This window comes from Sediminibacter sp. Hel_I_10, from assembly GCF_000688335.1.
Lineage (GTDB): Bacteria > Bacteroidota > Bacteroidia > Flavobacteriales > Flavobacteriaceae > Psychroserpens.
In genome coordinates this window covers 4,037,006-4,094,676 of the sequence record NZ_JHZX01000001.1, presented here as the reverse complement: position 1 = coordinate 4,094,676, position 57,671 = coordinate 4,037,006, and the positions used below count along the sequence as shown (strand labels likewise).

Annotated in this window: 66 protein-coding genes (2 of these 66 running past the window's edge); 31 read left to right on the top strand and 35 right to left on the bottom strand. The window is 34.2% G+C overall.

The genetic code is table 11. The annotated features are described in order from the left end of the window. The 25 genes from P176_RS0118555 to P176_RS0118395 all read left to right on the top strand — a co-directional run. Positions 1 to 33, top strand: the final stretch of a protein-coding gene (locus tag P176_RS0118555; protein WP_026756099.1) for a hypothetical protein. It extends 603 nt beyond the left edge of the window; only the last 33 of its 636 coding nucleotides appear in the window; its start codon lies off the left edge, out of view; its stop codon occupies positions 31 to 33. An 8-nt stretch (positions 34 to 41) separates the two neighbouring features. Beyond that, positions 42 to 269 (top strand): hypothetical protein, encoded by a 228-nt coding sequence (locus P176_RS0118550; RefSeq protein WP_026756098.1) that lies wholly within the window; start codon positions 42 to 44, stop codon positions 267 to 269. After that, a complete protein-coding gene (locus P176_RS20505) occupies positions 262 to 414 on the top strand; it encodes a hypothetical protein (RefSeq protein WP_156033173.1) in 153 nt (50 codons plus the stop codon). Before P176_RS0118550 ends, P176_RS20505 begins: the two co-directional genes overlap by 8 nt. A 4-nt stretch (positions 415 to 418) precedes the next feature. After that, on the top strand, positions 419 to 802 hold the full coding sequence (locus P176_RS0118540) for a hypothetical protein (protein WP_026756086.1): 384 nt from the start codon (positions 419 to 421) through the stop codon (positions 800 to 802). Positions 803 to 810: 8 nt separating this feature from the next. Beyond that, the gene (locus P176_RS0118535) at positions 811 to 1,050 is read left to right on the top strand and encodes a hypothetical protein (RefSeq protein ID WP_197022187.1); all 240 of its coding nucleotides are present in this window, start codon (positions 811 to 813) and stop codon (positions 1,048 to 1,050) included. 173 nt (positions 1,051 to 1,223) lie between these two features. After that, a complete protein-coding gene (locus P176_RS0118530) occupies positions 1,224 to 1,610 on the top strand; it encodes a hypothetical protein (protein WP_026756096.1) in 387 nt (128 codons plus the stop codon). A 17-nt stretch (positions 1,611 to 1,627) separates the two neighbouring features. Beyond that, entirely contained in the window at positions 1,628 to 1,855 is a 228-nt protein-coding gene (locus P176_RS0118525) for a hypothetical protein (RefSeq protein ID WP_026756083.1), read from the top strand. 707 nt (positions 1,856 to 2,562) lie between these two features. Continuing rightward, the gene (locus P176_RS0118510; protein ID WP_026756093.1) at positions 2,563 to 3,111 is read left to right on the top strand and encodes a hypothetical protein; all 549 of its coding nucleotides are present in this window, start codon (positions 2,563 to 2,565) and stop codon (positions 3,109 to 3,111) included. Positions 3,112 to 3,123: 12 nt separating this feature from the next. After that, positions 3,124 to 3,480, top strand: a complete 357-nt coding sequence (locus P176_RS0118505) for a hypothetical protein (RefSeq protein ID WP_026756079.1) — start codon at positions 3,124 to 3,126, stop codon at positions 3,478 to 3,480. 104 nt (positions 3,481 to 3,584) lie between these two features. Then, the gene (locus P176_RS19835) at positions 3,585 to 3,848 is read left to right on the top strand and encodes a 3TM-type holin (RefSeq protein ID WP_051605569.1); all 264 of its coding nucleotides are present in this window, start codon (positions 3,585 to 3,587) and stop codon (positions 3,846 to 3,848) included. A 2,559-nt stretch (positions 3,849 to 6,407) separates the two neighbouring features. Further along, complete coding sequence (locus tag P176_RS20500; protein ID WP_156033179.1) at positions 6,408 to 6,581, top strand: hypothetical protein; 174 nt, start codon at positions 6,408 to 6,410, stop codon at positions 6,579 to 6,581. 952 nt (positions 6,582 to 7,533) lie between these two features. Next, positions 7,534 to 7,941 carry a hypothetical protein gene (locus tag P176_RS0118465; RefSeq protein WP_026756089.1) on the top strand — a complete coding sequence of 136 codons (408 nt, stop codon included), beginning with the start codon at positions 7,534 to 7,536 and terminating at the stop codon, positions 7,939 to 7,941. Positions 7,942 to 8,310: 369 nt separating this feature from the next. Beyond that, entirely contained in the window at positions 8,311 to 8,493 is a 183-nt protein-coding gene (locus P176_RS20495; protein ID WP_156033177.1) for a hypothetical protein, read from the top strand. 151 nt (positions 8,494 to 8,644) lie between these two features. Continuing rightward, positions 8,645 to 9,181 carry a hypothetical protein gene (locus P176_RS0118450; RefSeq protein ID WP_156033175.1) on the top strand — a complete coding sequence of 179 codons (537 nt, stop codon included), beginning with the start codon at positions 8,645 to 8,647 and terminating at the stop codon, positions 9,179 to 9,181. After that, the gene (locus P176_RS20490) at positions 9,174 to 9,326 is read left to right on the top strand and encodes a hypothetical protein (RefSeq protein ID WP_156033173.1); all 153 of its coding nucleotides are present in this window, start codon (positions 9,174 to 9,176) and stop codon (positions 9,324 to 9,326) included. Before P176_RS0118450 ends, P176_RS20490 begins: the two co-directional genes overlap by 8 nt. 4 nt (positions 9,327 to 9,330) lie before the next feature. After that, the gene (locus P176_RS0118440) at positions 9,331 to 9,714 is read left to right on the top strand and encodes a hypothetical protein (protein ID WP_026756086.1); all 384 of its coding nucleotides are present in this window, start codon (positions 9,331 to 9,333) and stop codon (positions 9,712 to 9,714) included. 8 nt (positions 9,715 to 9,722) lie between these two features. Then, on the top strand, positions 9,723 to 9,980 hold the full coding sequence (locus tag P176_RS0118435; RefSeq protein ID WP_197022186.1) for a hypothetical protein: 258 nt from the start codon (positions 9,723 to 9,725) through the stop codon (positions 9,978 to 9,980). Positions 9,981 to 10,093: 113 nt separating this feature from the next. Further along, entirely contained in the window at positions 10,094 to 10,534 is a 441-nt protein-coding gene (locus P176_RS0118430) for a hypothetical protein (protein WP_037349061.1), read from the top strand. 10 nt (positions 10,535 to 10,544) lie between these two features. Next, positions 10,545 to 10,772: a hypothetical protein gene (locus P176_RS0118425; RefSeq protein ID WP_026756083.1), complete on the top strand. Its 228-nt coding sequence runs from the start codon at positions 10,545 to 10,547 to the stop codon at positions 10,770 to 10,772. Further along, entirely contained in the window at positions 10,773 to 11,105 is a 333-nt protein-coding gene (locus tag P176_RS0118420; protein ID WP_026756082.1) for a hypothetical protein, read from the top strand. After that, a complete protein-coding gene (locus P176_RS0118415; RefSeq protein ID WP_156033171.1) occupies positions 11,102 to 11,482 on the top strand; it encodes a hypothetical protein in 381 nt (126 codons plus the stop codon). Before P176_RS0118420 ends, P176_RS0118415 begins: the two co-directional genes overlap by 4 nt. Before the next feature lie 2 nt (positions 11,483 to 11,484). After that, a complete protein-coding gene (locus tag P176_RS0118410) occupies positions 11,485 to 11,979 on the top strand; it encodes a hypothetical protein (RefSeq protein WP_026756080.1) in 495 nt (164 codons plus the stop codon). Between the two features lie 67 nt (positions 11,980 to 12,046). After that, positions 12,047 to 12,403 (top strand): hypothetical protein, encoded by a 357-nt coding sequence (locus P176_RS0118405; RefSeq protein WP_026756079.1) that lies wholly within the window; start codon positions 12,047 to 12,049, stop codon positions 12,401 to 12,403. Further along, complete coding sequence (locus P176_RS19830) at positions 12,396 to 12,806, top strand: 3TM-type holin (RefSeq protein ID WP_051605568.1); 411 nt, start codon at positions 12,396 to 12,398, stop codon at positions 12,804 to 12,806. Before P176_RS0118405 ends, P176_RS19830 begins: the two co-directional genes overlap by 8 nt. Positions 12,807 to 12,810: 4 nt before the next feature. Further along, positions 12,811 to 13,233: a hypothetical protein gene (locus tag P176_RS0118395; RefSeq protein WP_026756078.1), complete on the top strand. Its 423-nt coding sequence runs from the start codon at positions 12,811 to 12,813 to the stop codon at positions 13,231 to 13,233. 912 nt (positions 13,234 to 14,145) lie between these two features. On the opposite strand, the gene P176_RS0118390 is transcribed toward P176_RS0118395, so the two are convergent. From P176_RS0118390 to P176_RS0118275, 24 genes are all read right to left on the bottom strand, one after another. Then, the gene (locus tag P176_RS0118390; protein WP_026756077.1) at positions 14,146 to 14,940 is read right to left on the bottom strand and encodes a hypothetical protein; all 795 of its coding nucleotides are present in this window, start codon (positions 14,938 to 14,940) and stop codon (positions 14,146 to 14,148) included. A 219-nt stretch (positions 14,941 to 15,159) separates the two neighbouring features. Continuing rightward, positions 15,160 to 16,461 (bottom strand): hypothetical protein, encoded by a 1,302-nt coding sequence (locus P176_RS0118385; RefSeq protein WP_026756076.1) that lies wholly within the window; start codon positions 16,459 to 16,461, stop codon positions 15,160 to 15,162. A gap of 342 nt (positions 16,462 to 16,803) precedes the next feature. Further along, a complete protein-coding gene (locus P176_RS0118380; RefSeq protein ID WP_026756075.1) occupies positions 16,804 to 17,445 on the bottom strand; it encodes a hypothetical protein in 642 nt (213 codons plus the stop codon). 160 nt (positions 17,446 to 17,605) lie between these two features. Then, positions 17,606 to 18,904: an amidohydrolase family protein gene (locus P176_RS0118375; RefSeq protein WP_026756074.1), complete on the bottom strand. Its 1,299-nt coding sequence runs from the start codon at positions 18,902 to 18,904 to the stop codon at positions 17,606 to 17,608. A 73-nt stretch (positions 18,905 to 18,977) separates the two neighbouring features. Then, positions 18,978 to 19,784, bottom strand: a complete 807-nt coding sequence (locus P176_RS0118370) for an AraC family transcriptional regulator (RefSeq protein ID WP_026756073.1) — start codon at positions 19,782 to 19,784, stop codon at positions 18,978 to 18,980. 338 nt (positions 19,785 to 20,122) lie between these two features. After that, positions 20,123 to 21,568, bottom strand: coding sequence for a hypothetical protein (locus P176_RS0118365; RefSeq protein WP_156033169.1), 1,446 nt, complete (start codon positions 21,566 to 21,568; stop codon positions 20,123 to 20,125). An 88-nt stretch (positions 21,569 to 21,656) separates the two neighbouring features. Further along, positions 21,657 to 22,199, bottom strand: coding sequence for a hypothetical protein (locus P176_RS0118360; RefSeq protein WP_156033167.1), 543 nt, complete (start codon positions 22,197 to 22,199; stop codon positions 21,657 to 21,659). Positions 22,200 to 22,362: 163 nt separating this feature from the next. Next, positions 22,363 to 23,226: a TraB/GumN family protein gene (locus tag P176_RS0118355; protein WP_197022185.1), complete on the bottom strand. Its 864-nt coding sequence runs from the start codon at positions 23,224 to 23,226 to the stop codon at positions 22,363 to 22,365. 166 nt (positions 23,227 to 23,392) lie between these two features. Next, positions 23,393 to 24,220 carry an IS3 family transposase gene (locus P176_RS0118350; RefSeq protein ID WP_026755578.1) on the bottom strand — a complete coding sequence of 276 codons (828 nt, stop codon included), beginning with the start codon at positions 24,218 to 24,220 and terminating at the stop codon, positions 23,393 to 23,395. Between the two features lie 23 nt (positions 24,221 to 24,243). Beyond that, positions 24,244 to 24,627 carry a helix-turn-helix domain-containing protein gene (locus P176_RS19825; RefSeq protein WP_037348990.1) on the bottom strand — a complete coding sequence of 128 codons (384 nt, stop codon included), beginning with the start codon at positions 24,625 to 24,627 and terminating at the stop codon, positions 24,244 to 24,246. A 208-nt stretch (positions 24,628 to 24,835) separates the two neighbouring features. After that, complete coding sequence (locus P176_RS0118340) at positions 24,836 to 26,173, bottom strand: nucleoside hydrolase-like domain-containing protein (protein ID WP_156033165.1); 1,338 nt, start codon at positions 26,171 to 26,173, stop codon at positions 24,836 to 24,838. A gap of 248 nt (positions 26,174 to 26,421) precedes the next feature. Next, positions 26,422 to 27,048, bottom strand: coding sequence for a hypothetical protein (locus P176_RS0118335; RefSeq protein ID WP_026756068.1), 627 nt, complete (start codon positions 27,046 to 27,048; stop codon positions 26,422 to 26,424). Positions 27,049 to 27,377: 329 nt separating this feature from the next. After that, on the bottom strand, positions 27,378 to 28,817 hold the full coding sequence (locus P176_RS0118330) for a S41 family peptidase (RefSeq protein WP_026756067.1): 1,440 nt from the start codon (positions 28,815 to 28,817) through the stop codon (positions 27,378 to 27,380). 72 nt (positions 28,818 to 28,889) lie between these two features. After that, the gene (locus P176_RS0118325) at positions 28,890 to 29,474 is read right to left on the bottom strand and encodes an outer membrane beta-barrel protein (protein ID WP_037349058.1); all 585 of its coding nucleotides are present in this window, start codon (positions 29,472 to 29,474) and stop codon (positions 28,890 to 28,892) included. 312 nt (positions 29,475 to 29,786) lie between these two features. After that, on the bottom strand, positions 29,787 to 30,899 hold the full coding sequence (locus P176_RS0118320) for a porin (RefSeq protein WP_026756065.1): 1,113 nt from the start codon (positions 30,897 to 30,899) through the stop codon (positions 29,787 to 29,789). An 11-nt stretch (positions 30,900 to 30,910) separates the two neighbouring features. Beyond that, the gene (locus P176_RS0118315; RefSeq protein ID WP_026756064.1) at positions 30,911 to 31,579 is read right to left on the bottom strand and encodes a TrkA family potassium uptake protein; all 669 of its coding nucleotides are present in this window, start codon (positions 31,577 to 31,579) and stop codon (positions 30,911 to 30,913) included. Between the two features lie 24 nt (positions 31,580 to 31,603). After that, complete coding sequence (locus P176_RS0118310; RefSeq protein ID WP_026756063.1) at positions 31,604 to 33,163, bottom strand: TrkH family potassium uptake protein; 1,560 nt, start codon at positions 33,161 to 33,163, stop codon at positions 31,604 to 31,606. Positions 33,164 to 33,172: 9 nt separating this feature from the next. Next, entirely contained in the window at positions 33,173 to 33,538 is a 366-nt protein-coding gene (locus P176_RS0118305; protein ID WP_156033163.1) for a hypothetical protein, read from the bottom strand. A gap of 350 nt (positions 33,539 to 33,888) precedes the next feature. Further along, positions 33,889 to 34,566: a response regulator gene (locus P176_RS0118300; protein WP_026756061.1), complete on the bottom strand. Its 678-nt coding sequence runs from the start codon at positions 34,564 to 34,566 to the stop codon at positions 33,889 to 33,891. Continuing rightward, on the bottom strand, positions 34,559 to 35,641 hold the full coding sequence (locus P176_RS0118295) for an ATP-binding protein (RefSeq protein ID WP_231481297.1): 1,083 nt from the start codon (positions 35,639 to 35,641) through the stop codon (positions 34,559 to 34,561). The genes P176_RS0118300 and P176_RS0118295 overlap by 8 nt, the downstream gene beginning before the upstream one ends. 525 nt (positions 35,642 to 36,166) lie before the next feature. Continuing rightward, complete coding sequence (locus tag P176_RS0118290; RefSeq protein WP_026756059.1) at positions 36,167 to 36,760, bottom strand: hypothetical protein; 594 nt, start codon at positions 36,758 to 36,760, stop codon at positions 36,167 to 36,169. Between the two features lie 232 nt (positions 36,761 to 36,992). Then, the gene (locus P176_RS19820) at positions 36,993 to 37,349 is read right to left on the bottom strand and encodes a hypothetical protein (RefSeq protein WP_051605566.1); all 357 of its coding nucleotides are present in this window, start codon (positions 37,347 to 37,349) and stop codon (positions 36,993 to 36,995) included. Between the two features lie 352 nt (positions 37,350 to 37,701). Next, entirely contained in the window at positions 37,702 to 38,217 is a 516-nt protein-coding gene (locus P176_RS0118280) for a hypothetical protein (protein WP_026756058.1), read from the bottom strand. A 135-nt stretch (positions 38,218 to 38,352) separates the two neighbouring features. Then, a complete protein-coding gene (locus tag P176_RS0118275) occupies positions 38,353 to 39,036 on the bottom strand; it encodes a hypothetical protein (protein WP_026756057.1) in 684 nt (227 codons plus the stop codon). Positions 39,037 to 39,381: 345 nt separating this feature from the next. Between P176_RS0118275 and P176_RS0118270 the strand changes: the two genes are divergently transcribed. Then, a complete protein-coding gene (locus P176_RS0118270; RefSeq protein ID WP_026752976.1) occupies positions 39,382 to 40,353 on the top strand; it encodes an IS110 family transposase in 972 nt (323 codons plus the stop codon). A 47-nt stretch (positions 40,354 to 40,400) separates the two neighbouring features. On the opposite strand, the gene P176_RS0118265 is transcribed toward P176_RS0118270, so the two are convergent. The 4 genes from P176_RS0118265 to P176_RS0118250 form a co-directional block, all read right to left on the bottom strand. Then, positions 40,401 to 41,705, bottom strand: coding sequence for a helix-turn-helix domain-containing protein (locus tag P176_RS0118265; protein ID WP_037349055.1), 1,305 nt, complete (start codon positions 41,703 to 41,705; stop codon positions 40,401 to 40,403). 225 nt (positions 41,706 to 41,930) lie between these two features. Next, entirely contained in the window at positions 41,931 to 42,794 is an 864-nt protein-coding gene (locus tag P176_RS0118260) for an S-4TM family putative pore-forming effector (RefSeq protein WP_026756055.1), read from the bottom strand. Between the two features lie 2 nt (positions 42,795 to 42,796). Then, positions 42,797 to 43,666 (bottom strand): nucleotidyltransferase, encoded by an 870-nt coding sequence (locus P176_RS0118255; RefSeq protein WP_026756054.1) that lies wholly within the window; start codon positions 43,664 to 43,666, stop codon positions 42,797 to 42,799. Between the two features lie 215 nt (positions 43,667 to 43,881). After that, positions 43,882 to 46,167, bottom strand: coding sequence for a S9 family peptidase (locus P176_RS0118250; RefSeq protein WP_051605619.1), 2,286 nt, complete (start codon positions 46,165 to 46,167; stop codon positions 43,882 to 43,884). Between the two features lie 283 nt (positions 46,168 to 46,450). Between P176_RS0118250 and P176_RS0118240 the strand changes: the two genes are divergently transcribed. After that, entirely contained in the window at positions 46,451 to 47,191 is a 741-nt protein-coding gene (locus tag P176_RS0118240) for an SDR family oxidoreductase (RefSeq protein ID WP_026756052.1), read from the top strand. A gap of 174 nt (positions 47,192 to 47,365) precedes the next feature. Here P176_RS0118240 and P176_RS0118235 read toward each other — a convergent pair whose 3' ends face one another. The 4 genes from P176_RS0118235 to P176_RS0118220 all read right to left on the bottom strand — a co-directional run bounded on the left by P176_RS0118235 (position 47,366) and on the right by P176_RS0118220 (position 51,279). Continuing rightward, positions 47,366 to 48,022: a hypothetical protein gene (locus tag P176_RS0118235; RefSeq protein ID WP_026756051.1), complete on the bottom strand. Its 657-nt coding sequence runs from the start codon at positions 48,020 to 48,022 to the stop codon at positions 47,366 to 47,368. A gap of 140 nt (positions 48,023 to 48,162) precedes the next feature. After that, positions 48,163 to 48,648, bottom strand: a complete 486-nt coding sequence (locus tag P176_RS0118230; protein WP_026756050.1) for a hypothetical protein — start codon at positions 48,646 to 48,648, stop codon at positions 48,163 to 48,165. Between the two features lie 212 nt (positions 48,649 to 48,860). Next, positions 48,861 to 49,862, bottom strand: a complete 1,002-nt coding sequence (locus tag P176_RS0118225) for a metal-dependent hydrolase (RefSeq protein WP_026756049.1) — start codon at positions 49,860 to 49,862, stop codon at positions 48,861 to 48,863. Between the two features lie 244 nt (positions 49,863 to 50,106). Beyond that, complete coding sequence (locus P176_RS0118220) at positions 50,107 to 51,279, bottom strand: BamA/TamA family outer membrane protein (protein ID WP_026756048.1); 1,173 nt, start codon at positions 51,277 to 51,279, stop codon at positions 50,107 to 50,109. Positions 51,280 to 51,562: 283 nt separating this feature from the next. Between P176_RS0118220 and thiE the strand changes: the two genes are divergently transcribed. After that, positions 51,563 to 52,207, top strand: coding sequence for a thiamine phosphate synthase (thiE, locus tag P176_RS0118210; protein WP_037349051.1), 645 nt, complete (start codon positions 51,563 to 51,565; stop codon positions 52,205 to 52,207). A 582-nt stretch (positions 52,208 to 52,789) separates the two neighbouring features. On the opposite strand, the gene P176_RS0118200 is transcribed toward thiE, so the two are convergent. Next, positions 52,790 to 53,332, bottom strand: a complete 543-nt coding sequence (locus P176_RS0118200) for a pyridoxamine 5'-phosphate oxidase family protein (RefSeq protein WP_026756045.1) — start codon at positions 53,330 to 53,332, stop codon at positions 52,790 to 52,792. Between the two features lie 204 nt (positions 53,333 to 53,536). On the opposite strand from P176_RS0118200, the gene P176_RS0118195 reads away from it, so the two are divergent. Beyond that, complete coding sequence (locus P176_RS0118195) at positions 53,537 to 53,914, top strand: DUF2237 family protein (protein WP_026756044.1); 378 nt, start codon at positions 53,537 to 53,539, stop codon at positions 53,912 to 53,914. A 1-nt stretch (position 53,915) separates the two neighbouring features. On the opposite strand, the gene P176_RS0118190 is transcribed toward P176_RS0118195, so the two are convergent. Continuing rightward, positions 53,916 to 55,742, bottom strand: a complete 1,827-nt coding sequence (locus P176_RS0118190; protein WP_037349049.1) for a S41 family peptidase — start codon at positions 55,740 to 55,742, stop codon at positions 53,916 to 53,918. 161 nt (positions 55,743 to 55,903) lie between these two features. Between P176_RS0118190 and P176_RS20165 the strand changes: the two genes are divergently transcribed. Next, positions 55,904 to 56,917 carry a sensor histidine kinase gene (locus P176_RS20165; RefSeq protein ID WP_197022184.1) on the top strand — a complete coding sequence of 338 codons (1,014 nt, stop codon included), beginning with the start codon at positions 55,904 to 55,906 and terminating at the stop codon, positions 56,915 to 56,917. Then, complete coding sequence (locus P176_RS19810) at positions 56,914 to 57,615, top strand: LytTR family DNA-binding domain-containing protein (protein WP_051605564.1); 702 nt, start codon at positions 56,914 to 56,916, stop codon at positions 57,613 to 57,615. The genes P176_RS20165 and P176_RS19810 overlap by 4 nt, the downstream gene beginning before the upstream one ends. A 17-nt stretch (positions 57,616 to 57,632) precedes the next feature. Here P176_RS19810 and P176_RS0118175 read toward each other — a convergent pair whose 3' ends face one another. Next, positions 57,633 to 57,671 carry the final stretch of an ion channel gene (locus tag P176_RS0118175; RefSeq protein ID WP_026756042.1) on the bottom strand. 927 nt of this gene lie beyond the right edge of the window, so only the last 39 of its 966 coding nucleotides appear in the window; its start codon lies beyond the right edge, outside the window — the gene reads right to left on this strand; the stop codon is at positions 57,633 to 57,635.

Genomic DNA, 57,671 nt, shown 5'->3' with positions numbered 1-57,671 from the left:
TTGTTAGTAAACTTCAATCAAGGTATATTTTAACCTATACATTGAAAACTAAGCCAAAATCAGAATGGGATTTTCAAGGTTTTAATCACACTTGGTCTGAAAATACACCAGTAAGTTATCCAGTTTATTCACTACAAAAGAAATCAACCAAAGTTTTAAATTATGCTGGTATGGGTTTACTAGCTTTTTCACTTCCGTTATATAACATTTATCAAAATTATAAATCAAACAAACCTTTAACCGATAAAATTTTCAGAATCGATGGATAATATTAAAACATGGTTATTTGCTGACATCAGTAAATCCGTACAAATTAAAAGAGTTATCGCAATAGTTGCGGTATTGGGTATAATCGCTGTGAGTGTTGGTACAACATTTTTAGGTGGTTCAAAAGTTAAAGTAATTAAAAAGTAATATCATGGCTAAAACGTACAGTAAAAAAAGTTCGACTAATACCGCGAAAAGTGGTGCTAAAATTCAAACTAAGTTTGATAAATCATCTGATGAAGGTATCAGGAAAGGATTTATAACTGCTTGGAAAGTTGCCGATGGTGTAATGCATAGTTATAAGGTTATTTTTCCTAAAGATCGTGAGGTAAAAATAACTGCTACAGAAACTGGTCACCATTGGTTGCCAGTTACGGTTATCCAAAGTGCAGCTATGAAACAAAATGTTATTGTAGGTGGTATGTTGGATTTAGCAAATCAAAAGGTTTATATCAAAGAATGGAATTGGGTTATTAATCCAAAAGCTTCAAATGGTGGTTATTGCGGAAAACACATTTCAAAAGATTATAATTAATTATGAAAATGAAAATACCAAGTATTAAAAAAGTGGTCGGGAATACGTCAAATTTGTTTTCTTTTCTTGAAAATGTTGGTAAATGGGGTCGTGTTGCTCAGGCTGTTTCTTTTCGCTTTGCTGAATTAAAAACAGATATTGACGAAATCATGTTTACTAAAACTCAATCTGTTAAAACAACTGATTCAAAGTTTAAAGTTGCTTTTGATGAAGTTGAAAAAATGAGACTGAAATCTAAAACAAGATGAACAAGTTAGCGAATAATTTAATTACTGTTATAGGTTTAATAGCTTCCGTTTATACGTTGTTTGACCTGCTTAAAAATTTGTCAAATGCATTATTTTCTACTGATTCCGATAACTATAATTCTGTATCTAATGACTTCTAAGAAAAAGTTTCTTTTGGTGGTAATTATGAAAAAATGCGTGAATGTGATCCTATGGGATGCGGTCATTTTGGCGCTAAGCGGGGCAATTACAAGCATAATGGGGTTGATCTGATAAAGTCGCATAACGACGATATTTACGCTCCTTTTGATTGTAAAATTAATCGATTCGGTAAACCTTATGCGAATGATTCAAATTATGATCTTGTTGAAATTGTTGGTTTGGGTGAATGGTCTGATTTTAGAGTTAAGTTAATGTATGTTTATCCAATGTTTAGTGTCGGTGCAACTATTTTAAAAGGTCAGAAATTATGTACTGCTCAAGATATTGAATTAAAATATGGTTATAATTCAGGGATGCAAACCATATTCATATTGAATTTTATAAAAAAAATAAACTTGTTAATCCTGAAAATTATTTAAAATTTAAAATTATTGTTATGGCTTCAAAATCTACAAATCCGCTAAAATTTGGTTTAATTTTATTAATTGGTGGTCTTGCCTTTGTTGGTGGGTGGTTTACAAAAAAAATAACTCCAAATAAACCGTGTGAATGTGATGATCCAAAAGGCGGTTTATTAGCTCACGTTAACCCAAAAGGTACAATTAAGAGTGTATCTTCAAAGTTTGTACAACCAGTTTCGATGGTTAATTTAAAACGTATTTAAATGGCTTTAAAAAGAATAAAACTAAAATAATTATCTTAAAATAGGGTTGTTACTTCTCATCCCTATTTTGATTATAGTTGTTTTTTTTAAAAACAGGACGAAAAAAGTAGTGCTGATGCGAATGTTGATGTTGTGGATTCTACTGGCGGTGCTAGTGGTGGTTTTATTGGTACAATTGATGAAATAACAGATAATCAGTTTAACATGGTTGAATGTATGATTAAATGTAAGCAAATTCTACCAAATTTGCCTTTTGGAAATCAGATTCATAATATTTGTAAAACAAATGCGAAGCCGAACAAACTGCAATAACTCTAACGGGCATATGAAATTTATATCAAATATAATGGGGTTTTTAGTTCTTCTTTTTTGTTTATTGGTGTATAAGGTTTCTTTTTTAGAAACTGGATTTTTGCAACACCTAAAGAATTGACTCCTTCGCATTGGGTGAATGATTTGGATGAACATCTGCAAAAATTTATGTTTTTTATAAAAAACGACGATGTTTCAGGTTTTCAGGATTTTGTGTCAGGTTGGAATGATTGGAATTTACAAAGACTTTCACAGTATTACGGTTTAAAGTTTTCTTTTGATTATGATTTATACGCTTTTATTCGTAACCATGCATCTGAGTCTTTTAGAATGCAAGGGATTAAAAATTATAGAACGTCTTGGTATAATAAAATTTGGTTTAATTCGCTTTAATAATGGTTTATAAATTAGCTTCAAAAGGTTTGGGTAAAACCACTAATTTACTTGATAAGGTGTCAAAATACGCTTTGCCTATCATATTGATTATAGTGGTTTATTACTTTTTAAAAGATGAAATTTCAGCTTTTTTTAAAAAGTTGTCAGATACAGCTAATTCAGTTGGTAGTTCTTTAACTGACTTGCAAGCACAACAAAAGGCTGATGTTCTTTATAATGCGATGAAAGGATTTGGAACTGATGAAGATGTTATTTTTCAGACTTTACAAGGTCTTAGTAAATCCGATTTTTACAAAGTTTCCAATAAATTTGGTTTGCGTAATTATTCAGAAACCTATGGAACTGGATCACAAGATTCATTTATAGGTGATGAAATATCCTTGATGGATATGATGTTATCTGAATTATCTCCATCAGATATGGAATATATTTATACGCTTTTACCTTTTCTTGGTAGCTCTTCCGATAATAAAGCCCGAAAAAATATTATTAATACAATTACTAGTATTGTTAGTCCTACTGCTATTTCTGTATTACCCATAATTTAAATTGTTTTTTAGATGCCCCAAACTACTGAAAATAATAGTCCGTTTAACGAAAAATACCGTCCGTATATCGATGGATTTATAAAAGTTGTACAAGCTTTGATGCTTTTTTTGATAATAGGTGTTTTTAACGGTCAAAAATTGCTAGAGCAGCAAGTACAAATGCTTTTAATTTCAAAACAGTACGACGATGCAAATCGTAAGGAAATAAGAGAATACTTATCTGAGCCTAGATTTACTGAAAAAATGTATATCGATAAGACTGCTCCGATAATAGAGGCTTCAAAATTTAATAGTCGTGATATCAGGGATAATTCAAAAATGATGCATGATTTGAATAATAGATTAATAAGACTAGAACGCAATGAATGAAATCATAAAAATATTGGTCGGGTTCTTGATTCTTCGGATTTTTGGGATTTGTTTAAAGGTAATAAGCAAAACAACGTGAGTTTATTGAGCGTTTAACAGAACAGATGCGACAATCTGATATGTTACAAGTTGAGTTAAACAAAGTAGAGGCTAATCACAAATCTATTTTTGTTGCGGGTTGGCGTCCTTTTATCGGTTGGGTGTGTGGTTCTGCTCTTGCATACAATTTTATCCTTCAACCTTTGTTAGAGTTCGTTCTAAGTGCCTCAGGTGTTACCGTTAGCCCTCCTGAATTAGAAATAGGTCAATTAATTACTATTGTATTGGGTATGCTCGGGATGGCGGCTATCGTACATATGAAAATATAAAAGTGTTGATACTAAAAATATGAAATCTTAAGATTATGAGTCAAACAGAAATGCAATATCAGGGGATTTACCTACAAAATCCGTTATTAGGATTGAGGATAAAAATTATAAGGTTATACAACCTATTCGTTTTTTTGAAAGACAATTCGGTGAACCTTATGAGCAATCAGCCTATTTTCGTGAACGTTTGGATGTTGGTAAAAAGAAACGTTTCTTTTATGGAAATATAAGATGGGTTTCAAATTTAATTCTTAACGATGAGTGGAATTATGAATTATTCTCGGAAATGCGATATAATTTTGATAATACTATTGTGCTAAGATTTCAACATCAAAGTGGTAGATTAATTGAACATGATGATGTTTATTTTGATTCTTTATATGTCGCATTACGTAATGGTGAAAAAGGTCTTTAAACATTCAATTTAATGGTTACATCATCGAGGAAATGATTTAAAGTTGCGTGTCATGGCGTTAATTTTTGGTTGAGAATGGGGGCAAATTTGTCCTCATTTTCTTTTACAATAGAGTGATAATAAATTTTTTTTTTTGACTTTTTTTGATTTTTTTTCTTTGGTAAATTTTAGCCTCTACATACGAATACGAGGGCAAATAAGGCAAATTTTTGGAGCGAAGCGGAATTTGACGTTTTGAACCGTATTTGTTATTTTGCTTTTTGATTTACCTTTTTTTATTGTAGATTTGAAACGTCATTTTTATATTAATAGCTAAAACTTCGGGCAAAGATTCGTAAAGTGGCTGAGCGGTTATTTTACATAATATAAAGACTAATACACTTTTAAAGGTGTATTTTTGTTAATACCTTCGGGCTAGGGGATTAACTTAAAACGTTTTCTATATGGAATTGTTTTTGTTCGTTGTTGTTTTTATAACCAAAAAACAATGCTAGAAGATTCAATGATTTAAAAGAGGCTTTAAAAAAGCATTCAACACATTTAGATTTAAAACCCATTATTCCGTTGATGTAATAACATCACGGACTTTTTATAAAAAGGGATGCTATCAATCACATAAAAAGCTTGATACAATATCCCAAAAATTAGAGGTTCAAATTTCTTTAAATACTCATTATAAATTCTTTTGCCATCAATCTTGATGCTTTAGAAGATTCTCACAATTTACCTTCAAAGATTATAGGCATTCAGCAATTAAATGCTAAGAAATTCGAGGTTTTCGGCTGTGAGCCATATATCAGAAAATCATTCCAAATTTTAGAAGCGCATTATGATGTTTGTTGCGGTATATCTGATTTTTATAAGAATAGGTCAGAAAAATCAATCTCCCTTCCTGCAAAAGTATTGAGTCAATCAATTATGCGGGATGTTTCATTTTATAGACAATCGATATGAGTACTGTTAGACAAAATTTGATGGCCTTTGGTGAGGATTGGGTCAACGTGCTTGTGACCTTTATACGGGGTTTAAATTTTTAGATGCCGATTCCTGTTTATATCCATCGGATGAACTAGAAAACGCTTTTGATTGGTATTCTACAGATGAGGGTTATGACTTTTGGAATGATGTTTTTTCGAACAACGAATTATTGATGAAAATAAATTTTATAAATCCTTAGAAAATGAAGATCCAAACGAATACTGATTTTATTAATGAAGTCGGTTTAACCATTCCTAATACATCTAAAGACATACTCATAATGATTGAGTATTTGTCTATTAAAACGCATTGCGTGATCTTCTGTACTACACTGAGAAAACATTATCCGTGAAGTCGTTTTAAGTACACTTCGAAATACAATTTCAACGATGCTGAGAAATATTTTAATCTTAAAAGACAAGAATTATGAAAATGCAATATCAAAAAAATACAGTAGGATTTCAATTAAAGTTCCTAACCGTTTTAGAAGGTATTTTTCCGTTATATGGAAGATTCCTTTCACGGTTCACATAATATTTCGCTGTAAATGAATATAAAGATCATGAAGTTCATAAAATAGAACATTGCTGACGAATGCGAATTGCAAAGATGGTAAAGTCTATTAATTCAGGTTGGAAACCTGATTCTAAAAACACAACAATTATGAAAGTTCATTTACACAGAACGGTACATATAGAAGATGAAAGTTTCAAATGAGAATTTACCTGATTTAGTGGATTTCATTTGTTTACGCCTTGGATCAATTAAAGTTATGCGTTGTTACCGATATCGGGGTTATTCCGTTTTACATACTGATATTAATGTTAAGCTTCTTGCGTCATCAGTTAAAGAATTTAATGAGATGAGAATTATGAAAAAATTTCTTCAGATAATAAGCAAAACAGACGAAAGTTTGTAAAGGATAAGGTTTCAGACTTATTCAACAATCCCCCTTCAAACATTCAGATCGATACGTATAATCAAGCTTTTCAATATATAGCTGATAATCTACTCTTTTGCCATTACGATACAATACGTCGCATATATAAGGGCGAGCTATAACAAATCTCTGATTTGTTTTCTTGGTTTATCATTAGTAACGGTAAAAACGAATCCAAGTAATAACCGTAAAAATTCACTTTCAAATTTTTTTTGTTTTAAAAACTATGACTATCAAGCGCATATTTCAAGTACGTAATGGGGCAATATTACAATTATGGGATAATTCACATTTAGATTTTGTTCGTAATGGTTGTCGAAAATCATTGAGACAAAATCAAGAAAGTTATATAAAAACTGAATTGGACGAGTTAAACGCAGTTAATGAGGTTGAAGTATAAATACTTATACAAGTGATTTAACCCATTTACATGATCTTCATACTGTTGAAATGAAGCGTCGTTATGATATAAATGTTAAGCCAATTGGCTTTTATCAAAAAATCAAGTAAAACGGTTCGTAAATCAATAGAAAATTTAATTAATTACGTGGCAATTAATTATGATAAAAAGAAGTCTATCCAAAAACAAAGATTTGTAAATTTGTAACTCTTACATTACCTGATAAACAAGTTCACCATGATAGGGTATTACGCAAATCGTTAAGTCGTTTATGGATAATATGAAGAAAAGCTATCAAGTAGATTATTATGTTTGGAAAGCTGAACCCCAAAAAAATGGGAATATTCATTTTCATATTTTAATGGATCGTTGGGTTGATTATAAGGATATTAACCGTATTTGAATAATCAATTAGAACCATTAGGCTATTTAAACAAACATAAAAATCCGAATTCAACTGATGTTCATTCTTTAAAAAATATAAAGAACGCTACCTCATATATGGTCAAGTATATGACAAAAAAGAAACCGATAAACGTCCAATTGTTGGTGCTTTGTGGGGTGCTTCCAATGAATTGAAAAAAATGGAATATCCAACTTTTATGATACATGTAAAGAGTTCGATGATATACTTAGTTATTTATATAGTTCTTCATGTGAATTAAAAGAAATAAAAATAGACTCTGATTATGTTTATCTATTGTAGGTAATGTTTTTAAAAAATTAAGGGAAAAAAGAATTAATGTTTGGAATAAAATCCGCTATTGGTATAAAAATCAAGTAGATGAAATGCGTAAATTATTTGAATCAATTCCAAAGGAAATAAAGCAAACATTTGAAAAAAAGGAATATATCAAGCCTTTACAAATGGAATTGACGTTGTGCGTATAGTTTTTTATTGATCGTTTGCATATTTGTAATATAAAATTAATAAACGTTTAAAAATAATATTATGGTTGTTCATACTTCTAACACCGTTGCGACGGAATTTAAATTAAAAGATTTTACTCAAGGTTTAATTATTGATTCTATTAAGGCTTCTTCTACTATTGAAATTTTAAAGGGTGGCAAAACTATTGGAGAAACAACCGTCGTTCCAAAAATGCCGGTTTTAACGTATTTTTCTCTTTGTAATGCTATGGTTGGTGGCAAACTTCCTTTTCTTATATATAGTGAAGATGGTGACCTTTTACAAGGTTTGCATTTGTTGGTTAGTTATGGTGGTGTTTTGGAGTTAGATAATGATGATGTTTATTATATCGTTAAAATGACTGGTTTGGCATCAGCTCAAACTGTTACCTATAGAAATGGGATTCTTTGTCGGGTGGTTCTCCTTTTAAGATTACGAAGTTTGCATTAGATGAAGATAAAACTGATGAAAGGGTTGATGTTTCTAATGTTGATTTGGTTGCTTATCCTTTTTCACTTCAAACGAAAATGTATGTTTCGATTTTAAGTGAGTATAAAAATGCTCAAGGTCAGAATGCACGACGAGATGTTAGCTATGATTTTAAAACTTTAATTAGTCAGGATGACATGTTAAAAAACACTCATACGGCTATACGTGAAGGTCACAGATTCTTGAAAGTGGTCATTAGGTGTTAATATTGTTCAAAAATTATCGAATCTTGCTCCAACTAGACAAGGTTTAGTTTCAATTCCTGAAATCCGTTTCCATAATATGAACGGTGAGGATTTTGTTTATTTTTTAACAATTCAAAGATAAACTATGTCTGACGGTTCTATTTTCAATAATGTTTTTGGATCAAACTCACCATCTTTAGGTGGTGGGTCTTTTCTAGATGATATTTTTGATATTTTAGTTCAGATTCAGTTCAGCCTTCGGGCGGTGGTTTTGGTGGTGGTTTGGCTGATATTTTTGGTGGTGTTGATTCGGTTGGTGGTTCTTTAGGTGGTTTTGGTAGTGGTATTGCTTCTTTTTTAACTGGTGATTCCTTGGGTATTCTTGGTATGGGTGCTGGAATTGCTGATCTACTTGGTTTTGATTATTCGGGTTTCTTAGAAGGTACAATTTTAGCTGTTTTTTCAGATGGAATAAGCTGTTGGGTTCTACATTTTTACCATCAGAAATTAAACAAGAAATACAGACTATTCAAGCTCCTTATTTTTCACAGTTGTTTGATTGGTTAAATGATGCAACCACAGAAACTGAGGTAGTTAATAGATTGAATTTTATTGCTGAGGCTGTTTTTACTAACATTTCAATGTATACTTATATACAAACGTCAGCTAATTGGAAATCATGTTCAAAAAAGGCTTTAAAAAACTATGTTACTTTTTTGGATAATTTGAAACCATATTTTAATGATTTTGTTAGTAAACTTCAATCAAGGTATATTTTAACCTATACATTGAAAACTAAGCCAAAATCAGAATGGGATTTTCAAGGTTTTAATCACACTTGGTCTGAAAATACACCAGTAAGTTATCCAGTTTATTCACTACAAAAGAAATCAACCAAAGTTTTAAATTATGCTGGTATGGGTTTACTAGCTTTTTCACTTCCGTTATATAACATTTATCAAAATTATAAATCAAACAAACCTTTAACCGATAAAATTTTCAGAATCGATGGATAATATTAAAACATGGTTATTTGCTGACATCAGTAAATCCGTACAAATTAAAAGAGTTATCGCAATAGTTGCGGTATTGGGTATAATCGCTGTGAGTGTTGGTACAACATTTTTAGGTGGTTCAAAAGTTAAAGTAATTAAAAAGTAATATCATGGCTAAAACGTACAGTAAAAAAAGTTCGACTAATACCGCGAAAAGTGGTGCTAAAATTCAAACTAAGTTTGATAAATCATCTGATGAAGGTATCAGGAAAGGATTTATAACTGCTTGGAAAGTTGCCGATGGTGTAATGCATAGTTATAAGGTTATTTTTCCTAAAGATCGTGAGGTAAAAATAACTGCTACAGAAACTGGTCACCATTGGTTGCCAGTTACGGTTATCCAAAGTGCAGCTATGAAACAAAATGTTATTGTAGGTGGTATGTTGGATTTAGCAAATCAAAAGGTTTATATCAAAGAATGGAATTGGGTTATTAATCCAAAAGCTTCAAATGGTGGTTATTGCGGAAAACACATTTCAAAAGATTATAATTAATTATGAAAATGAAAATACCAAGTATTAAAAAAGTGGTCGGGAATACGTCAAATTTGTTTTCTTTTCTTGAAAATGTTGGTAAATGGGGTCGTGTTGCTCAGGCTGTTTCTTTTCGCTTTGCTGAATTAAAAACAGATATTGACGAAATCATGTTTACTAAAACTCAATCTGTTAAAACAACTGATTCAAAGTTTAAAGTTGCTTTTGATGAAGTTGAAAAAAATGAGACTGAAAATCTAAAACAAGATGAACAAGTTAGCGAATAATTTAATTACTGTTATAGGTTTAATAGCTTCCGTTTATACGTTGTTTGACCTGCTTAAAAATTTGTCAAATGCATTATTTTCTACTGATTCCGATAACTATAATTCTGTATCTAATGACTTCTAAGAAAAAAGTTTCTTTTGGTGGTAATTATGAAAAAATGCGTGAATGTGATCCTATGGGATGCGGTCATTTTGGCGCTAAGCGGGGCAATTACAAGCATAATGGGGTTGATCTGATAAAGTCGCATAACGACGATATTTACGCTCCTTTTGATTGTAAAATTAATCGATTCGGTAAACCTTATGCGAATGATTCAAATTATGATCTTGTTGAAATTGTTGGTTTGGGTGAATGGTCTGATTTTAGAGTTAAGTTAATGTATGTTTATCCAATGTTTAGTGTCGGTGCAACTATTTTAAAAGGTCAGAAATTATGTACTGCTCAAGATATTGAATTAAAATATGGTTATAATTCAGGGATGCAAAACCATATTCATATTGAATTTTATAAAAAAAATAAACTTGTTAATCCTGAAAATTATTTAAAAATTTAAAATTATTGTTATGGCTTCAAAATCTACAAATCCGCTAAAATTTGGTTTAATTTTATTAATTGGTGGTCTTGCCTTTGTTGGTGGGTGGTTTACAAAAAAAATAACTCCAAATAAACCGTGTGAATGTGATGATCCAAAAGGCGGTTTATTAGCTCACGTTAACCCAAAAGGTACAATTAAGAGTGTATCTTCAAAGTTTGTACAACCAGTTTCGATGGTTAATTTAAAACGTATTTAAATGGCTTTAAAAAAGAATAAAACTAAAAATAATTATCTTAAAATAGGGTTGTTACTTCTCATCCCTATTTTGATTATAGTTGTTTTTTTTAAAAACAGGACGAAAAAAAGTAGTGCTGATGCGAATGTTGATGTTGTGGATTCTACTGGCGGTGCTAGTGGTGGTTTTATTGGTACAATTGATGAAATAACAGATAATCAGTTTAACATGGTTGAATGTATGATTAAATGTAAGCAAATTCTACCAAATTTGCCTTTTGGAAATCAGATTCATAATATTTGTAAAACAAAATGCGAAGCCGAACAAACTGCAATAACTCTAACGGGCATATGAAATTTATATCAAATATAATGGGGTTTTTAGTTCTTCTTTTTTGTTTATTGGTGTATAAGGTTTCTTTTTTTAGAAACTGGATTTTTGCAACACCTAAAGAATTGACTCCTTCGCATTGGGTGAATGATTTGGATGAACATCTGCAAAAATTTATGTTTTTTATAAAAAACGACGATGTTTCAGGTTTTCAGGATTTTGTGTCAGGTTGGAATGATTGGAATTTACAAAGACTTTCACAGTATTACGGTTTAAAGTTTTCTTTTGATTATGATTTATACGCTTTTATTCGTAACCATGCATCTGAGTCTTTTAGAATGCAAGGGATTAAAAATTATAGAACGTCTTGGTATAATAAAATTTGGTTTAATTCGCTTTAATAATGGTTTATAAATTAGCTTCAAAAGGTTTGGGTAAAACCACTAATTTACTTGATAAGGTGTCAAAATACGCTTTGCCTATCATATTGATTATAGTGGTTTATTACTTTTTAAAAGATGAAATTTCAGCTTTTTTTAAAAAGTTGTCAGATACAGCTAATTCAGTTGGTAGTTCTTTAACTGACTTGCAAGCACAACAAAAGGCTGATGTTCTTTATAATGCGATGAAAGGATTTGGAACTGATGAAGATGTTATTTTTCAGACTTTACAAGGTCTTAGTAAATCCGATTTTTACAAAGTTTCCAATAAATTTGGTTTGCGTAATTATTCAGAAACCTATGGAACTGGATCACAAGATTCATTTATAGGTGATGAAATATCCTTGATGGATATGATGTTATCTGAATTATCTCCATCAGATATGGAATATATTTATACGCTTTTACCTTTTCTTGGTAGCTCTTCCGATAATAAAGCCCGAAAAAAATATTATTAATACAATTACTAGTATTGTTAGTCCTACTGCTATTTCTGTATTACCCATAATTTAAATTGTTTTTTAGATGCCCCAAACTACTGAAAATAATAGTCCGTTTAACGAAAAATACCGTCCGTATATCGATGGATTTATAAAAGTTGTACAAGCTTTGATGCTTTTTTTGATAATAGGTGTTTTTAACGGTCAAAAATTGCTAGAGCAGCAAGTACAAATGCTTTTAATTTCAAAACAGTACGACGATGCAAATCGTAAGGAAATAAGAGAATACTTATCTGAGCCTAGATTTACTGAAAAAATGTATATCGATAAGACTGCTCCGATAATAGAGGCTTCAAAATTTAATAGTCGTGATATCAGGGATAATTCAAAAATGATGCATGATTTGAATAATAGATTAATAAGACTAGAACGCAATGAATGAAATCATAAAAATATTGGTCGGGGTTCTTGATTCTTCGGATTTTTGGGATTTGTTTAAAGGTAATAAGCAAAAACAACGTGAGTTTATTGAGCGTTTAACAGAACAGATGCGACAATCTGATATGTTACAAGTTGAGTTAAACAAAGTAGAGGCTAATCACAAATCTATTTTTGTTGCGGGTTGGCGTCCTTTTATCGGTTGGGTGTGTGGTTCTGCTCTTGCATACAATTTTATCCTTCAACCTTTGTTAGAGTTCGTTCTAAGTGCCTCAGGTGTTACCGTTAGCCCTCCTGAATTAGAAATAGGTCAATTAATTACTATTGTATTGGGTATGCTCGGGATGGCGGGCTATCGTACATATGAAAAATATAAAAGTGTTGATACTAAAAATATGAAATCTTAAGATTATGAGTCAAACAGAAATGCAATATCAGGGGGATTTACCTACAAAATCCGTTATTAGGATTGAGGATAAAAATTATAAGGTTATACAACCTATTCGTTTTTTTGAAAGACAATTCGGTGAACCTTATGAGCAATCAGCCTATTTTCGTGAACGTTTGGATGTTGGTAAAAAGAAACGTTTCTTTTATGGAAATATAAGATGGGTTTCAAATTTAATTCTTAACGATGAGTGGAATTATGAATTATTCTCGGAAATGCGATATAATTTTGATAATACTATTGTGCTAAGATTTCAACATCAAAGTGGTAGATTAATTGAACATGATGATGTTTATTTTGATTCTTTATATGTCGCATTACGTAATGGTGAAAAAAGGTCTTTAAACATTCAATTTAATGGTTACATCATCGAGGAAATGATTTAAAGTTGCGTGTCATGGCGTTAATTTTTGGTTGAGAATGGGGGCAAATTTTGTCCTCATTTTTCTTTTACAATAGAGTGATAATAAATTTTTTTTTTTTGACTTTTTTTTGATTTTTTTTCTTTGGTAAATTTTAGCCTCTACATACGAATACGAGGGCAAATAAGGCAAATTTTTGGAGCGAAGCGGAATTTGACGTTTTGAACCGTATTTGTTATTTTGCTTTTTGATTTACCATTTTTTTATTGTAGATTTGAAAACGTTCATTTTTATATTAATAGCTAAACAACTTCGGGCAAAGATTCGTAAAGTGGCTGAGCGGTCTATTTTACATAATATAAATTATAGGACTGTTGTTATCATAAATAAATTAGTGAATAGAACTTTTTCTGTTCTATTTTACATAGTTGTAGATATGATGCCTTTAGGTTTATATCTACAGACAAATCGAATTTAGGAGATTCACGAACTCTAACAATTAAATTAAAATGCGTGAGTAATTATGTAACAGCTATTTTACGACCAACTGATCATTAAATATTATTAAGCTATAATTAGCCGTTATGCAAAATATTCGCTGCTAAGCGCTAAATTGTTTTATAAAATCAAATTGCTCTGGCAATTTACGCTACACAAGATTATAATTTAGATCATATTAAAACGGAGCATCTTTTGAATCATGTATATATTGTGCTAAATAATCTTTATTCATTACTTCAACTAAAAACTTTTTTGCACCTACGGTTTCAACTTTTATAGCAATTACCTGTGAGATTGCTTGATTTGCTTCATAAATAGTGCTAGGTCTGCCCTACTTTATAAGCGACGTTACCCCGAGGTTGATATGGGATAGACCCGATGTTGATACGGCTTTACTACGGGTGAAACCCTAATAAGGTACGGTTACGCTATGGTTTACCATACGGCAATGCACTGCGCGGCCTGTTGGCTTGACAAAGGCTGAAACTGTTTTTGGTGGAAATGTAAATAAGAGATGCCCAACCAGATCGTTATTGCTAAGTCGGGCGGAAGATTGCCTAAGGTTGGTGTTATAGGTCTCAGGTTGATGTTGAGATGTTCTGTATGACACGATAAGGGCTTGGTGTATTTTGTATTACTTAAACCGATACTCTCTGGATAGTCCGTTTGGTATTGTTGTATCTCTGGTTGCCATTGGTAGTTGGGTACTAGGCTGAGTGTAGCGGTCAATTGAAAATGGGTTGCTGAGCTTGGGCATATTCTGAGCTGGTTTGGGCTAATCTTTTCAATACTGATGCTTGCCCTACTGCGATCTTGATTTATGGATACCTGTGGTGTGGCGAGATATGCTTCTGAAAAAGAATGGTATTTGTTGAGCTCAAAGCCGATGAGCGCTTCTGGGCAGTTTTGTAGATTGGCTTCCCGTTCTCCTTTGGCACCACTCCCCTTTTGGATGATCTTACGGCAGATTCCAGACATACGGCTTGCCATATACGTATCTCTACATCTCGCAATTGATGAGGGCAAACCTTGGCGTATTGCTTTAGAGAAATGGGAAGCCATGCCAAACTCTTGGTTGTTTTGCTTGACGGGTTTAAACGCAGGATCATTAGCAATGCGCTCTTTTGAGGGCCCTACGGCTTTACGTGAGATGAACTCTCCATTACGTTTGTAATAGCATACGCCGTTTATGGTGCCTACTATTTGAAAAATTCCTTTTTGCTTAGGCATTTGGTGTTGAGTTGGTTATGTTAAGTTAAGATAAGAAAAAATTGAATTGGTTTGTTGATTGGGATGCGATTTTTGCATTGTGAATGATACATCGGAAGGCACATTTTTTTATAATTGGTAAGTCATTCTTTAAAACGAGCGCTAGCTAAAAAATGTCGGAAATAAAAAAAGCCACCTTTTTAAAATAGGTGACTTCTTTGATAGGTGTTGTTATAAATTTTAATTTCCGCTAATCATATGTTCAAATGCAGCATACTCTAATTGAATGATCGAAGCTTCTGAATCTTGAAATTCCTGAATAACCGCATTATAATCGTCGCTGTTATTTAAAACAATTCCATTGCGATGAGCTTTGAGCCTCGAGAAAAACTTTACTTCAAACCACACTTTATCTAATACTTCCTGTTCTTCAGCAGTTAGCTGATCATCCCCATCAATGATGAAATTCATTTTCTTTCTGGCTAAATTTTTAATTTCATTAGCTGCATTATCGTTGGTAGGCACATTACGTAAGGCCCCTACCATATAGAGTATTTTACCGTAATGCACTTTTTCAACATATTCATTTCCGTATTTCAGTTCGAAAAGGGCAGGATCCTGTTCCATTTCGTCAGTTAGGGACAATCGTTCTTCATAAGGAGGGAGAAAGTCACTGCTACCCTCTTTATACCTATAATTTAAAGTAAGAACTTGATCTTCGGTAACTGGATACTGTTCAATTATCGATTGGTAAAGTTCTGAGCTGACTGCAAATTTCGTGGCAAAGGTATTATTAGGAGCGTAAAATTCGTAAAAGTCACGATATTGAGGCACGTCTTCGATGGGGTTGGCATTGTTTTGCCAAATAGCATTATGAGAGAAAGCTTCACTAATTTCGCTATAGTTGCCTTCAGGATTGGCAAAGGGATTAGCCAGTGGCACCTGGTTGTTCGTGAGTATTGCGGCACCAATACTTTCGGTGTAAGGATAGACTGCTTCTAGAATGGTTGCTCCGTCTTTTATAATCGTAACTGCTCTGGTCCCTTCAGTTTTGTTGTAAATAGTTGAACTTGTTCCGCTATTATTGGCACTTGTAAATTCTACGGATATAAGGTCACCTTCTTCATAAGTATACACTGAAAAGCCTTTCTCGCTGTAAACTTTTTTCTCTGAAGCCAGTCCATTCTCATATGCGGTCTCAAACCATAGATCACCTTCAGGAGTATAATATTTAGACCAAAGCGGTTTATTGTCTTCACTGCGGCTCACTTCCATGTATACATGTTGTTGCGGAAAGCTGGAATAGATTTTAGCAGATTTTATATAACCGTTCTCATAATATTCAAACTCCTCATATGGATTTTCAAGATTGTCTACTCGTTTAGCCTCTTTGATCCAGCCATTGGGATAATTGCTGCTAATCTGGAAATAATCATTGGACTCGATGGAATAATCGGTTTGGGGAAAACTATCATCTTTTTGGCAGGAAGACAACAACACTGTAACTGCTAATAGCAATGATCGAAACATAACATTGTTCATAAAATGGGGGGTTAGGTTTTAAAAAATACATAATAGAAAAGGTTCTATTATAGGTTATTTATTGGTGAAATGTTAAACCATAATAATGCCGCAATATATGGTTTTAACCATTCTGTTTTGAAATATAACTGAAGTATTCTTAATAGAATTTAGATCCTTTGTTTTAAGTTATTGAAGTCGAATTGTCGTTTTTTAGCTTGTAGGTAGTGTAATTGATTATGGTTAGTTGTGTTGGTAGGCAACTAAAACAGTAAAAGAAACTGAGCTAGAGGGAAATCCGAAGGACTTTTGTTGTAATCGTGAACCAAGTAATTAATTATATCCATCTTTGGCGTGTCGTTTTTATTCAAAACCAAATTCTTCATTAAGATAATTTTTTGCAGTTTCTGCGTTATCAACAAGCATTTGTGCAAGTGAAATAATACGCTTTAATCGATGCTGTAAAATTTTTATTCTCTCTTTAGGTTCATTAGCGTCTAATTTATAGAAATAATCCATTCCTTCTTCATAGTGGTCTGTAATGTCGTTTTCATATTTTAGGTTGAAGCTTTCAATTTCATCTAAAAACATTTGATGGGAAGTATTAAGGTTTGCTAATCCTTTAAATAATTCGGCATCTATATTTGTTAGTCTACCACTATTTGATAAGGCATTGATAATCTCTAAATGCCAATAATCGCCATATAGACGGTTATGCGCAGGTATTTGCTTGATAGCAATAAGACTATCTAGATCATTTTTTATTCTCTGAAATAAATTGATAAACCCTTTTTTATTTTCTTCTCGACCTGAAATATAGAACGCGTTCAAATCTTCATATATGGCACGATACACCTGAACCTCCTCTTCCTGTTTATTTTGCTCTTCTTTTCTCGCATTCAACCAAAATGCTAGAAAAACCCCAATAAAGACAACAAAAAAGTCAAAAAAATACTTAGTGGTTTTTGGTATCAATAACCTCATTTTTTTTAATAGTGTTTTCATTTCCGTTTTGTTAAAAAATTGACGCCAATGTATAACATTTAAGATTATTAGCTTGATTTAAACATCTAAATCAGCAAATAAATAATAGTTGTAAATCTCAAAAGAACGTCCTTAGATAGGCAATTCATAGAAATTAGTTTTATACGGTTTTAGCCAGTATCTACTCTTTTTCAACATAAATTTCACCGTTCTTCATCACAAAGACGACATTGAAAATTGTATTTGAAAAGTCATGTTCCAGATCACCTTTTACAGCAATAATATCGGCATAAGCACCTTCTTTTAAAATCCCGAGTTCATCTTCTTTACCCATAAATTTCGCTGATAAGTAGGTTGAGGATTGCAGAATATTAAAAGGTTTCATTCCTTCTTCTTCATACGATATAAGGATATTTTTTGCAGCTTCTCCTTGCGGCATCTTAAAATCAATATAGTTGTCTGACCCTGTTAAGATGGTCACTCCTGCTTTAATGGCTCTTTGCAACCTGTCTTGATAGTTATCTTTAATACTTTTAATTGCAGCATCTCTGTCTCCTTGATAATCTAAGATATCATAAGCTTTGTGATACAGCGGTTTGGAGATGTCTGTAGGGATTAGTGCTACGCCTTTTTTTGCCATAAGCGTTAATGTGGTATCTGAAATTTGATAGCCATGTTCAATTCCGTCGACACCAGCGTTTACAGCTTCCCAAACCGCCATGTCGTATGTGGCGTGCGCTGTAACCTTTCTGTTATACCGATGCGCCATTTTAACGATGGCTTTCATTTCGTCAATGGTAAGACTCGTATTGTTTGGTGAATTATTAGCACAAATCTTGATAAGATCTGCACCATAGTTTACGTGTATTCTTACTGCATTAATAGCATCATCTACATTCTTAATTATGGTATATTCGTCTTTAATTACTCCGCGTTCACTTTTTAACAGACCAAAAACCTGACCACCTTCAGAAGTGATAATCGGTCCCGAGACAAACATTCTAGGACCAACAGTTGTTCCTTCATTAATGGCCCTTTTTAGAGCCACATCAAGAAAGGGACCAGAATCCCCTAAATCTCTTACTGTTGTAAAACCTGCTTCCAGCCAGGTCTTAGCTCTATTGGCACCTCTAAGAACTCTTAAGGCATCTCCTTCAAATAATACTTTTTGAGCCATAGGATAATCATCATTTAAGTCATCTAGCGTCATTAAATGGGTGTGACCATCAATTAATCCTGGGAGCACAGTATAATCACTTAAGTCAATCACCTTTCCATTTTTAGGAATGGTGATATTTTTTCCAATTTCAGTTATTTTGTTATTCTCTATTTTGATGATGTAATTTACAAGGATTGTTCCATGCTCTGAATCAAATAACTTTCCTGCCTTGATAAAAGTGGGTTCCTTTTCTTGATTGGATTGTGCGTATAGATTTAGGATCATTGTGATTAAAAAGACGGAACATAATAACTTTTTCATATAAAATCGATTAGAATATTTCTACAAATTAAAGTATCTCTAGCATGATTAAATTGTAAAAATGGAAACTACCTTATATAAATAACCAGGCAATATCCTTATTTGAATCTATGTTTCTAAAAAACGAACTGGGTTTGATGTTGGTAAGTGATTTGAATTCTTTTATAAAATGAGATTGGTCGTGAAAAAGACTTTTATAGGAAAGCTCGGTGAGATTATTTACGCTCTTAAAATCTAACAAGGCTTTTCTAAATTTATATATTTTTCGATATTCCGAAGGTGTTTTGCCCAAATTCTTTAGAATGAGCTTATTTAGATATTGTCTTGAAATTTGGTATTTTTCAGAGATTTCACCAATACTAAGTTCGCCTTCTAAATCACGCAATAACGTTTCTAATCTATCCAATTCAACAGCTCTAAATTTTGATAACCAATACTTTTCTAGTTGTTCAATTTGCTGGTCTCGGTTGCTTATGTCAAAAATCAGTTGCATTTCAAAATTAAAATCATTGAAAGGTTGAAAATTTGTACAAGATCCCTTGTCAAAATATTCTGAAATGTTAGGGACAAATCGGTTTATTCCCAGAGGATTAAATTTAATGGTTATTTCATTAGTTGGTTCTTGATAGAAGACTTCATACGGCTTGGTATATCTAAACACTACATCGGTAACTATATTTTTGTTTTTTGAAGGTGTTACCATTATTTTTTCAAAATCAAATTGAACATTAGCATCCTGGCTTGTGCTGACAATGAGATTATTAGTGGGAAACGTTAAATAATGGATGGGTAACCTAGACTCGCTTTTGGTCATAAAATAATAACCAGCAATATGCTTTTTTAAGGTTTTATGTTTTGGTTTGTAATGTTGTACGTTCATTTTTTATTTTATCGAGCTCTCGTAGCAGACGATTTTATAAAATGAGCTGGGCTACAGTCAGCAAATAAAGCACAGATAGAGGATGCGAGGACTGTTTTAAACTGGCTTAAATTAGCAATTCATTTTATGCGGTGTTGTAAATAACTATTTTTTATTTTCAAATATTTCTGATAGTTTATCATAATCAACTGTAGTGTCTGAAATTCGAAAATAACAATATTCAGCCATTCGATATGCCATTACTTTTCGGTTTTTATGAATCCAATAAATAATAAGTAAAAGGTTCGTTTCCCTCAGCCTTTGACAGCATTTTATATAGAGTGTACTAGCCAGTTTTATTATTTTTTTTGCATAATTTCAAATTCACTATATTTAGTTTTCAAGTCCATTAAATTGGTTGGTTTATTTAATAAGTACATGTCAAAAAACTGTAATATGGCATCTGTGGTTATCATGTATGCTCTGTTGGGGTTTATCGTTCCCGCTTCGTTTATAAGTTGCAAATTAACCATCAATGGAATGTCCATAAAGCTAGCGTGACCACTATTATTAATTTTGGCTTTATAAAAAGCGGCAGAACTTCCATTTCTAAAGGCATATTTATTAAAATTGGGATGAGGAGGTACCCATTCAGAAGACATATAAAGAAAAGGTTTGTTGAGAGTTGAATCTATCATATTTCCCCATTGTACACCATCTAAATTTAAACCAGCAATTATTCTATCATCTTCTAGAAGTGATTGGCCTATTGCAGAAGCTCCTTGAGAATGCCCAAAAACGCCTATTTTATTTGTATCTAAATGATTTGCTAAAAATGACGATTTGTTCCAAGTTTTTAATGTATCAATTACTGAAGTAATATCCTTTGACCATCGTTTTGTTATCTCTGAAGCAATATAATTTTTCAAGATATTTTGTGAAACTGTAAACTTTTCACTTTCAGTTTTAGCATTGTTAAAATCTTGCTGACTTTTCCACGCTAATTCGGCCATTTCTTGAGTACTAACGTATTTTTCATCATACTCTTTACTGTAGAGCTTTATTGTACCGTCAGGAAACAAAGTGCCTGTGCTTTCATAAGTATGATTAATATTTAAAACAATATAGCCGTGACTTACAATCTCTTCTATAATTGCATAATAACCTGAAGCTTTAGAATAAGAACCGTGAGAAAAAATTAAAACAGGGAACTTTTGGTTTGCTACTTTAGGGGATCTATAAGTGTGTGTTTCAACATAATTTAAATAATTGAAAGTCGATTTTGGTAAGCCATATTTTTCAGCAAAACCAATTCTATCGCCATCATTTAGATAAGGTTCTTTATCTTCATCTTTGATATTTGCAGGATACCAAACCTTGATCATGAGCTCTCTTTTATCATCAGTATTCTCTGTGATTTGTTCGGCTCTATCTGTTTTTAAATGCATATAGTCTGAACCTATTTTATATTTTCCAGTTGGTGTGGGTAAACTAAAAACAGGCAGAATGTTAGGTAAACTCCAAGCAAGTAATAGCAATGCCGAGAATGTTAATCCACTTATAATTTTTTTAATCCATCCTCCATTAAAAAATGCATACGCTTTGTAAAGACACCAAACTAAAATTAGATTTATTAAATAGCACGGCATCATTTGCCATCTGTATCCTTCGAGAATAAAATGTAGGATAAAAACTCCTCCAATAATTATTAATGGAAATTTTTTGCTGAGTTGATAGCCTTTAGTTGAAATGTACAAAGGAAAAATTGAACTAATAAGGAGTAAAATGATTTCAAATAGTCTCATGATATTATTTTTTAACAAATAACCATCTTGCTGCTTTACGTTCAAAAATTAGGTCATAGACAAATGATGGACAAGGGTATAATTATCACTATGTCAGATTCAAAAGCGCTGTGAAAATATCATCATTAGAGGTAAGCCCTAATTTTTTTCTCAACCTATATCTAGCTTTATTTACACTATCTTGAGTAATATTTAATATTTGCCCTATTTCTTTTGAACTTAAATTTAACCTGATTAGGGCGCATAGCTTTAATTCATTTGCAGAAATATTCGGACTTATTTTTTTCAAAGATTGGCTAAAATTTGGATAGATTTTTTCAAAATCGGAATAAAAGAGAATAAGATTAGGGCTATTTGAATCTGGTTGCGCTATTTCATATAGATAATCACTTATATCTGTTTTTAATTTTTTTATGTCCTCTTCTTGAACTGATAATTTGAGTTCATTTTTTTTTCTGTCTAATTGACTGTATTTAAAAATCTTTTTCTCGTTTCTAGATTTGATTCTATTCAGTTGCTTTTTTCTCATAAAAAAAGGAATAATAATGAATAAGATCATACATAGGGCTAATGCAGATATAAATAAAATGCAGAAGATAAACCAAGTATCAGTATTAACTCTAAAATTCATTAAATAGACGTTTTTTTTAAATTACTGACGGTAATGTATATGAGCTGTGGCGTGTTTTAGTACGAATCTTTGGGATAAAAACCTGCCTTTGGAAAATCAGAAGATTTCCAAATTGGCACAGACCAAGCAAGCCATAGCTTATATATGTTAGCTGCTGCTCTTGTTACAATTTTACAGGATTTACTTCGTATCCGTTTTTTCTTAGTTGTTCAATAATTCCGCATTGTCCTTGCAGATGAAGTAAACCTACTGCGATAAATGCTGAATTATAATTTTTGATTGCATTTTCTATTATTGGCATCCATTTTTCATTTCTGTTTGATAAAATTCCATCATTTTCTGCACATTTAACTTCAAACTGGTAATCTAATTTCATTTTCATATAATTTTTTGCCATTGCACAAACCCTTTTTTTAAATTTATTTTTTTGGAATTTACTTTCCAAATTAGAGAATGCGTTTTTTGCTTTTTCCCAAGTCATTTCCTCATTATTTACAATATTGATGGCATTAAATTGGTCCGAACGACTCTCTAAGCCTAAAATTTTACTTTTGTCTTGATTGACCATTGATTGCAGATATTCATCCATATGCTCGGATGTGTCGTTTGAGTTTATCGTTCCACAATTTTTTTTTGAGTATTCTTGTTCTAATCGTACCAAAAGCTCGGCTGGTTTGTGTTTACTAATCGGAACTTCCCAATTCGCAGTGTATTCTTCTAAAAAGTCAACATCATCTTTGTTTAGATATTCTCTGTATGAAAAATCATCGGTTCTGTTTAGCATAACTTTGGTGATGTTTTCATATCTATCTTCTATGGATTCGAAAATGACAATGTCGGATTTATTTAACAATCTTTTTATTTCAGGTCTATCGTCAATAAATGAATTTCCCATTTGATGAAATGTTCCCAAAATATAAGATGTTTTCTCTGAATCGGATTTATTTATAGACCAGAGAATTGTGTTTTGTGCGCCAATAAGATTTGTAATTAGTAAAAGCACTAATGGTAATACCATTTTTTTCATTTCATTTCGATGTTTTAAATTTATGACCGAGATTTTTGTCTTGTCCTGAAATAGGTTGACCATTTTTTGGGTTAAAAAGTCATTATAAATGTCTAAAATTTACAGGGAACATTGACAACTTTTTTCAAATAATTCCCTTCGGGTTTTAAAAAAGTTGCCAACATTCCTAGGCCGTTTTCTTTCTGTATGACCTGTACTTTATTGGGTTGTATTTCTTGTGGATACATTCAGGTGTTTCGAGCCCCAGGCTCCAATGGATTCTTTGCTGGTTGTATATCCGTGTTGCCTGTTTCATGATTAGCCTTGCGATATCTACGCTCTTGATTGTTTTCTTGAGTCCGAACTCATACTTGAGTATCCCGTTTATCCTTTCTGCCACTGCGTTCTCATAAGGGTCATACTGCTGGGTTGTGCTAAGTATAAAGTTGTTTTTCTCTGCAAAATCAGTGAACTCTGGACAACAGTACTGTATGCCCCTGTCCGAGTGGTGAATGATGTTCTCGTGCTTGAATTCCATGTTCTTTATGGCCATGTCCAGAGCCTTTACGACCAATGTGGCCCTCATATTGTCGTCCAATGCCCAACCCATTAGTTTCTTAGAGTAGGCATCTGTTACCAGTGCCAAATAAGCGTGACCGTCATCTGTTTTTATATAGGTTATATCGCTGACAAATACCTGTTCGCTATGGGTAATTTCCAAGTCTTTTATGAGGTTTGGAGATTTGTATAACAGATGTTTGGAGTCTGTTGTAATATGATAGCGTTTGTTTTTTTTGATCAGCATTCCATAGGATCTTAGTAGGTCGAACAATGCATCTCTTCCCATTTTTATGTTGTTTTCCCTAAGTTCGCTCCCAATGTACTTGATCAATTTTCTACAACCTGATCTATAGTGGATCTTTCTTTTCTGACGCACAAGGTCCAGGACTGTTTGATCTCTTTTTTCTTTATCATGATTTGCCTTTAGACGTTTATAGTACGCCTGTTTGCTTATCCCGAAGCATTGATAGAGCCATTTTACCTTGTAAGGTCTTTTCTCTTTTTCTCTATCTCTTTTACTAATGCTTCGGGCAAGTACTTTTTTGAGAGATGCTCTCCCGTAACGTTTTCAAAGTCAGCTATCACGTCCTGTTGGAAGTCCTTGACGAACTCAAGTTCCTCGATGCGCTCTTTAAGTTTTTTGATTTCTTGGTTTTTACTCATTGTATTGGATTTGTTCTCGAAGTTACTCAATTTCTTGATCCAATACTCAATGGAGCTTCTGGGAATATTGTACTTGTTTGCAGCGTGATTGACGGAGGTCTGTCCGTTTGCAATTTCGTCAATGATGGAAAGTTTCAGGTCGAAACTTATTTTTTGGTACTGTTTTTTTCGGCAGGAGCCATTCTTTGGTGTTTCCATAGTGTACTAAAAGTGTTTAATTTTTAGTCAACCTATTTTAGGACGAGAGTATTTTTTGAGTTGCAGGTAACGGTTGAAGTAAGAACAGTTGCGTAGTTTAGTCTGTAAGATAGATAAAGAAAAACAACGTTAGGAAAGTCCCCAAGGACTTTCCGATGAATACAGACCTAGCAATTGTTTTAACACTGTGTTTTGTGCTGGCTTTTAATTATTCTTTTTTGTCTACATTTATTACAATTCGTCTATACGCAGTCAAAGCTGGAGTGCCGTTGTCAGTTATTTCTAAAATAAGATGTATTGTCTTGCCTGACGCCTCAGAAGGTACAAGTATTTTACATATTGATGAAGAACTTTCTTCTATTGTTATTGCACCTTTATATGTACTTGGTTCATTATAAACCGACCATTTATAATCCAGAGTATTTTCATCAGGATCATTTGATGCCGAAGCATCAAAAATCAAAGAATCTCCAGAAATCGCTTTTTTATTAATAACTTTCAATGAGTTATCGCCATCTACAATAGCTACGGGATGATGGTTTACAGCAGAATAGTTTTCTGTGGTAGTCCACAACATACGGGCTGCAAAATCATTAAAAATGTGTTGTTTCCAATTGTTTATGGCTTCAATGCCTTCTTCTGTACTGCCGTACATGTAATAAGGGTCATATTGTGTTTCATCTTTACCACTCTTGACAATAAAATCCATGCCGCGTATTCCACTTATTTTTTCTGTGGAAAATCGACCACCCCATCCTCCGTAATCTATGTGTTCTGGTGCGTTTAATCCATTGACATATACAAAAAGAAAAGCAGGAGTATCGCCTTCCGTGGCCCATACCCTGTCAGGATAATATTGTCCTAATGGCATTATATTCTGAACATTGTTCTTAATCCATTCGTCAGATGGAGCCCATCCATAGATTTTTTTGTTGCGTATATAAACAATGTCAGGAAAACTTTTTGCAATCCAAGCACCCGCATCATCTTGACCAAGCACATCGTAAATCCGAATTTTCTTTATGAATTCTCTTTGTTCATTTTTGCTTCGAGTATTCTTTACTTTCCAAAGGGCTTGTGCAAGAGTATTCATGCCTCCCCATCCAGAAATCCATACCGGTCGCTTATCTTCTTTATTGTCTACTACAGAAATAATCAGTTCTGAGCCAGGAGAGTCTTTTCCCTTACCGACACCAGACATATTAGATTTTGCTTGACCTCGCTTAGTGACTGACTTTAAATAGTTTCCCTCGGGATATCCTTGGGCTTGCTTTTTTAAGTTGGGTAATATGTCTTCATACCAATCTATAGATTCAATTATCTTGTCGGTCTTGTCAGGATCATCTATCCAAACTTGGGAGCTTACAAGGCCTTCAATGTCTATTACATTAGAGCAAACCAAAAGATGAATCATAGATTGGATATCATCGGGGTCTGTACCTCCAAGGTCGGTAGTAACAATGAGCCTTTGCTTGTCGCTTTGGTCAACTTGTGCTGTACAATAGTCTACGCACAGCAAAAATGTAAATAGAAATATATATCTCATTATTTGTATTAACTTTTATTTAATGTTATTCACACTGTTTATTTTTTCAGCTTGCACACAACGGTATTGTATATGGCTCGTAGCGTGCAAATTATAAAATTATTTTCGGATTAAGCACGAGCCGAATTTTTTAATTTTTCTTATTATCTTTTCTCAATAAGCCAAATTAAAAAATTTGGCAGACTAGCAAATATACCTTAACTTCGATTAATCAACTGCCTAGCTATGAGCTATATACGTTGTTGTGCTTAGTTTTTTTTATTCATAATTGACACTCCGTTTATTCCAATCAGTCCATATTTTTCATAGGCAGTTAATCCACGAATTACTTTTGTTTCGTAATTGTCAGGATTTTCTAGAACTTTGGCTAATGCTTTATTGAATCTCTTATTTTTTCTCGGTTCTCTTCTTATTAATCCATAACCATCTGTTACAAGCCTTTCATAAATATATTTTTTGTCGTCTATAAAAGCTATGGATTTTCGTTTTATCTTTTTTCTGTTTAATTGTCTTGACGTTACATAAACAGTTTGGTTTTTTGGGTCGATTAATTCCGAACCATCTTGGTAAAGGATTAATTCCATTTCGCTAAATGATTCAAATCCGAATTTCTTCGCTTTTGGTAATTCGAAAGAGTTGATTTTCTGGATTTTTATATAAATCGAATCTCCTCTTTTTTTATAAGTTCCAGCGAGGTTATAAAAGGGTGACATATGTCGACGAATACTGCCAATTCTGACTATGTTATTTTCGTCAAAATTCAGATTATGTTTTATTCCGCTTTCCGAGAATGATGTGTAAAAATCATTTTGCTTTTGTCCAAATGAATATTGAATTGTTAGGCAGATTATAATTAGTGCAACTGTTTTTTTCATTTTAAGATTGTCTATAAAATCAAATCTATCTTATTTTTGAAAATACTCAAATCCATAATGAGTAAACTCGTGTTTTGATTGAGCAAACAGGTTTTTTCCAAAATTAAGCACAACTCGTTATATCTCCTCAAATATAAGGTTTTACACCTTAAACTTACAGAGTAACACAACATTCTAAGGACAAAAACAAACCCACTCCCCTAACCTACTCAATTATTTTGTAACATAGATTCAAACTGTTTGCAACTTATAGCAGAGTTCTCGTGGAAGGTGCCTTTTGACTTAATTTTTACCACAGTGTATTGTTAACAACTGGCTTAAACACTGTCTTATTTTTTATCAATTAAGATTGACATATGTTCAATGGCGAATTTTAAGACATCCAAGTTTTCCTCGATATACACGTCTGGTGCCATACCATAAGGATCTATGGGGTTTTTAGCAACATCCTTTGCCCGTAGAGAGGAGGGATAATTAAGGTCAAAACAGTCTATTCTTCTCGTGAGCACATTAAACCCATCTATTATTCCGGCCGTGTTTTGCCCATAGAGAATTACCTTTTCACTCTGCCTTGTCCTGTAGACAAACGTTTCTCCTGAGCTAATGGTTTTTTTATTTATGAGCACTGCTACTTTTTGATGGGGCGCGTAAAGTGTATCTGGTATTGAGGTACTGGCATATTCATCTCCATCTGGCCAGAATACTGATCCTGTTAAAGAGGAGAGGTAATCATATTCTGCTTTGCCCTCCTCATCCAGTTCTTCAGGCTTACGGCCATCCAGAAAAATATCAATATTGCCTTTGGAGAGCCAGAGGCCGTAATTAGGTGTTTGAATAGGCCCAGATAATATGTAAGGAAAAAGGGGCTTATAAACGGCATCGTTACCTCCGTTGTTATCCCTTACATCAACAATATAAAAATCGGCATTGACCAATTCCTGATGATGTGCTTGTATTAAGCTGTCTACAAATGCTGGTTCTTTTTCATAGAAATTAGGGAAACGAATGTAGGGAATCTTTCCATCTATCATTCGAAAATGGAAATCACTATAAAGCTCTGCTTCCTCTGCTTTTGTAACTGTATGTGTATTTGACGGCCAAACCTTTACCCAATTGTTGAAATCGATCAATTCTAAGTGTTCCTGGTTTTGAAGTTTGCCCTTCAATTTTCGTCCGCTATTGTTGTCCATATAATACACCACCTCATAATCATTACCATATACTTGTTTGAGCTCAAATTTTAGATCTCCAAGTTTCCAAAGAACATTGGTACTGTTTAGTATAACACCAATAAATTCATTGTTAGCCTCTTTTTTTGGCATAATGCCCACTTCATAAGCCCCATATTTCCAAATCCCTAAGAGATCATTGTCTTTATGGGTTTTGGTTTTCTTTATGTTTTTTATTTGTTTGAGGAAAACGTTCTTATCCATCACGATGCTGCGTCTGGTGTCTGTAATGGCGCTGTTACCTTTGAATCTGATATAAGTATGGCCATCCCTAAAGAACTGGAGCCATTGTTCAAGTACAGGAAGGCATTCTTCTATGGCAGAAACACGATCGGTTTTTTTCCGAAACAGGTTTGTATTGGCATCATAAAGAGCTCTATTGGTCTCGGTGACCTTGATGTGAAATAACGCATAATCATTTTCATACACCTGAACGACTTTTTCAAATGTTTCTGCACAAGTACAGTCTTGGGCTCGTAAGGATACGGTGCCTAACGCTAAAAACGTGAGCGTAAATAACAGCCTTGACATTGTTTTCATTGAGAGATTTTATAGGATTGTGGCAAGTAGGCTTTCACTAGCAATTAATTTTTACATTGATTTAGGTAGTTTTTATAGTCGGTAACCTAGTCCGATTTTTAAAATATTAATATTTGAATTATATTTTATGTCAGGTACTTCGTTGTCAACGCTTATTTTTATAAAATCATACTGAACTTGGGCAAATAGTTTATTGGTTATGTCATGAGCTACACCTAAATTGAGGTTGACTCCATTTTCCTTTTCACTTGAACTCACAGAAAAATTATTTTGATTGTTAAATCTATAAACATCTGCTTTAGAATTTATTACAGAGTAGCCTAAGCCTAGAGAGGGATGAAGTTTAGTTATTGATTTCATATTAAATTCAGCATAGATTTTAGGACTGAAAATATAAGTTGTAACGTCAAAAGGTTGAACTCTGTCTCCTTTTGTGTTTTTATACATTCCTGCATTGAAAGCGGCACCAATACTAATAACCTCCAAATTCACGAAACGATATTTAAGTCCAGCGTCAATAATGCCGTTAAAATTTTTTCCGATAAAATTTTCGTCAATTGGAATTGGATAATTCAATTCAAGACTAAATTTCGAGTCTTGTGAAAATGATTTCATTGAAAAAATTAGTAGTAATGCCAATAATAATTTTTGCTTCATGGTTTTGTTTTTAATTAGCTACAACGGTCTAGTATAAACGTAGTTCGGGGGTTTCAAGGCACTTCACTTTCCGCCCACACTAAACTTTGATAGATGCCAAAATACTGAATTCTAGCCATACAACCCGCATTACGCTTATACATTGTTGTGCGTTCGTACTTTTTTTCGTTCGTCTGTTAGCGTTGGCAAAGACAGACTCTTTGACAAGTTTTGGCTTGTGTGTTGGCTGGTTCGACTTACCAAATGCGAAGCATTCATGAGCACTTTTGAGTTATAAACAACAGCGAATAATTGTTTGGCTTTTAGCGTTGGCTATTTGTTTAGAGTTTCCGAAAATTTGATTGCTATTGATGCTCCGATCATAAAGTTGTCGTTTGTGAAATTGTTTTTGGTTTCAAAAACGTTGTCTCTACTGTTTAGCCAACGACCTTCCATTCGGCAAATGATGTTTTGGGTTGGTGAATAGTCTAGATTTAATGAAAGTCCTGTGGTTTGGAAGCCATTCATTGTTCCTGTTGGGATTATTATTCCTGTCTCGTCTTGATAATACTCTGCTCTGATAGCAGTTTTCCAAGTGTCGTTAATCGTGTATTGTCCAATAATGACAGGGCTCAACCAAAAGTCGTAAGCGGAACTGTTTTTTGTTCGCTGTTGTGTTCCAATGTCAAAGCCTGTAATTAAATCAAACTTTTCAGTTAGTTGAAATTGACCATAAAAATTATTGAAATAGCGCATTCTTCTTGTGGTGTCTGGGTCATCAGTTCCAATAAATGTGCTCCAATTTAAAGTGACTTTATTAGTTGGGCTGAAATTCACTTGTGTTCCAAAAGATGGTAATGAATTGCCTTCCAATCTTTGAATGCGTTGCCAACCATTAACAATCAATCCTGCTATTTCCCATTTTTCATTTGGGTTAAAAGTCAGTTTTGCTCCTGTTAAAAAATAAGGTGAATTTTCAGCCAACAAAGAACGCGTCAAAGTCATGTTGTCCATTGATATAGCACTTTCAAAGCCAATATGAGATGGTAAAACACCTGCATCTAGCCAAAGGTTATTTTTCTTATTCAGTGAAATGCCAATATTCGCTTCAAAGATATTTTTCAAAAGACCTGGTTCTGCTGCATAATTGTCATTGGCATAAGTACCTGTTTGTAGTGCAAAATTGGCTCGGTATTTTACATGTTCAAAATCCATTTTTACAAGTCCCAAATTCAAGTTAAACTCGTTGTGTCGATTATGATTGAACAAGAACGGTTGTCTTTCTGTACCTTGTGGCTGATTAAAATCATAGACATAAAAAACGTCTGCAAAACCTGAAATACTCAATTGCGGTTTTTGGTGCCAAGTGCTATCCACTTGTGCCGATATGCTTGAACTTGAAAAAATTAGTGCGATAAGTATTTTTAACTGACAAATCTGCTTCATCTCCTATTGGTTTAATTTTTCTTTCCGAAAAGATTGGATACTTCTGTTACCTTTTTGCGTTGTGAAAGAACCACAACAATGTCTAATATTTCGATTTTAGTTTCGCCATCTGGAATGATAATTTGATTATTTCTTTTAATTAAAATGATGCGTGAATCGGATGGCAAAATTCTTTGTTTGTTCAATTCCTTAATTAACTTGTCGGCAATTTTAGAATCTTTTTCAACCTGCATTTCTAATAATTCATAACCATCTCCAAGATCTAAAAACTCTTTTACATTAGGTCCTTGAACAGCTCTGTACAAATACCTTCCATTTAGGCGGTAAGGACTTTCTACTGTATCTGTACCAAGTTGTTCAAAAACTGATAAATGCTCTTCATTGTTAACAGAACTTACCAAACGATTAACGCCTAATTGTTTCGCTAATAATATAACTAAAGAGTTAACAGCATCATCATTAGTGGTAACTATTATGGCATCTGCTTTTTCGGCATTGGCTTCTTTTAACGCTTCAATACTGGTTGCATCTGCGTGGATAACCACGCAGTCAAAATGGGAAGCGACCCAATCGGCTGTTTCCTTGTTTTTATCTATCACGAATACATCGTGATTGTCTTTTACTGCTGCTTCGATGACGTGTTTTCCGGTTCTTCCTGAACCAATAATAATGATATGCATAATGTTGTTATTTAGTTTTAAATATTAAACGATTTTTGGTTTTGTGCCATAGAATAGTACTCTCAATAAAATCAGAATGGGTATGATTTCTATTCTTCCTGCCCACATCTGTATGATGTAAACACCTTCTAAAATTGGATTCATACTTGGGTCAGTTATGCCCGAACTTAACCCAACCGTACCTTGTGCTGATGCAGACTCAAAAATGGCATCTGCCAATGTAAAATCGCCCGACATAAAATAGACTGTAAACAAGGTGGACACAAATACAAACAAGATGTATATAAGAGTGAAGATTCCTGCTCTAGATATTTCTGAACTCATCTCTTCTGGAAGCATTAGTTTATTATCAAAGCGTACAGACTTGATGGTGTTTTTAGATAGAAATAGTTTGTTGATATGCCATCTTAATCCTTTTTGTAGTAACAACGCACGAATTATTTTGATACCACCCACTGTGCCACCTGCCGAACCACCAACAATCATAGCACCAGCTACAATAAACAAAACAGATAGGTCATCCCATCCACCAATATTGGATGTTTGCCAACCTGTAGTTGTAAGCGCACTCACAAATTGGAACATTCCTTCTCTGAATGGGTTGGAAACTAATTCAGAGTTCATTAGAAATAAAGACAAAACCACACCGCCAATTATAGAAGCAATAATCATTGAACGCGTTTGAATGTCTTTCCATAATTCATTTATTTTTCGCTGAAAAATGAAACGATAGAAAAAAGGAATTGATAAACCACCAAGAAGCATTGGAAGCAAGAACAACATATCCATTTTAGCAGATTCATAGCCTGCAATACTGTCATCAAGCGTACTAAATCCGCCTGTAGATTGTCCTGTCATAGCGTGGTTGATAGCATCAAAAATATTTTCAGATAAGGGATAGTTTGGTAATATAAAGTAGGTGCCAATGGCAATGTAAACGAACATTGAAAGCGTCACGACAACATATACTTTCCAAATAGCTCTTGCAGTTTCTATTACATTGGTTCTTAATTTCGTACCGCTAGCTTCTGAACCATAAAGTTGAATGGCTCCTTGACCTGGCAAGTGTCTGAAAACTGCTATTGCCATTACTATAAATCCTGCTCCACCAACCCATTGAGAAAATGAACGATAAAACAAAATGGACTTACCAACCGAAGGTTCAATATAAGCCATTGTTAAACCCGTGGTAGTAAAGGCACTGGTGCTTTCAAAGAGACAATGCAGTGGATTTCGAAAATTCAATAAACTTGAAGTATAATCCATTCCAACGGGAACCAATTGTTGCATCACTTCAAATGGTGTAATATGAGCAATTACAAAATAGGGAATTGCTCCAAAAATCATTATCATAAGCCAACCAATGGCAGCTATGGCGAGTGAATGTTTTTCTTTAGGCTCTTCTGTTTTTTCAAAAAGTCTGTAAACCAAATACCCTAACAATGCTGTAAATGTTCCTGCAATAAGAAAACCTGCAAGGGAATACCATTCTTGATAGATGACGGCAAATATGGCTGGCACAAGCATTACAAATCCTAAAATAATTTGCAGACTAGCTACCTGTTTTATAAAAGTTTTGTACATAAAATTATATTAAGATTGTTGGTTATATTGGCTGGTCGAGGCTTCTTCTTTTAGCTCATTTAAGTGCGATTGAAGATTTGTAAGCTGAACAATGATTTTATCCTTACTTTCAATAGGAATTTGGATGTCTTGATAGAGTTGCTTCGCTAATTTCACGGTATTCTGATAATCAGGAACCTTACTTTTAAAATCCGTTTGGTTTTTAGCATTTACAAAACATTTCAAGCCTTTTTTTACTTTTTGATTGCATTGAAAAATCTGTTTTGCACTATTAGGATGGTCTTGTTCGTAAAGCATTGAAAATTCTACTACATCAAAGCAAACTTGAACAATCGTATCAGCCATTTTCTTCGAAATTGATATGTCACTATTCATCTGCTAATATTTATTTGTTTTTTAATGGTCAGATGGAATGCCGTTAATGTCATTATCAGTTGGTTTGCTGATCATGCTAATGGGCATTTCATAGCTTATAAAAATTAGAAATGGAAAATCGGAAATAGAGTTACACAGCAGTTCCTAAAACCACCATTACAATTGTGGGTATAATAAATGCTTGATTTCCTTATACCAATCGCCAATTGATTCGTAGGGTTGCCTTGTCCTTCATCATAGAAAATATCCCACTTCATCCTTTTGTATTTTTTTTGATACCACAAAGGTCAGATGAAAGCGATAAGTAAAAAATCAAGGATTGGTAAGTCTCTATAAAGATTTTATAAAGATTACTGAAAGCGGTAACCAACACCGCTTTCTGTGATTATGTGTTGCGGATTATTAGGGTTTTCTTCAATCTTTTTACGCAGTGTACCAACAAAGACGCGCAAATATTGTGTTTCGGTTTGATAGCTATAGCCCCAAATCTCTTTTAAAAGATATTGATGTGTAAGAACTTTACCTTCATTTTTAGCGAACAAAGCCAATAAATTATACTCTGTGGATGTGAGTTTTATGACTTCATTGTTTCGCTTGACAATTCGGGCTACCAAATCAATTTCAATGTATCCACAAATAATGACTGATTTGTTCTCGGTATTTTGGCTTCTTCTAATTGCTGAACGAATTCTTGCCAAAAGTTCGCCTGTGCGAAAAGGCTTGGTTAAATAGTCAGTTGCTCCATTGTCTAGCGCTGAAACAATATCGGTTTCATTATCCTGAACCGAAAGTATGATGATAGGGTTGTTATACCATTCGCGTAGTTCTTGTAAAATCTCGTGACCGCTTTTATCAGGCAATCCAATGTCGAGTAAAATCAAATCAGGTGGATGACTAGCTGACAAAATCAACCCTTCTTTTCCTGTACTTGCTTGAACTACTTTATAATCATTACTCTCCAAGTTTATTTGAAGCAATTTTCTGATTTGAGGTTCATCATCTATAATAAGTATTTCTGCTTTATTCATTTTCCAAATTTGTGTTTTTAGAAAATTCGCACGGAATTTTAATTAAAAATCTTGCGCCACCATCCTTTAAATTATCTAAAAGTACTTTACCGTTCATTGCTTCAGTAAAGCCTTTTACTATTGAAAGCCCTAAACCTGTTCCACCTGTGGCTGTTTGCTTCAAACGATAAAATTTGTCAAAAACATAATCCATTTCATTTTCGGGAAATCCTTTACCATTGTCAAATATTTCTATGAAACAATGTGTTAGATTGTGGTCGAGTTGAATTGTTATGGTCGTATTTTTAGGTGTGTGTTGAATTGCATTATGTATGAGATTGAATAGAATTTGCTCCGTAAGACCACTATCAATTTTGACTAATGGTAGATGTTCCTTTGATGTAAATACAATCTTGTGATGTTTCTCGTCATTTTCATTGTCTTTAATCGCAGAAAACACAAGCTCGTTCAAGTCGCACCAATCCACTTTCGGTTGAATAAAACCTGCTTCAAGTCGGCTCATACTTAAAAGGTTTTCGACTTGTCGATTTAGTCTAAAACTGGCAATTTCAATTTCAGAATAAAGTTCTTTACGGTTATGATCAGAAAGTTTGGTTGGGTTGTCTTTGATCGTGTCAATGGCACCAATTATTGTTGAAATAGGGGTTTTCAATTCGTGAGAAAGTGAGTTAAGTAGGGTGTTGTAAAGTTTGATAGCTTTTTCCTTTTCTTCTTGTTCTCTTTCCTTTCGTTCTACTTTTCTGATGTTGTATGTTAAAACTGCATTTATTGAAGCAATCACAAAATACATTAGAAACATCAAACCATCTTCTGCTGTACCAATATGTAAAGTGAAGGTTGGTGGAATAAAAAAGAAATTCCAAATCAATGCACTTAATAATGCCGATAGCAATACTGGAAAAATATCAAAAAGAATAGCATTTACTGAAACAACTAAAAGTAAAATAAGAGCAACAGCTTTGTAGCCAATAATGTCAACCGAAAAAAAACACAACACAGAAGTCAACACAATAAGTAAAACACTTATTAAGTATTGATTTTTCTTGCTATATTTTCTTGTTTTCAGTAAGTCCACATTTTTTGTTCAAATTTAGTGATTGAGTTATAAAGATTTCGTAAAGATGTAAGTCTTTCGAGCGTTGGAAGGATTACTCACTGAAAATTTATTTCTATCGGTGTTCGTGAACCGCTTACGCGGTTTGGCTCTTTTGGTTTTTCAGGGTTGAATTTGTGGGTCGGAAAAAAATATATGTGCCAATGAGCGTGGGGTTTTTATGACGCACAACATATTATATCTCCTCTAATATAAGATTTTACACCTTAAACTTACAGAGTAACACAACATTCTAAGGACAAAAACAACCCCACTCCCCTAACTGGATCAACTATTTTCTAAAATAGATCAAGATTGTTTGCAACCTGCCGAAGTGTTATCATGAACTGTTAATGCCTTTTTACTACAGTACGTTGTTGTATATGGTTTGTTGCGTGGTTGAGCAACTAAAATAGTAAAAGACAACGAACCGGAGGTAAATCCGTTGGATTTTTAGAGTATGTACAAGCCTAGAAATTAATTATATACGATAATACAAAACGTCTTTTATTCAATTGCATCTCCTTGGTTCGGTTTAGCTATAATAAATGCCCAATTTACATATTCAGGCACACTGTTTTTTTTGAAATAGTCGTCTCCCAATCCGATTATTTGATTTCTGAAATCAATTATTTCTAGATTCAATTCGTTGTCAATATGGAATTCAATTCCATTACTGAAATAAATAGGTTTGTTTTTATCAGTTCTGAAAATATACCAACTATTAGATTCCAATTGAGATTTCCTATTCACAATTAATGTTTCAGAAGTTTTATTCTTTATATAAATCTCGAAAGTATTCTCTTTAGATTTCTTCTCAAAATACTCAATTGTAGTAAGTCCGATTTTGCTCAAATCTTTAGGGTTACTTTTAAGTACTTTTTTCTGTTTAGATTTTGATGTAAACAAATAGATGAAATATGGAATAATTAAAGCTATTCCAATTGCTAAAGGGTATAACCTACTTAAATCGGAGTCTAAAGTTGTGTTTCGGTATCTTCCACTTCCACCAAAAATTAACCACAGCATTATAAATCCAATTATGGCGAATCCGATTAGTATTTTTGGAATTAAATTAGAAACTTTATTCTTTGTAATCATTCAGTTATTCGGACGTATGTTAAATGTTTTACAACTAGTTATATCTTCTCAAATATAAAACTTTACACCTCCAGATCAACAAATTAGATAAGATTTAACCCTCAAAAAACGACCCCACTCCCCTAACTGACTCAACTATGTTCTAAAATAGATCAACACTGTTTGCTACCTGTCGAAGTGTTCTCGTGAAATGGTAACGCCTTTTCACTTGTTTTTTTAGGACAGTACATTGTTATCCTTTAGTAATTGGAGACTCTTCTAAATCTAGTACCATTGAGCTTACTTCGATATCAAACCATTCCGAAAACATTTTGAATGTTCTTTTTTGTGGCCATTCGGTCTCGTCCATACACCAATCGTTTAGTTCATTTGAGAAAATTTTGTCGAAGTTGTTTTTTATCCAATGGCGTGTTTTTTGGTTGTTGTCCATTTCTCGTAAGAGATAAATATTGTTTTCATCGCTTTGGGTCATAGGTGCGTCATCAGGAAACACAGCGCTTACCCAATTAAAGAATGGTTGCTTTTGTTTTACGGTGATCGCATTTCTATTAATAAAGTCAAAGTAATAGGTTATTGGTTCTATATCCATTTTAAGTCTTTTTTTTGCTTTTGAATTTAATGTTGTAACACCATGATGTGTTCTTAATTTTGATAGACTAAATTATATTTTTTAGTTTCGAATTCATCTTTTTCTAAGATGTTTTTAATATCGAATTTATAATTTTAAATAGGTTGCTTTACGTTGTTGCATTCTTAACCTTACGGCATATCCCAGACATAAGGCTTTCCATATGGATGTCTTTTTATTGTAAGGTAGATGCCGGTAAGCCTTGACGAATATAGAAATGAATACTCTTTGATAAACTGTACGAGCACTCGTTTAAAACGAGCGCTAGCGAGTGGGGAATGCTAGCAGACGTTATTTTACTATCAATAAACCCCTAGCCATTTGGATAGGAAAACAGAATAAGTGGATTGAATAGACCATAAACTGGTTCTTTATTCTTGTAAAGTCTATACGAATTCAAATCAATTTCAACTTTTTCAAATTTTAATTCTTTTTCACCCATTAATATCAATATTTCTTCTGTTAAAGAGACAATATTTAAGACATATTGACCTACTTTAATTGTATTATCTTTCAAAGTATATTTATATCGATATGCATTACCATAGTAATACTGTGTTATGAAATTCTTATCAATTTTTACATAAATAAAATTCTTATCATTTGATTTATAATTTTTTCCATTTTCTGTTACGGATTTTTCAATTTCACCATCGTCACCATAGATGACTAATTCCCCAACATCAATCTTATTCTGATTTGATTCAGTTTTGTTTTCGATGAATTTCCAAGTGGATATTATATCAGAATTAATTTTACTTTGTCCGTAATTCAATATTCCGATCAGACTTACCAAAATAGTTAAAATCTTATTTTTAGAAATTTTCATTCTGGGGATTTTACTTTAATGTTTGCGAACGTACTTGTGTATAGTTAGATTTATGGTTAATCACTTAATTTAGCAAATAAAAACCAGAAGGATTTAGGTAAGTAGGCTAGAACTAGCAATAAATTATATACGGTGTTACCTGCTGGCTTTTATTTTTTCAAATTTCGATTCTGATAGGATTTCCACTAATTCCAATTCGATTAGATCGTGTTGAATTGGGATTTTCCTTTTATATTTTATCATTCCAATGTCTTTCACATAGAATGCATCTTGATAAAATCTCTGCTCAACATCGTGGTCAAGTGCTAAAATTAAATATTCGTCTCTAAATTTCACTGCTTGGTATTTCTTTCCGTTTACAGTAATATTTTCAAGTCCAGATTTCGCTCTTTTCTTTTTGAAGTCGAAACGGCCATATTTATTTACATATTTAACAGAATAAGTAAATTCATTGTCTCCATTCCACTTGTAAACATCTTTATCGATTACTTTGGCTTTAATCTCCTTTCTTTCTCCTTTGTCATTCAATTCAAAGTCAGAGTAAGCAGTTAGTTCAGCTCCACTTTCAGTTATAATTTCATCAAAAGTGTTATAAACGTTAAAGTCAGAATCATATGAAACTGTTTTCAGTTCATTTGTTTCGGGAATTGATATTACTTTCCAATACTCAATTTTTGTCGAGTCGTTTTTATCTACGTATTTATAAACTTTGGTTTCTGTTTTATTGAAAAATGGATAATAAAAGTCTTTTAAATTTTCTTGTGCAGAGCAATTTGAAATAATAAAAATTAAAATCAGAAGTGCAATGTTTTTTGTCATTCTTAATGTTTTTTTCAGCTTGCAGGCAACGTAATTGTATAAGGTTTATTGCGTGTTTCAGCAAATACAAACCAAATAGAAAATCCGCGAGGATTTTCGTAAGTAGGCGAGTACTAGCAATGAATTATACACTGCTTAAGTTTACAATTCACTAAATTTAAGTATAAAACAGAAAAGACAAAAGAGAGGAATAAGGTTAATATACACGCAGAGACCTAGATCTCGTCAACATTGAAAACCCCCTCTCTTTTCTACACAGATTTCGTACAGTTCTATGAGGCTTTTAGACCTCGCTTTCAAGTCGTTGAAACTCGCGTAGATTGTCCTTTCAAAAAACATTTTCTTATGAATAAAGATATTAAATATTTTGGTATTGACATTAGTGCGTTAGTATTCGATGTTACAGATTCTGATGGTAATTATTATCAGTTTAGAAACAATGGATTGGGCTTTGAGAAGTTTACAAAACTCTTAAATAACACTAGTCATTGTGTAATGGAAGCTACGGGTTATTATCATTATCAGTTAGCGTACCATTTATTAGAATCAGGTATAAAAGTATCTGTAGAGAATCCATTATCTGTTAAACGTTTTATTCAGATGGGCTTATCAAAAATTAAGACCGACAAGAGCGATTCAAAACTTATTTGTTCTTATGCAGAGCAGGTGGACTTAAAGCTTTGGAAAGGCAACTCTAAGAATGAAATAGAATGTCTTCAAATCACTAGAGCTCTTTCTGTTTATACAAAACAGAGCACTATGCTTAAAAACAAATTACATGGTGAGTCTGTATTGGGCAATCCTAGTAAGGTCGTGTTGACGTCTTTAAAACGTAGTTTAAGACAGCTCCAGAGAGAGATAAAACTATTAGAGGACAAGTTATTAGTTTTGGTAAAAGAGGTTCATCAAGATTTGTTAACGCGATTAAAAACCATACCTGGTATAGGTCCTAAAACAGCCATTACGCTAGTGGTTTTAACAGGTGGATTTGATCGTTTTACAAGTGCAGGTGAGTTATGCAGTTACGCAGGTTTAACGCCAGTGATACGGCAAAGTGGAAGCAGTGTAAAAGGGAGGCCACGAATAAGTAAAATAGGAAACCAGAAACTTAGAAATTTATTATTTATGTGCAGTTTTAACGCTTGTCAATACAATAAAGCTTGTCGTGATTTATATGAGCGAATCGTCGCTAAGGGAAAGAGCAAAAAACTTGCGCTAATAGCGGTATGCAATAAGCTGTTGAAACAAGCATTTGCTATAGCTAAATCAGGTTTGATATTTGATCAAGAATATAAGAGTAAGCTAGTGAGAAATTAATGGAATTTTACTTGTTTTTTACCACAGTACTTTGTTGTGTACAGTTATTATGATTCATAAAATTCTTTTCCAAATAAAATTAAATCTATGTGACAAATAGCTTTTCGGATAAACGATTTTGTCGTTCCAGATTGATTAAAACAATTATCATAAATATCTTTTAGAATTCTCATAATATAAGGCATATTTATCTCGTCTTCTTTAAGATGAGTTATGGCTTGAATATAATATCTTAATTCCCTTGTACTAATTGATTTAAAATTGATTTGTTTATTTTCTGTTAACTCTTTTATTGCTTTTGTTATTTTTTTTGCTGCGTCTGAACCTGTTGTTATATTACCTATTTTAAATTTCGAAAAATTGCTTTTTTCAAGTTTAAATCGTTTTCTCATATCATCAACCTTATTGCCTTGTTCAGTCTTGAGTAATTCTGATATCTGTGTTTGATTCAAATTTGATTTTGAAATGTAAAAGTAAATTGGGTAATAAACTGTGTTTTCGTACAAAACTCTCCTAAAAAACTCTCTAGCACTATCAGAGTCCAATTCTTGTTCAAAAAATGAATTGAATAATTCAAAATGAGTTATTATGTGATATTTGTTTTCTACAAGTTGAATTATTTTATTGCTATCAAGTGGCTGAACATCTCCTATCAACTTAAGTGTTGGTGCTCCATCTTTCTCAACAAATTTACCTTCATTTATAAAGGAAACTTTTTTCAATAGTTCTTCTGGGATTAGTAATTTGTTTTTAGAACCAATGAGTTCTCCGTTTATAATGTTTAGAAGTCCAATGTTTTCAACTCCAATGGTAGCAACATTATTGATTAATTTGAGCCAATTATCATTTAATTCTTTATGTTTTTCCTCAATTATGTTTCGTAAATCTCCATATGATATTCGCCTGCTTTGACCAGGATAACGATAGAAAATATCACTTTCTTGTATATTGTTGTTTGCTGTTTTTATAGCAACGACAGGTTTGTTTTTAGATTTATGAATATATAAAAAACCAATTTTAAGCTCATTTATTTCTTTGATGAATAATTCAAACTCTATTTCTGGCGCAAAATAGTCAAGTAGTTCTTGAGACAAATCTTTATTGTCAAAATCTTGAAGTTTGTCATTTTTTAATCCTACTAATTCTCCATTGTTTTTAACTCCGTAAATAATTAATCCGCCGTTTGCATTCGCAAAACTTGCAATCCATTTATGTAATTTTTTGTCCTTATGTCTTGGGCTGTGAAAACTTTCTTTAAATTCTATTTCAGAATGTTCTTTTTGCCTTACATAATTTTCTGACACTACGAAGTAATCTTTCCAGTCAAATTCTATTTCAAATGATTTTTTCAAGTTTGGTTGGATTTTATTAATTGTACACAACGGTATTATAAATGGCTCATAGCATGTAAATTAGCGATAACTATTCGGTTAAGCACGAGCCGAATTTTTTAATTTTATTATTACCTTTTCTTTTCAATAAGCCAAATTAAAAAATTTAGCGGACTTCCAAAAATGCCTTAGCTTCGATTAAGCAACTGATTAGATAGGAGATATATACGTTGCTCTATGCAGTTTTTATTCGTTTATCATTATTTCAATCGACTCATCTGCAATTCCTTCTGTTTTTTTCTTGAAAATATTATAAAACCAATTAGGTACTTTATTAGATATCAATCTTTGTGTATAATATAAGTCTTGAATTTGTCTTAACTCAATGTTGCTAGGAATTGAGTTGTTTTCTTTGAACTCCTTGTATAAATTATCTATGATTTTGTTTATCCTTTCGTAGGTTTCAATTATTCCATTTTGAGCTTTTATTGTTGTTGTTCCAAAAACTAATGCTGGAATTGAAGGTGCTAACCAAACAATTAAATCGAATAATCCTGTATTCTTGTATAGAGATAATGCAATCATTCCTCCATAGTATAAAACAATCATAACTTTTATAAAAGTTGTAAATTGAGTTCTTTGAGATTTCCCCCAAATGGCATTACATTTATAAGCAAGAAGAACTGCAATTTCGTGTTTTAAATTTGTATTAATTTTTGTTGAGTACCAATTCGTTAAGTGTTTGTTTTTATTTCGTTTACTTAATTCAAGTATTTTACTGATTTCTATTTTATCTCCAACTAAAATTTCATTTCGTTCGATTTTAAATAAATCCGTATCAAATTGGTCTTGAATAATTGCTCCAGTTTTGGTTTGCTTATCCATAAAAACTTGTGAAAAAATAGAAATTAATGTCCAAATAACACCAATTACAGCAACTAGTGTGGCGTGATTTAAGTCAAAGAATAATAATACTGTCGGTGACAATGCTATTATTATACTAATTATATCAATAATTTGAAATTTCTTTGCTTTATCATACGCAGAGTTTTGAGCTTTTAATAGCCTTAAATACGGTTCTGTATTTTGGTCTTGTATAATTGTATTCATAATTAATAGTATGAAGGGTATTTTTCGTTAAAAAAGAGATTCCACCAATAAAAGGCATCTTCTAGATTTCCATTATATTCTGAAGTTCTAGCATTAGCACTTCTCCTTTTTGCAGTTGCAAGTTTAGATAATGAATCCTTTTTTTTAGCTTCAGTTGAACAAGGATAAATATAACCTGATATACCCGTTGGGTCAAGTAGAGCAGGTAGATTATTATCAAGTAATGATGCCATTATTTTCATAATATCTATAGAATATTCTATATACCTTTCGTCTTTTGCATATTGAACAATTTTCATTTCGAGATAGAATGAAGAAATTGGTACATTACAATAATATTTCCAAGCTTTAATAAATCTTATCAAAGGTTTTACCTTAAAATATAAGTTCTTGTTGATTTCACTTACATATTGATTATGAGATTTTGGTCCAGCTTTAATCCAGCCCGAATTTCCATCTGGAATATCATAGATGTTATTTCCATTATGCAATCTTATAAAGTCAGCAGGAACAATTTCTGTTGTTTCGGTATTTTGAGTACCAAATGGACAGACAACAGCAGGACTATCTATGTAAACCCCAGTTGTTGGAAATCTTTTTTGAAGTACTTCTTTAATTTCCCTTAAAGTCGTAGCAGAATTTTCTTTGAGATTTTTTGTTGGTATACTTGCAAAATAATCCGTATCGCTATAACCTCTTATGCTTGTGCCAATGCCATTTGAACCCGTTTTAAAAAAATTTATCATACCAAAATTATTTTCAAGACAGCTTTTTATAGAAGCTCGATGATTTTTTACTGCGTTTGATTCAGTAGTGTTTGGTGTAAGTCTAGTATGAAGAATGTCAAATCCTTGACTTATTGTTTTTGGCATATGGTTTGGTTAAATTGCATAGAACTAGTTACAGCTCCTCAAATATAAGGCTTTACACCTTAAACTTATCCACTAAAATAACATTCAATCATCAAAAAATGAGACCCACTCCCCTAACTTATTTAACCTTTCCATAATATTATAAGCACCCTTTTTAAATGCAAAACCCCTTAAATTATTAAGGGGCTTTTTAAATGCTACTATTAAGACTGTGCTTAGTCTTTTATAGGCTGTTCTAAATTTTCTTTTAAATGTTTGGCATAAAAGCCCATCATGGCTTCGTAGAGCGCAATGCGGTTCTCTTCTTTTCCAAACCCATGGCCTTCGTCATATTTTACCATATAGGGCACATCAACACCTTTGGCACGTAAACCATTAACAATCTGGTCTGACTCATCGATGTTTACTCTTGGGTCATTAGCACCCTGCACCACAAGCAATGGTTTTTTTATTTTATCAATATGAAACACGGGCGATACTTCTTCCATGATTGCTTTTTCCTCAGGAATATCAGCATCATACCAAATTTGCTTTACGATTTCTTTATAGGGTTTCCAGTATTCTGGAAAAGAATCAAAAAAGGTAAAAATGTTGGAGACTCCAACGTAATCTACCCCACAGGCATAAAGGTCGGGCGTTTTGGTAAGACCACGTAATACGGCATAACCACCATGACTACCCCCATAAATGGCGGCATTGTCTTTATCTACCCAACCTTGGTCAATGACGTATTGTAAGCCATCTTCAACATCATCCATGGCCTTTCTGCCAATTTGCTTAAATCCAGATTCTAGAAACTCACGGCCATAGCCCCCAGAAATTCTGAAATTAACCTGTAGCGTGGCGTACCCACGACTGGCGAACAATTGTGCTTCTGGATTAAACCCCCAAGAATCTCTAATGCCCTGTGGCCCACCGTGAGGGTTCACAATCACGGGTACCTTGTTGCCATTGACGGCTTCCTTTGGCAAGGTAATATACCCATGAATGGTTTTGCCATCTCTACTTTTAAAGGAAATGGGACGCATCTCTGCCATATCGGTTTCATTGAGATTGGGCATGAGATTGTATAATAACTGGAACTCGTCCTTTTTGGCATCATAAGCATAGTAAGTGCCATACAGCTTGTCGCTTTGGAGAAAGATCAAGTATTTGCTTTCATCATCGGTGTTATCTACAATGGAATAGCTGTAATTTGGAAATTTCTTAGTGATTTTTTGGTGCAGTTTTTTATAATACGCACTTTGAGGAACCACCACTCTTTTTTCGCCTTCGTATGAAAAATAATCCAGCTCATACCCTCTGTGTCTGGATAAGGATAAGCCAGCGGCGTCATAATTATCGTTGGAAAATAGCTTCTTAATGACTTTGTCTTCCTTTAAATCATAGAGGTAGATTTGCACCTTATCACTCTCTAAATTTGAAATCACGTAGGCATCATGCGGATATTCGGTAGCATAATTGAAAGACGAAATACTAAAGGTGTCTTTCCAGCTTAAGGCTTTAAGTACCTCAAAATTTTTACCGTCGGTGGTGTAATATAGATCCATATTGACACCGTTGCGTAATTTTGTAAATCCTCTTAAATTGCCATCCTTATCAAAATCATAGCCATTAATGGGATTGGCAGCATCCTCATTGTTGTACAATTGCTCTAGCTCTCCAGTAACGATGTTGATTTTATAGGGTTCAAAGATTTGAAGGTTATTTTGATTCATGGAAATGATCATGTGGTCTTTATCCTCTTTTAAATTACTAAGGATGTTGACTTTTACGCCCTCAAAAGGGGTTAATTCCTTTTGGTTAGTACCATCAAGATCAACGGCATATAAGTGATAATCTTCATTACCACCTTTGTCCATAATGTAGATGAGTCTATTATCATTGGCCCAGCCGAAGCCTCTAATGAGCTCCTCTTTTTCTTCAATGACCCGCGTCACTGCTTCTGTTTCCAGATTTTTGACGTAAACGTGGTTTTTTTTGTTGGCATCTTTTTCCTTATAGGATAAATAGGTCCCGTTGGGCGAAAAATTAAAGGCGCTGGCATTTGGTTTGGCAAAATAATCTGCCACCGAATATTTATAGCTTTTTATAGGGCTATAACTCGCCAATTTGTCCAATTCCTCTTGAGAGGACGGTAAGGCTGTGTTGCCAGGTAGCGTTTTTACGGTTTTGTTGAGCGTTAATGCTAGCTCGTTAGACCCTTGATGGAAGGTTCCTGTAACTTTGTCTTTAGACATGGTGCCTATGTATTTTATTCCAGCTTGATTAAACTGAATCGTTAATGTGTCATTTACAAAGGTAGTGACATCCATAGGAATTGCCATAGCCCCTTGTGATGGACTATCCATTGTGGAAGACAGGACATTATCACTTTTGGTAATGTGAAATGTTAATGGAATCTCGGCACCTTGGGCGGTGAGTGTGCCTTCCCAAGCTCCTGTAATGTCCTGTGCATTTGCTTGCGGAAGAAAGCCTACGAACAGCAACACTGTGCTCATTATTTTTAAGACTGTTGTTTTCATTGGATTGATTTTTTTTTGCGGTTTCTGTTTACATTCAAGGTATTAGACCAAGGGTTTTTGAATTTGTTACAGCGTTTTAAGTTTTTAATTTCATTTTAGCTGCTATTGCTTCACTATGATCATGTGGTTTCAATTAACAAAACTTTATCACCAATTTTGGCGTTTTTGGCCTTATGAGTCAGACTCTGTGGCATTTGAGCTTCAAACATTGCTGCTTAATTGTTAAGTTATCGGTAACGAACTATAAAACAAAAACAACATGAATTTACAAGACAGAGTTATATTGATTACAGGAGCTTCTAGCGGCATTGGTAAAGCCACCGCTCACAAACTGGCCGAAGATGGCGCTAAGGTGGTTTTAATGGCGAGAAGTGAAGATGAATTACAGGTATTACAACAAAAGATAACGCATAACGGCGGTGAGGCTTTGGTGGCCGCAGGTGATGTCACCAGTAAAACCGACTTTAAAAAAGCGGTAGATAAAGCCGTGGAGACTTATGGCAAGTTAGATGGGCTAATCAACAATGCCGGACTCATGCCCCTCTCTTTCGTTAACAAATTGAAAACCGACGAGTGGGAACAAATGGTGGACGTGAACATTAAAGGGGTACTAAACGGAGTTGCAGCCGTTTTACCACAACTTATGGAGCATAAAAACGGCGATATCGTGAATATTTCTTCTATGGCAGCGCACCGTTATTTTCCTGGAGGTGCCGTGTATTGTGCAACGAAGTCGGCCGTAAAAATGTTTTCTGAAGGGCTTAGACAAGAACTGGCGCCAGAATATGGCATCAACGTGACCTCGATTGAGCCAGGTGCAGTAGATACCCAACTGACGGATACTATTACCGATGAGGACATCCAAGAAAAAATGAAGGAGATGCAAAAAATGACCACGCTTGAGGCTGAGGATATTGCCAATGCCATTCATTACGCGTTGACCCAACCAAAACGGGTGAATATTAATGATATGTACATTGTACCAAGTGAGCAACAATAAGCTTAGCTTTAAATAACAATTATAGGCCTATGGCTTAAAAAAAATCCCGAGAAATCGGGATTTTTTTATGTGTTATGGTTGGGGTTTTGTGCAGAGATCTTTGCTAGGGTTTTTGTGAGTCGTCTAGAATTCGACATAAAATTATAGTTTGTGTGAGCGACGATGCTTAAGCATTTAAATTTGGCCAAACACTTTTAAAAGTAAAGCTATTGGTCCAATGATTACACTAATGTAAAATATATATTTACCATGTTGTCTATCGGTTTCCGAATACGAAAACACTTTTTGTCCGTTGGGTAAAGTCTTCTTAGAAGTCCATAGAAAATAACCGATGACTATCCCTAATAAACCTCCTAAAACAGAAAAAATATAGCCAGCAATAATCCAAGATTTTTGATCTTCTTCAGGTTTTGCCAATTCTTTTAATCTTTCACTTTTTAGAGAATTTAAAAGTGCCTTATCAACTGTTTTCCCTCTTTGATTTAAAATTTTTTGCGCAAGACTATAGTCTAAGGCACTCCATTCGTCTGACTTTAATAAAATTTCATAAAGCTCTTCATCGGTGAAGTCGAATAAATAGTACTCCTTGTCGATGTGATCAATTAATTCTTCCGCTTTCTTTTCAAGAAGATCTTCGGCATTTTTGAAGTCGGATTGTTTTATACGAACTTCAATTTCGTTTTGCAATGTGTTTCCAGTAAACGTAGCGTCCACTGATGGGACATTGTCTGCCAACGAAGATTCAATTCCGTTTTCTTTTAGTAACTCTTGCAATTCGTTTGCTTGTTCTAAAGTCGGAAATTTTCTAAATATTGAGTAATTTTCTTCCATTGCGTCGGATTTCAAAAATGTTGTAACGCCATCATGTATAGTTGTTTGCGCTGTCTATACTCTAATTTAGTAAAAGAAAACGACACTTAGGGAATGAATTAAGCCTTTAATTAGACACGTTGTTCTGGTGTTGTTCTTATTTAATTTCTACTTTTAATTATTGTTTTGATATCAATGTCGTAATTATCAAGAACCGATTCAATTGCTCTCTTATCAGATTCAAATTTTATGAATTCTTTTTTGTATTTATTTAGAATCCAGAAGGCGCTTGATAGTAAAAAAAATCCAACCAAAAGCATTAGCAAACTGCCTTTAAAATTCAAATAATCTGAATAATCAAAGTCCATTTCAAATCCATGCATCAATTTTATACCGCTCCCAACCATTATGATCAACCCAATTAGTGCACAAACTATAAATTTCAAATAGACAGATCTTTTTCGTTTTCTTAATTGTTCAATTTTATTCAACAATTCAGGCAAGTAGTCTCTAAGCGACTTACTGAATTCTATACTAGAACAGGTGTTTTTAAATGTCGGTTTTTTGTTTGTCAAACCACAAGTCAAACCATTTTCCAAACCCCTTTTTGAGTATGCGCATAAATCGCAATGTTTAGCTTGAATCATTTGTTTTGCAAGTTCGTTGGTAAATGCATCATAAAGTAATTGGGGGTAGTTTGACGCATGTTTTAATCACCTAATTTAGCAAATACAAGTGGAACTCTGTTAGGATTTTTTCAAGCAGTGATGTATTTGCCTTTATCGAAAACAGTTATTGCTCCGTATCTTAAATAATAAGTTCCTTCATCAATTAGATAGTCTTCATTTCCGTAAAATGTTTAATTGCCTTTGAGACGTTGCCAAAGAACGCTCATGGCGTAGGTAGCGTCTTCACTAGACTTTGGCACTTCTTGAACGGTGAGTGCGCCGTTGTCTTCTTTTAGGGTATAGGCAAATACAAAGCTTTCCGTTTGGTCTTTTTTCGGGAGGAGTCCGAACCTAAGGTCATAAAAATACCATTGGTCTGCTTTTTGTTCCATTAAGAACCAGCCATTGGAGATGGCGATTAAGCGTTGCACTTTGGGGTGTTTCCTGATGGCTTGTGATTGCTCCCTATGTTTTGGGTAGCTTGTAAAGCTTATGGGTTTGGTATCTAATAAAGAATAGTCTGCAATGAGGTAGCTGTCTTTGGTCTCGATATTGGCATTCCACAAGACGGTATTCATTGGTGAGGGTCTGGTACTTATTTTAGAATAGCTTAACTGCTGCTCGTTTAAAGCTTTTTCAAAGCGGTTGTGAACGGCATATTTGATGACGACGGTATTGATCAAATAGAAGGTGGAGATGATGATACCGATCTGGTTGAGCTTACGTCTGGTTTTTGAATTACGCTTATAGAACATCAGTGCTACGGTACACGCCAAAAAAGGCAAAGTGTACAAGGGATCTATCACAAAAATAGAATTGAATGCCAAGCGCGTTTGGAACGGCCAAAACAATTGTGTGCCCCAGGTGGTAAAGGCATCCAATATGGGATGCGTGAAGAGTCCCCAGAAAAAAAGCTGGGCCCAAGGTTTCAAGCCCAAATTATAGCGGCGTTCTATCTTGTTGACCAGCGCTCCTAATAACGGAGCTACGATAAGGCAGAACAGTATGGAATGGCTAAAACCGCGGTGCAGTTCTGTGGCGGTTACCGTATCGGTGAGGTAATTGGCAAGCACATCTAAATCGGGGATGGTTCCTGCTATGGCCCCATACAGTAAGGCTTTGTTACCAATTTTTTTTCCTAATATCGCTTCCCCTACTGCGGCGCCTAGTACGATTTGGGTTAATGAATCCAAGCCTTTATTTTTTGTGTAAATGTAATGAATTCTAGAAATGATAGGGATGTCATACTATTCTGTTCCGAATGGGGTTTTGGATGTGGTGCGATTTGTTTGAACGGCTGTTATTATTGAGGTGTTCTATTTCTGAAGCTATCATTAATGACGGTTATTGATGGGTCATCCTTCAAACGCGACCAGCCTTCCGAAGACATATGGAGGCTTTAGGAACTATTACTAAGCAGTCAAAATTGCGTCTATTCTAAAATGCTTCGGAAATTCCCAAATAAAAACCGTTGGTGCCTTTACCAAAGCCCAAATCGAAGCGCAGGTTGAGATTTTCTTGTTTGTCGATCATAAAGCGGGCGCCGACTCCATAATTGGGTTTTAGATTTTTAAACTGAAATTGATTGACATTATGGTAGACGTCTCCAGTACCTATAAATCCTACCAAACCCCATCTGGTATCTTCAAAATTCTTTCGGTACTCCACTTGAGTGGCCAGTAAATCGCGATCTACGAAGCGTCCTTCTTGATAGCCACGCATGATCTCACTACTGCCAAAGAAGGCATATTCTGAAAAGGGTAAATCGGCACGAGAAAACCGCCCTAGCACTTGAACGCCAATGATGTCATTGTTTTTTTTTGACACGTCAATATAATGTCTCAAATCAAAACGGGTGAGATTAAAGCTATTGGTGCCTCCCAATACTTTTCCGTAGATGCCGTGGGTAAACTCGAGATACCAACCGTTTTGTGCATTTAGGATGTTGCTCCTACTGTCATACAGCATGGCCACCTCTGCTCCCACTGAGGTGGAGCCATCAAATCCGTTAATAGCTTCTTGGGCAATAAGACCTTCAGGATCAAATTCAGTTTTATAGATGTGGTTGTATCTAAATCCCGCCCCGATAAACAAATAGCGATGAAATAGTTGTTTTAGAAAAATAGGCTCTAATAAAAACTGATAGTAATCGTATTGTTCTTCTGCACTATCAGGAGTATCACTTCCTATGCCGTAATACAATCGCGGATAATTTTGGAATAACAAATTGCCTTCAATCACCCATTCTTCTTGGTTGGTAAAGACCTCAAAACCAGAATACAGAAAAAACTGTTGGTTAAGCGTGTACTGTAAGGTCATTGGCATGTTAGAGACTCTGGTTTCCTCACCACTGCCATTGAATTTAAAGAGGTATTTAGCGCCAATGCCAAAGCCAAAATCGGTTTCGGGAGAATAGCTTACAACAGGTGCCGTAATGAACTTTTGTTCATAGATGGTTGAATCCTGCTCGACAGCTTTTCTGTTGGGATAAAAGGTAAAAAACTCTTTCAAATTATCGACGTTCTGCCCCTTAATTTGCATTGGCAAGCTAAAAAGAAAAACTATAAATAGCCTTACAACAATTGATTTTATAGAAGTGTATCTTGACATCACCAGTGCTTATATCCTAAATATTACCTGGTGAGATCTTTACGCTGACCATGGCATAAGTGCGCGAAAATAGATGATAGTGCCATTTGGCACAAAATTTTAACGAACGTAGAGATAGTTTTAACAATTCGTTCCAAGTGGAGGCCTAAAATACGTTTTATGCTTAGAGCCTTCCCTTATTCAGAGTAACCCCATTTCCCTTTAAACTATTTATCTTTACACTCCATCCCATTTCCGAAGCCATTATAAATGACGATCTTTGAATTTTAAAACACCACAGACGATGATTATTCCTAAACTTCATTATATCTCCCAAGGCGACTCACCCAAAGCCCATTTAGACCATATACAACGTGCCTGCACTGCTGGCGCCGAGTTGGTACAGTTGCGCTTAAAAGATGTGAGCGAGAAACGGGTTTTAAAGATTGCCAAAGAGGCTCGAGAGGTGACGGCTCATTTTCAAACCCGATTGCTTATTAACGACCATTACAAAATTGCCAAAGCGGTTAAGGCTGATGGGGTGCATTTGGGACCGAGTGACGTCTCTCCTACCGAAGCTCGAAAACACTTGTATTCTTGGCAAATGATTGGTGCTACGGCCAACACCTTGCAGGATTGTGAGCGCTTGATTGAAGCCCAGGTAGATTACATTAGTTTGGGACCGTTTCGGTTTACCAACACCAAAGCGCCTCTGCCTGAAGTTTTGGGGATAAAGGGCTATGCCGCCATTATGGACGTGCTGCATACTGAAACGCCGATATTGGCGGTTGGTGGCATTACGATTGAAGATGTGGCAGGCATTTTGGAGACGGGGATTTCTGGGATTGCGGTTTCCGAAGCCATTACCAAAGATTTTGATAGCATCAGACGATTTCACCAATTGTTAAACGCCTCGGTGGTTGCAGAGCAACGGCATACGTTTGAATAGTGGTAATTTTAGATTTTATTATTGGGCTATGGCGCTTGAATTTGTTTAAAATTTAAGGCTCTTGTTTTTGAGGAACATCTCAGCGGCTTTTGATAATAGGTATTATTAAACACCAAGTAAACGTTCGATATAGATGTGCTCGCTCTATAGCAACACCTTTGTAAAATCATATCGTTTTATTCTGTTTAAGTAATCTAGCAATTTCCAGAACAAAAAGCCTTATCTTTAACTAAAAAGTTATGATATTACGAAGGATGATCAAGAACAAGATAAAGGCGAAACTCAAATCTAAGATTAAAGCCAAAATACGATCGCAAATTGAATCTCAAATCAAAGCGAAATTCAAAGCGAATCTCCGCTCTAAAATGACATCGGTACTGAAATCAAAGATGAATTGCACTATTAATCCGTACAGCGTTCACAGGTCTCCAATTGCAATGTGTTCTAAAGCGCTAAAACTTTCAAAGGGCTGCCGGTCTTAAATCATGAGATGCTTTATCTTTCTAAGTACAATTTCTGAAACTTAAGCGCTAACAGCTATTGATAGAACGGTACTCATTGTTTTATTTAGCACATTCTTAATTAAGGTACTAAAAACTGACCAAACCAGTCTTGGTCCTGTTTTGAAAATAAAACACGAATGTGATTAGGTCGGCTTAATTGCAAATACTCCATGGTATTTGGTAGGAGTTTGATAGCGCAAAAATGCTGTTCTTCAGAGCTATAATTAACCGCTTCTGGAGCAGCTATCGGTGTGCCAGGTGAACGATTGGTGGTATAATCTTTTCGTGATGATGCTTGAACAGTATGCCAATAGCTTTCAATTTGAGTGCTATCGGTAATGAGTGCTGCAGTTCCCTCTAAACGAATTTGTAATTGTTTTTTGGGATTGTAAAATAAAGCGCTGAACGCTGGGTTATGCTTGATATCGCTTATTTTCTGAGTGCGATCATCTGTAAAGCATAATAAGCTTAAATCTGAAAAAGTTTTGCGCAGCACAACCGTTCTTAGACGTGGGGTATTGCCATCACTTGTTGCTAAAACGAAGTATCGAAAGGGATGTCTTTTTTTGGCATGGCCATTTACCAGTTCACGCTTGGCCTCTTCTAGGTATTGGTTTATCAATGCTGTTGATTTTAGTCTTACAAAAGTAACTTAAATAGATTTGAACGTTTTTTAAGACTTCATTTTAATGCAGATTTTAATATTGTTACTTTCAAATAGCTTTAAAGAAAAAAGTTAAGGGTGTTCTTTTTAGACAAGTTTCTCATATCATATGCATGCGCTTACCAAATAGTATCTTTACAATTCAACTTAAAAACAACTTCTATGACTAGTAAAACCCAAAGTCTCAATGTTCTTGGTACTCCTTTAGAAAATTGCTCTTGCGACCCGATGACGGGCTACTTGCGAGACGGCTTTTGCAATACCACGCCAGATGATGTGGGTACGCACGTGGTTTGCGCCATTGTTACCCAAGAATTTTTAGAATACTCTGCCTCTAAAGGCAATGATTTGATGCGGCCCATCCCGCAATGGAATTTCCCTGGATTACAACCTGGCGACAAATGGTGTTTGTGTGTCTCTCGTTGGAAACAAGCTGAAAAAGCCAATGTAGCGCCTTTGGTGGATTTAAATGCCACGCATGCATTGGCCTTGAAATATGTGTCTTTAGACCTTTTACAGCAGTATGCAGCGGTGTCTTGATTTATTGTGCATTAATGATCTTGAGTAATTGTTGCAGTTGTTGGTCTGATCCATATAAAATCTGTCTCTCAGGTTCTGGAATATAGATCTCGGGCTCTGTGCCATTGCCGTCTAATGTAGATCCGTTTCTCTGAAATGAGAGCATGGTAGACACTCTTAGCCTGATGCTGGAATTGGATAAATGGATGACCCCTGAATTGCCACTAGAACCATCTGTAGTAACGCCAACAATCTGTACATTGGGTAAAGTTGCAAAAGCACTGGTGAATACGGTAGCTGCACTAAAACTATCTTGATTTACCAGAATGTACACTGGTTTCTTGTACGGCGTATCACCACTTTTTAAAACCATCACATGAGGAGCACTAAATTTCGATTTGTCAAAAGACCTTTGGCTCTTAAAGTTCTTTAGAAACACATCTATAGCCCGTTTGTCTTGATCATTAAATACTTTTGAGTTTTTTGGATACAATAACCTATTGGACATAGAGGCGTGTACCTCATGCTTTTGGGATGTACGTAGATACGCTACATTGGCTACCCACGGTGAATGAGATTTTGGGATGAGATACTTAGCAAATTTTTGAATGAGATCTCTGCGCCCTCCCGGATTAAAGCGTAAGTCAATAATTAAAGCTTTTGTATTTAAGAAGGATATTAAGGTGCTGTCTATATACTGTTCTAGCCCTTGAATGTCTTTAAAGTGATACATTCTAGGAAGCGCGATGTAACCAATGTTTCCCGATAAACGACGGGCCATCGTTGTAAAATCACCTTGCTGAATGGCTTTGGATGTTAAGGCTAGCGTTCTCTTTAGTGCGGATTCATATTGAATATTCTTATTTTGTAACTGTAGCTTGACGATGGTATCTGTTTTACCGTTAGTAAACCTTAAGGTGATCTCTTTTTTTAACTTTAAGTTGTTTTTGAAGTGTAACATGCCGAGTTCCTCTATTTCAGCGAGTCCTCTTGAAAACTTTGCTTCTTTTGGTGCCTTTTTAGATCGATATGCCAAGCTATCTATTAGCTTAGTAATGGACTTACCATTTATGGTTTTTACAAAAGGATATTTTTTATAAACATAACCATAGTGTTCTTTGGTTTCCAGCCAATTTAGAGCGACTGCTTCATGCTGCAGTGATGCTAATGAAAATGGCAATTGCCAATTGGCGGATGTTTCACCTATAGGGACCATTCCTTCATTCTTTACTGAAGAATGACGATCTCCAATCTCTGCCATAATTTGCGCTAATTCATGAGCTAACCAGTTGATATCAATCGGATTTTGAGATGCTTTAACCTTGGTTTTTAGATTTTTAAGAGCGGCTTTGTAATCATAATCTGTAATTTGAATGTAAGACGATTGGTTTTCAAGGCTGTTTTGAAACTCCGAAATATCTGCCATAGCCTGAGCCGCAGGCATGGTTTTTATGATATGTTCTTGAGCCTTGCTATATGCCCAGACTTGATCTCTATTCTGGCGAGTATATGTCCCCAAAACCTCTTTTTGAGAAGTCCTCTTGGATAATACTAATTTTACTTGCGTATTAGGCGGGGTTCCCATAGCCTTTAAGACCTCTACCAAATCTTCTGAAAATCGTTTTTTCCATTTATCACCATACTGCTCCTTACAAAAGGCTATCAGTGCTGTAGCGGTATGATTGCCCAATTGTAGAAGCTCATACCATTCATTCTCGTATTGTACAATAGGCATGTCATTGGTCCATTTTACGGCGGTAAATGGTGATGCCTTTTCTAGTTGTAATTGTTGGCCGTACCCTATTATTGACAGCAGGCATATGAAGAATAAGAAGAAATAATTTTTCATTATGTTTTATTTAAATTGAGTGGCAACCTATGATTATTAGAAATAATTTTAAAACCTTATCGACCTATGGGTATTGAGAATCGACAAGCCCCTGCTCCTGCTCGACGCTCGTTAACGGTGTTTGTCTATATTTACAGTATGACCTCTAATTGATGCCTGATATGACATACCAATCTCCCAAACTGATAAAAGCCATCCAACTTATTTTCAATATTGGGTTTGTAGCGGTTATTATCATTAGCGTCATTTATAAGGCGCTACAGACCTTGCCAGATGATTGGCTGTTCTTTCTTACCAGTGATGCCGTAGAAAATGCTCTTAGCGGCTTTATTGCAACGGCGCTCGTATTTTTTGTTTTTAAATTGAGAAGTGATTGGCAACGTTTATTTTGGGTGCTTGTATTTGTGTTTTTACTATTTGGACTTGCAGGCCTAAAGGACTTTAGAATACATAGTGATGCTTCTTTTAGTAATGCCTTTAAGTACTTTAAAAGTCTTTTAGGGCAAACCTTATTATTTTATTTGATGTTATATGTTGTGCAACATTTAGACGTTTTTAATCGTCAACAGAAAATAGAGCGTGAGTTAACTTTGGCTAAGGAGCAATTACTTAGAGAGCAATTACACCCTCATTTTTTATTCAATGCTCTCAATTCCCTCTATAGTTTATCCCTCAAAAAGAATGCTGACATCTCTGAGTACATCATGAAACTCTCGAATATGATGCGTTATCTCACCGATGATATGGAAAGGGATCAAGTACCTTTAAGTCGCGAGCTCGATTTTATAAATGCTTATATCTCTATTGAGCACATGCGATTTGGTACAAGTGCGAACATAAAATTTACTACGGAAGGCGATACTCCTGATGGACAATGGATAGCCCCATTTCTTCTCATTACTTTAGTGGAAAATGCTTTTAAACATGGTTTTTATACCAACGACCATAATGCTTTTGTGACCATTAGTTTACATCTAAAATCTAACGTGCTTTCATTTAAAGTTGAAAACAGTTTGTTTGCCAAACAACATTTTCAAGAATCTGATAGAATAGGTAAAGGACTCATTACTATGAGAAAACGCTTAAATTTAGTGTACCCTAAAACCTCACAATTAGACCTGAACACTTCAGAAAAGACCTATAGTGCTTATCTTAAACTTACCTTAAAGACATGAATTTATATAGAACTATCATTATTGATGATGAACCTTTAGCCATAGATGTGATTTTACATCATTTACAACGATTTTCTAATATTGAGGTCGTAAAGACCTTTACCAATTCGGTAGCTGCTTTTAACTATTTAAACGAGGGACATGACATTGATCTTGCTTTCACAGACGTTGCTATGCCTGAGGTTTCTGGTATTGAGCTTGTGACCCTATCTCAAGGCCAAACACTATTTGTGATGACCACTTCTTACAGTGCCTATGCGGTTGAAAGTTTTGACCTTGAAGTTGTGGATTACTTATTAAAGCCTATTTCTTTTGAACGATTCACCAAAGCCATACAACGTTTTGAACGTTTAAAAGAACAAGATCAAGAGCCCCAATTAGAAGCCTCTTTTTTTGTAAAGGAAGGTGATGAGTTTATTCAAATTTCCGTAGCAGATATTGACTATATTCAAGGATTAAAGGATTATGCAAAAATAGTAACAGGACATAATTTCTGTATGGTGCTAAAAACTCTAAAATCCCTTGAAGATGTTTTAAGACGGCATCAATTTATGAGAATCCATAAATCTTACATTGTTCCTTTATCTAAAATTAGCCAATATAATGGTAAATGTGTGCTCATCGGGACTATTGAAATACCTATAGGAAGTAAGTATAGAGAAGCCTTAAAGGGATATTTGAACAGTCGTAAATTGTAAGATTACAACAGCTTCAATCAATCAAAACGCACTTCATTCAACTCAGCCTTCTCGGT

Bases quoted from the DNA above. Each gene is read 5' to 3' on its own strand.
- P176_RS20505 (WP_156033173.1), top strand. From the start codon at position 262: ATGGATAATATTAAAACATGGTTATTTGCTGACATCAGTAAATCCGTA.
- P176_RS0118540 (WP_026756086.1), top strand. From the start codon at position 419: ATGGCTAAAACGTACAGTAAAAAAAGTTCGACTAATACCGCGAAAAGT.
- P176_RS0118535 (WP_197022187.1), top strand. From the start codon at position 811: ATGAAAATACCAAGTATTAAAAAAGTGGTCGGGAATACGTCAAATTTG.
- P176_RS0118530 (WP_026756096.1), top strand. From the start codon at position 1,224: ATGCGTGAATGTGATCCTATGGGATGCGGTCATTTTGGCGCTAAGCGG.
- P176_RS0118525 (WP_026756083.1), top strand. From the start codon at position 1,628: ATGGCTTCAAAATCTACAAATCCGCTAAAATTTGGTTTAATTTTATTA.
- P176_RS0118510 (WP_026756093.1), top strand. From the start codon at position 2,563: ATGGTTTATAAATTAGCTTCAAAAGGTTTGGGTAAAACCACTAATTTA.
- P176_RS0118505 (WP_026756079.1), top strand. From the start codon at position 3,124: ATGCCCCAAACTACTGAAAATAATAGTCCGTTTAACGAAAAATACCGT.
- P176_RS19835 (WP_051605569.1), top strand. From the start codon at position 3,585: ATGCGACAATCTGATATGTTACAAGTTGAGTTAAACAAAGTAGAGGCT.
- P176_RS20500 (WP_156033179.1), top strand. From the start codon at position 6,408: ATGACTATCAAGCGCATATTTCAAGTACGTAATGGGGCAATATTACAA.
- P176_RS0118465 (WP_026756089.1), top strand. From the start codon at position 7,534: ATGGTTGTTCATACTTCTAACACCGTTGCGACGGAATTTAAATTAAAA.
- P176_RS20495 (WP_156033177.1), top strand. From the start codon at position 8,311: ATGTCTGACGGTTCTATTTTCAATAATGTTTTTGGATCAAACTCACCA.
- P176_RS20490 (WP_156033173.1), top strand. From the start codon at position 9,174: ATGGATAATATTAAAACATGGTTATTTGCTGACATCAGTAAATCCGTA.
- P176_RS0118440 (WP_026756086.1), top strand. From the start codon at position 9,331: ATGGCTAAAACGTACAGTAAAAAAAGTTCGACTAATACCGCGAAAAGT.
- P176_RS0118435 (WP_197022186.1), top strand. From the start codon at position 9,723: ATGAAAATACCAAGTATTAAAAAAGTGGTCGGGAATACGTCAAATTTG.
- P176_RS0118430 (WP_037349061.1), top strand. From the start codon at position 10,094: ATGACTTCTAAGAAAAAAGTTTCTTTTGGTGGTAATTATGAAAAAATG.
- P176_RS0118425 (WP_026756083.1), top strand. From the start codon at position 10,545: ATGGCTTCAAAATCTACAAATCCGCTAAAATTTGGTTTAATTTTATTA.
- P176_RS0118420 (WP_026756082.1), top strand. From the start codon at position 10,773: ATGGCTTTAAAAAAGAATAAAACTAAAAATAATTATCTTAAAATAGGG.
- P176_RS0118415 (WP_156033171.1), top strand. From the start codon at position 11,102: ATGAAATTTATATCAAATATAATGGGGTTTTTAGTTCTTCTTTTTTGT.
- P176_RS0118410 (WP_026756080.1), top strand. From the start codon at position 11,485: ATGGTTTATAAATTAGCTTCAAAAGGTTTGGGTAAAACCACTAATTTA.
- P176_RS0118405 (WP_026756079.1), top strand. From the start codon at position 12,047: ATGCCCCAAACTACTGAAAATAATAGTCCGTTTAACGAAAAATACCGT.
- P176_RS19830 (WP_051605568.1), top strand. From the start codon at position 12,396: ATGAATGAAATCATAAAAATATTGGTCGGGGTTCTTGATTCTTCGGAT.
- P176_RS0118395 (WP_026756078.1), top strand. From the start codon at position 12,811: ATGAGTCAAACAGAAATGCAATATCAGGGGGATTTACCTACAAAATCC.
- P176_RS0118390 (WP_026756077.1), bottom strand. From the start codon at position 14,940: ATGCCTAAGCAAAAAGGAATTTTTCAAATAGTAGGCACCATAAACGGC.
- P176_RS0118385 (WP_026756076.1), bottom strand. From the start codon at position 16,461: ATGAACAATGTTATGTTTCGATCATTGCTATTAGCAGTTACAGTGTTG.
- P176_RS0118380 (WP_026756075.1), bottom strand. From the start codon at position 17,445: ATGAAAACACTATTAAAAAAAATGAGGTTATTGATACCAAAAACCACT.
- P176_RS0118375 (WP_026756074.1), bottom strand. From the start codon at position 18,904: ATGAAAAAGTTATTATGTTCCGTCTTTTTAATCACAATGATCCTAAAT.
- P176_RS0118370 (WP_026756073.1), bottom strand. From the start codon at position 19,784: ATGAACGTACAACATTACAAACCAAAACATAAAACCTTAAAAAAGCAT.
- P176_RS0118365 (WP_156033169.1), bottom strand. From the start codon at position 21,568: ATGAGACTATTTGAAATCATTTTACTCCTTATTAGTTCAATTTTTCCT.
- P176_RS0118360 (WP_156033167.1), bottom strand. From the start codon at position 22,199: ATGAATTTTAGAGTTAATACTGATACTTGGTTTATCTTCTGCATTTTA.
- P176_RS0118355 (WP_197022185.1), bottom strand. From the start codon at position 23,226: ATGAAAAAAATGGTATTACCATTAGTGCTTTTACTAATTACAAATCTT.
- P176_RS19825 (WP_037348990.1), bottom strand. From the start codon at position 24,627: ATGGAAACACCAAAGAATGGCTCCTGCCGAAAAAAACAGTACCAAAAA.
- P176_RS0118340 (WP_156033165.1), bottom strand. From the start codon at position 26,173: ATGAGATATATATTTCTATTTACATTTTTGCTGTGCGTAGACTATTGT.
- P176_RS0118335 (WP_026756068.1), bottom strand. From the start codon at position 27,048: ATGAAAAAAACAGTTGCACTAATTATAATCTGCCTAACAATTCAATAT.
- P176_RS0118330 (WP_026756067.1), bottom strand. From the start codon at position 28,817: ATGAAAACAATGTCAAGGCTGTTATTTACGCTCACGTTTTTAGCGTTA.
- P176_RS0118325 (WP_037349058.1), bottom strand. From the start codon at position 29,474: ATGAAGCAAAAATTATTATTGGCATTACTACTAATTTTTTCAATGAAA.
- P176_RS0118320 (WP_026756065.1), bottom strand. From the start codon at position 30,899: ATGAAGCAGATTTGTCAGTTAAAAATACTTATCGCACTAATTTTTTCA.
- P176_RS0118315 (WP_026756064.1), bottom strand. From the start codon at position 31,579: ATGCATATCATTATTATTGGTTCAGGAAGAACCGGAAAACACGTCATC.
- P176_RS0118310 (WP_026756063.1), bottom strand. From the start codon at position 33,163: ATGTACAAAACTTTTATAAAACAGGTAGCTAGTCTGCAAATTATTTTA.
- P176_RS0118305 (WP_156033163.1), bottom strand. From the start codon at position 33,538: ATGAATAGTGACATATCAATTTCGAAGAAAATGGCTGATACGATTGTT.
- P176_RS0118300 (WP_026756061.1), bottom strand. From the start codon at position 34,566: ATGAATAAAGCAGAAATACTTATTATAGATGATGAACCTCAAATCAGA.
- P176_RS0118290 (WP_026756059.1), bottom strand. From the start codon at position 36,760: ATGATTACAAAGAATAAAGTTTCTAATTTAATTCCAAAAATACTAATC.
- P176_RS19820 (WP_051605566.1), bottom strand. From the start codon at position 37,349: ATGGATATAGAACCAATAACCTATTACTTTGACTTTATTAATAGAAAT.
- P176_RS0118280 (WP_026756058.1), bottom strand. From the start codon at position 38,217: ATGAAAATTTCTAAAAATAAGATTTTAACTATTTTGGTAAGTCTGATC.
- P176_RS0118275 (WP_026756057.1), bottom strand. From the start codon at position 39,036: ATGACAAAAAACATTGCACTTCTGATTTTAATTTTTATTATTTCAAAT.
- P176_RS0118270 (WP_026752976.1), top strand. From the start codon at position 39,382: ATGAATAAAGATATTAAATATTTTGGTATTGACATTAGTGCGTTAGTA.
- P176_RS0118260 (WP_026756055.1), bottom strand. From the start codon at position 42,794: ATGAATACAATTATACAAGACCAAAATACAGAACCGTATTTAAGGCTA.
- P176_RS0118255 (WP_026756054.1), bottom strand. From the start codon at position 43,666: ATGCCAAAAACAATAAGTCAAGGATTTGACATTCTTCATACTAGACTT.
- P176_RS0118250 (WP_051605619.1), bottom strand. From the start codon at position 46,167: ATGAGCACAGTGTTGCTGTTCGTAGGCTTTCTTCCGCAAGCAAATGCA.
- P176_RS0118240 (WP_026756052.1), top strand. From the start codon at position 46,451: ATGAATTTACAAGACAGAGTTATATTGATTACAGGAGCTTCTAGCGGC.
- P176_RS0118235 (WP_026756051.1), bottom strand. From the start codon at position 48,022: ATGGAAGAAAATTACTCAATATTTAGAAAATTTCCGACTTTAGAACAA.
- P176_RS0118230 (WP_026756050.1), bottom strand. From the start codon at position 48,648: ATGATTCAAGCTAAACATTGCGATTTATGCGCATACTCAAAAAGGGGT.
- P176_RS0118220 (WP_026756048.1), bottom strand. From the start codon at position 51,279: ATGTCAAGATACACTTCTATAAAATCAATTGTTGTAAGGCTATTTATA.
- thiE (WP_037349051.1), top strand. From the start codon at position 51,563: ATGATTATTCCTAAACTTCATTATATCTCCCAAGGCGACTCACCCAAA.
- P176_RS0118195 (WP_026756044.1), top strand. From the start codon at position 53,537: ATGACTAGTAAAACCCAAAGTCTCAATGTTCTTGGTACTCCTTTAGAA.
- P176_RS0118190 (WP_037349049.1), bottom strand. From the start codon at position 55,742: ATGAAAAATTATTTCTTCTTATTCTTCATATGCCTGCTGTCAATAATA.
- P176_RS20165 (WP_197022184.1), top strand. From the start codon at position 55,904: ATGACATACCAATCTCCCAAACTGATAAAAGCCATCCAACTTATTTTC.
- P176_RS19810 (WP_051605564.1), top strand. From the start codon at position 56,914: ATGAATTTATATAGAACTATCATTATTGATGATGAACCTTTAGCCATA.